At 53.5% G+C, this 44,376-nt stretch carries 49 protein-coding genes; 20 read left to right on the top strand and 29 right to left on the bottom strand.

What is annotated here, in order from left to right:
- Positions 1-239 precede the first annotated feature (239 nt).
- On the bottom strand, positions 240-707 hold the full coding sequence (locus IFU31_RS21310) for a hypothetical protein (protein WP_192104614.1): 468 nt from the start codon (positions 705-707) through the stop codon (positions 240-242).
- 647 nt (positions 708-1,354) lie between these two features.
- Positions 1,355-2,509: a plasmid replication initiator TrfA gene (gene trfA / locus IFU31_RS21305; protein ID WP_244657726.1), complete on the bottom strand. Its 1,155-nt coding sequence runs from the start codon at positions 2,507-2,509 to the stop codon at positions 1,355-1,357.
- Between the two features lie 254 nt (positions 2,510-2,763).
- On the opposite strand from trfA, the gene IFU31_RS21300 reads away from it, so the two are divergent.
- The 15 genes from IFU31_RS21300 (at position 2,764) to IFU31_RS21230 (ending at position 16,103) form a co-directional block, all read left to right on the top strand.
- A complete protein-coding gene (locus IFU31_RS21300; protein WP_192104613.1) occupies positions 2,764-3,129 on the top strand; it encodes a helix-turn-helix domain-containing protein in 366 nt (121 codons plus the stop codon).
- A gap of 211 nt (positions 3,130-3,340) precedes the next feature.
- A complete protein-coding gene (trbB, locus tag IFU31_RS21295; protein WP_192104611.1) occupies positions 3,341-4,303 on the top strand; it encodes a P-type conjugative transfer ATPase TrbB in 963 nt (320 codons plus the stop codon).
- Positions 4,304-4,313: 10 nt separating this feature from the next.
- Positions 4,314-4,748, top strand: a complete 435-nt coding sequence (locus IFU31_RS21290; protein WP_192104609.1) for a TrbC/VirB2 family protein — start codon at positions 4,314-4,316, stop codon at positions 4,746-4,748.
- 5 nt (positions 4,749-4,753) lie between these two features.
- Complete coding sequence (locus IFU31_RS21285; protein ID WP_192104607.1) at positions 4,754-5,065, top strand: conjugal transfer protein TrbD; 312 nt, start codon at positions 4,754-4,756, stop codon at positions 5,063-5,065.
- Positions 5,062-7,614 carry a VirB4 family type IV secretion/conjugal transfer ATPase gene (locus tag IFU31_RS21280; RefSeq protein WP_192104605.1) on the top strand — a complete coding sequence of 851 codons (2,553 nt, stop codon included), beginning with the start codon at positions 5,062-5,064 and terminating at the stop codon, positions 7,612-7,614. The genes IFU31_RS21285 and IFU31_RS21280 overlap by 4 nt, the downstream gene beginning before the upstream one ends.
- Complete coding sequence (locus IFU31_RS21275) at positions 7,611-8,342, top strand: VirB8/TrbF family protein (RefSeq protein ID WP_192104603.1); 732 nt, start codon at positions 7,611-7,613, stop codon at positions 8,340-8,342. Before IFU31_RS21280 ends, IFU31_RS21275 begins: the two co-directional genes overlap by 4 nt.
- A gap of 18 nt (positions 8,343-8,360) precedes the next feature.
- Positions 8,361-9,257 carry a P-type conjugative transfer protein TrbG gene (gene trbG, locus IFU31_RS21270; protein ID WP_192104601.1) on the top strand — a complete coding sequence of 299 codons (897 nt, stop codon included), beginning with the start codon at positions 8,361-8,363 and terminating at the stop codon, positions 9,255-9,257.
- Positions 9,257-9,718 carry a conjugal transfer protein TrbH gene (locus IFU31_RS21265; protein ID WP_192104599.1) on the top strand — a complete coding sequence of 154 codons (462 nt, stop codon included), beginning with the start codon at positions 9,257-9,259 and terminating at the stop codon, positions 9,716-9,718. The genes trbG and IFU31_RS21265 overlap by 1 nt, the downstream gene beginning before the upstream one ends.
- 5 nt (positions 9,719-9,723) lie before the next feature.
- Positions 9,724-11,151 (top strand): TrbI/VirB10 family protein, encoded by a 1,428-nt coding sequence (locus tag IFU31_RS21260; RefSeq protein ID WP_192104597.1) that lies wholly within the window; start codon positions 9,724-9,726, stop codon positions 11,149-11,151.
- A gap of 16 nt (positions 11,152-11,167) precedes the next feature.
- Positions 11,168-11,962 (top strand): P-type conjugative transfer protein TrbJ, encoded by a 795-nt coding sequence (gene trbJ, locus IFU31_RS21255; RefSeq protein ID WP_192104595.1) that lies wholly within the window; start codon positions 11,168-11,170, stop codon positions 11,960-11,962.
- Positions 11,963-12,176: 214 nt separating this feature from the next.
- Complete coding sequence (gene trbL / locus IFU31_RS21250) at positions 12,177-13,736, top strand: P-type conjugative transfer protein TrbL (protein WP_192104593.1); 1,560 nt, start codon at positions 12,177-12,179, stop codon at positions 13,734-13,736.
- A 10-nt stretch (positions 13,737-13,746) separates the two neighbouring features.
- Positions 13,747-14,046, top strand: coding sequence for a TrbM/KikA/MpfK family conjugal transfer protein (locus IFU31_RS21245; protein ID WP_192104591.1), 300 nt, complete (start codon positions 13,747-13,749; stop codon positions 14,044-14,046).
- A gap of 10 nt (positions 14,047-14,056) precedes the next feature.
- Entirely contained in the window at positions 14,057-14,713 is a 657-nt protein-coding gene (locus IFU31_RS21240; RefSeq protein WP_192104589.1) for a transglycosylase SLT domain-containing protein, read from the top strand.
- 9 nt (positions 14,714-14,722) lie between these two features.
- Positions 14,723-15,454, top strand: a complete 732-nt coding sequence (locus IFU31_RS21235) for a TraX family protein (RefSeq protein WP_244657724.1) — start codon at positions 14,723-14,725, stop codon at positions 15,452-15,454.
- 28 nt (positions 15,455-15,482) lie between these two features.
- The gene (locus tag IFU31_RS21230; RefSeq protein ID WP_192104588.1) at positions 15,483-16,103 is read left to right on the top strand and encodes a hypothetical protein; all 621 of its coding nucleotides are present in this window, start codon (positions 15,483-15,485) and stop codon (positions 16,101-16,103) included.
- On the opposite strand, the gene IFU31_RS21225 is transcribed toward IFU31_RS21230, so the two are convergent.
- From IFU31_RS21225 to IFU31_RS21205, 5 genes are all read right to left on the bottom strand, one after another.
- The gene (locus IFU31_RS21225) at positions 16,060-16,683 is read right to left on the bottom strand and encodes a recombinase family protein (protein ID WP_192104586.1); all 624 of its coding nucleotides are present in this window, start codon (positions 16,681-16,683) and stop codon (positions 16,060-16,062) included. The two genes, IFU31_RS21230 and IFU31_RS21225, sit on opposite strands and share 44 nt — an antisense overlap.
- Positions 16,680-16,991, bottom strand: coding sequence for a hypothetical protein (locus IFU31_RS21220; protein WP_192104584.1), 312 nt, complete (start codon positions 16,989-16,991; stop codon positions 16,680-16,682). Before IFU31_RS21220 ends, IFU31_RS21225 begins: the two co-directional genes overlap by 4 nt.
- Positions 16,988-17,203, bottom strand: coding sequence for a hypothetical protein (locus tag IFU31_RS21215; protein WP_192104582.1), 216 nt, complete (start codon positions 17,201-17,203; stop codon positions 16,988-16,990). Before IFU31_RS21215 ends, IFU31_RS21220 begins: the two co-directional genes overlap by 4 nt.
- A 10-nt stretch (positions 17,204-17,213) precedes the next feature.
- Positions 17,214-17,432 carry a hypothetical protein gene (locus tag IFU31_RS21210; RefSeq protein ID WP_192104580.1) on the bottom strand — a complete coding sequence of 73 codons (219 nt, stop codon included), beginning with the start codon at positions 17,430-17,432 and terminating at the stop codon, positions 17,214-17,216.
- Between the two features lie 66 nt (positions 17,433-17,498).
- On the bottom strand, positions 17,499-17,843 hold the full coding sequence (locus tag IFU31_RS21205; RefSeq protein WP_192104578.1) for a hypothetical protein: 345 nt from the start codon (positions 17,841-17,843) through the stop codon (positions 17,499-17,501).
- A gap of 109 nt (positions 17,844-17,952) precedes the next feature.
- Between IFU31_RS21205 and IFU31_RS21200 the strand changes: the two genes are divergently transcribed.
- Positions 17,953-18,378, top strand: coding sequence for a hypothetical protein (locus IFU31_RS21200; protein ID WP_192104576.1), 426 nt, complete (start codon positions 17,953-17,955; stop codon positions 18,376-18,378).
- Positions 18,379-18,484: 106 nt separating this feature from the next.
- Here IFU31_RS21200 and IFU31_RS21195 read toward each other — a convergent pair whose 3' ends face one another.
- The 8 genes from IFU31_RS21195 to traJ form a co-directional block, all read right to left on the bottom strand.
- Positions 18,485-18,982, bottom strand: coding sequence for a KfrB domain-containing protein (locus tag IFU31_RS21195; RefSeq protein WP_192104574.1), 498 nt, complete (start codon positions 18,980-18,982; stop codon positions 18,485-18,487).
- Between the two features lie 71 nt (positions 18,983-19,053).
- Positions 19,054-23,478 carry a zincin-like metallopeptidase domain-containing protein gene (locus IFU31_RS21720; protein ID WP_244657723.1) on the bottom strand — a complete coding sequence of 1,475 codons (4,425 nt, stop codon included), beginning with the start codon at positions 23,476-23,478 and terminating at the stop codon, positions 19,054-19,056.
- A gap of 15 nt (positions 23,479-23,493) precedes the next feature.
- Positions 23,494-23,655 carry a hypothetical protein gene (locus IFU31_RS21185; RefSeq protein ID WP_192104572.1) on the bottom strand — a complete coding sequence of 54 codons (162 nt, stop codon included), beginning with the start codon at positions 23,653-23,655 and terminating at the stop codon, positions 23,494-23,496.
- Positions 23,656-23,657: 2 nt separating this feature from the next.
- On the bottom strand, positions 23,658-25,745 hold the full coding sequence (locus IFU31_RS21180) for a DNA topoisomerase 3 (protein WP_192104570.1): 2,088 nt from the start codon (positions 25,743-25,745) through the stop codon (positions 23,658-23,660).
- Positions 25,746-25,749: 4 nt separating this feature from the next.
- A complete protein-coding gene (gene traF, locus IFU31_RS21175) occupies positions 25,750-26,301 on the bottom strand; it encodes a conjugative transfer signal peptidase TraF (protein WP_192104568.1) in 552 nt (183 codons plus the stop codon).
- A complete protein-coding gene (locus IFU31_RS21170; RefSeq protein ID WP_192104566.1) occupies positions 26,298-28,241 on the bottom strand; it encodes a type IV secretory system conjugative DNA transfer family protein in 1,944 nt (647 codons plus the stop codon). Before IFU31_RS21170 ends, traF begins: the two co-directional genes overlap by 4 nt.
- Positions 28,238-30,784 (bottom strand): TraI/MobA(P) family conjugative relaxase, encoded by a 2,547-nt coding sequence (gene traI, locus IFU31_RS21165; RefSeq protein ID WP_192104564.1) that lies wholly within the window; start codon positions 30,782-30,784, stop codon positions 28,238-28,240. Before traI ends, IFU31_RS21170 begins: the two co-directional genes overlap by 4 nt.
- A gap of 34 nt (positions 30,785-30,818) precedes the next feature.
- Positions 30,819-31,196 (bottom strand): conjugal transfer transcriptional regulator TraJ, encoded by a 378-nt coding sequence (traJ, locus tag IFU31_RS21160; protein ID WP_192104561.1) that lies wholly within the window; start codon positions 31,194-31,196, stop codon positions 30,819-30,821.
- 323 nt (positions 31,197-31,519) lie between these two features.
- Here traJ and IFU31_RS21155 point away from each other — a divergent pair, with 323 nt between their 5' ends.
- From IFU31_RS21155 to IFU31_RS21140, 4 genes are all read left to right on the top strand, one after another.
- A complete protein-coding gene (locus IFU31_RS21155; protein WP_192104559.1) occupies positions 31,520-31,933 on the top strand; it encodes a TraK family protein in 414 nt (137 codons plus the stop codon).
- The gene (locus IFU31_RS21150) at positions 31,933-32,661 is read left to right on the top strand and encodes a nucleotide-binding protein (protein WP_192104557.1); all 729 of its coding nucleotides are present in this window, start codon (positions 31,933-31,935) and stop codon (positions 32,659-32,661) included. Before IFU31_RS21155 ends, IFU31_RS21150 begins: the two co-directional genes overlap by 1 nt.
- Entirely contained in the window at positions 32,661-33,098 is a 438-nt protein-coding gene (locus IFU31_RS21145; protein WP_192104555.1) for a conjugal transfer protein TraM, read from the top strand. The genes IFU31_RS21150 and IFU31_RS21145 overlap by 1 nt, the downstream gene beginning before the upstream one ends.
- 113 nt (positions 33,099-33,211) lie before the next feature.
- Positions 33,212-33,697 carry a hypothetical protein gene (locus tag IFU31_RS21140; protein ID WP_192104554.1) on the top strand — a complete coding sequence of 162 codons (486 nt, stop codon included), beginning with the start codon at positions 33,212-33,214 and terminating at the stop codon, positions 33,695-33,697.
- 83 nt (positions 33,698-33,780) lie between these two features.
- On the opposite strand, the gene IFU31_RS21135 is transcribed toward IFU31_RS21140, so the two are convergent.
- From IFU31_RS21135 to IFU31_RS21065, 14 genes are all read right to left on the bottom strand, one after another.
- The gene (locus IFU31_RS21135) at positions 33,781-34,416 is read right to left on the bottom strand and encodes an IncP plasmid survival protein KfrC family protein (protein ID WP_192104552.1); all 636 of its coding nucleotides are present in this window, start codon (positions 34,414-34,416) and stop codon (positions 33,781-33,783) included.
- Positions 34,417-34,443: 27 nt separating this feature from the next.
- Entirely contained in the window at positions 34,444-34,797 is a 354-nt protein-coding gene (locus IFU31_RS21130) for a KfrB domain-containing protein (protein ID WP_192104550.1), read from the bottom strand.
- A 165-nt stretch (positions 34,798-34,962) separates the two neighbouring features.
- On the bottom strand, positions 34,963-35,958 hold the full coding sequence (locus IFU31_RS21125; protein WP_192104548.1) for a DNA-binding protein: 996 nt from the start codon (positions 35,956-35,958) through the stop codon (positions 34,963-34,965).
- 238 nt (positions 35,959-36,196) lie between these two features.
- Positions 36,197-37,231, bottom strand: coding sequence for a ParB/RepB/Spo0J family partition protein (locus tag IFU31_RS21120; protein ID WP_192104546.1), 1,035 nt, complete (start codon positions 37,229-37,231; stop codon positions 36,197-36,199).
- Positions 37,228-37,998, bottom strand: coding sequence for a ParA family protein (locus IFU31_RS21115; RefSeq protein WP_244657722.1), 771 nt, complete (start codon positions 37,996-37,998; stop codon positions 37,228-37,230). Before IFU31_RS21115 ends, IFU31_RS21120 begins: the two co-directional genes overlap by 4 nt.
- A gap of 2 nt (positions 37,999-38,000) precedes the next feature.
- Entirely contained in the window at positions 38,001-38,303 is a 303-nt protein-coding gene (locus IFU31_RS21110; protein ID WP_192104544.1) for a TrfB-related DNA-binding protein, read from the bottom strand.
- Between the two features lie 160 nt (positions 38,304-38,463).
- Positions 38,464-39,456, bottom strand: coding sequence for a TrbC/VirB2 family protein (locus IFU31_RS21105; protein ID WP_192104542.1), 993 nt, complete (start codon positions 39,454-39,456; stop codon positions 38,464-38,466).
- Entirely contained in the window at positions 39,453-40,568 is a 1,116-nt protein-coding gene (locus IFU31_RS21100) for a toxic anion resistance protein (protein WP_192104540.1), read from the bottom strand. Before IFU31_RS21100 ends, IFU31_RS21105 begins: the two co-directional genes overlap by 4 nt.
- A 17-nt stretch (positions 40,569-40,585) precedes the next feature.
- Positions 40,586-41,350 carry a toxic anion resistance protein gene (locus tag IFU31_RS21095; RefSeq protein WP_192104538.1) on the bottom strand — a complete coding sequence of 255 codons (765 nt, stop codon included), beginning with the start codon at positions 41,348-41,350 and terminating at the stop codon, positions 40,586-40,588.
- Between the two features lie 102 nt (positions 41,351-41,452).
- Positions 41,453-41,791 carry a KleE stable inheritance protein gene (gene kleE / locus IFU31_RS21090; RefSeq protein ID WP_192104536.1) on the bottom strand — a complete coding sequence of 113 codons (339 nt, stop codon included), beginning with the start codon at positions 41,789-41,791 and terminating at the stop codon, positions 41,453-41,455.
- A gap of 110 nt (positions 41,792-41,901) precedes the next feature.
- Positions 41,902-42,165, bottom strand: a complete 264-nt coding sequence (gene kleA / locus IFU31_RS21085) for a stable inheritance protein KleA (RefSeq protein WP_192104533.1) — start codon at positions 42,163-42,165, stop codon at positions 41,902-41,904.
- Between the two features lie 395 nt (positions 42,166-42,560).
- On the bottom strand, positions 42,561-43,127 hold the full coding sequence (locus IFU31_RS21075) for a hypothetical protein (RefSeq protein WP_192104529.1): 567 nt from the start codon (positions 43,125-43,127) through the stop codon (positions 42,561-42,563).
- A 48-nt stretch (positions 43,128-43,175) separates the two neighbouring features.
- Entirely contained in the window at positions 43,176-43,610 is a 435-nt protein-coding gene (locus IFU31_RS21070; RefSeq protein ID WP_192104527.1) for an antirestriction protein, read from the bottom strand.
- 87 nt (positions 43,611-43,697) lie between these two features.
- The gene (locus IFU31_RS21065; protein WP_192104525.1) at positions 43,698-44,030 is read right to left on the bottom strand and encodes a hypothetical protein; all 333 of its coding nucleotides are present in this window, start codon (positions 44,028-44,030) and stop codon (positions 43,698-43,700) included.
- Between the last annotated feature and the right edge of the window lie 346 nt (positions 44,031-44,376).

Below are 44,376 nucleotides of genomic sequence, written 5' to 3'. Positions count from 1 at the left end.
AGCGCCGGTAGACAGGATCTGCACACAATAGCCATGACACTTGGGGGGCTGACTGCCTCGATGCGCTCCAGACCAGCACCTGGTCAGCGCTGGTAGACAGGATCTGCACGAAATAGCCATGACACTTGGGGGGCTGAATACCTCGACGCTCCAGGTCAGCACCTGGTCAACTCACATCGAAACTGCCATGACACTTGGGGGGCAGAATCAGCACCTGAGACGGTGTGACGCCCTGGGTTTTAACGGCCGGGAGGTTTATGTGAAGGCTCATAACCCATTCGATGCAGTCGTTTCACCAAATCCTGAACCTGTATTTTCAGATAGCCCATGTTTGTGTTGGCCGTGTGCAATTCGTTCTGTAGCTGAACGACACGCCAGGTCAACTGCTGATTGATTGCCACAACGCGCCGTAGGCTTGACCGGTTACGCTCAATATCGCACGCATCTGCCACGTCGCCGGGGTCGTAGCGAGCATCCAGCCGAGCAAGAATATCCGAAGGAATCTCGGGCACATCGTCAGAAAGGAACCAGGACACGGGAAAGCCCCAAAAACTGTATGGATCACCAGTATGCAAGAAACGGAAATCCCCAGCTACTGGATCAAAAGCGCTGACGAATCCACACAAATCCCGGATCAGGGCAGCGGACGAAAGCACAACTCCCTTATGGTGTACCAAACTATCGGTTTTAGACGCACTGGAGTTCATCTAGTCAGCTGATAGGCATTGCAGCGACACTGCAAAGGAGGCTTCTTTCCTTTGCGTAGCGAAGCGGTTAGGGCGTCGCGCAGCGGCGTTGACTGCCTTCGGGGTGAAGTGAGCTTGCGAGCGAGGGGCGCAGCCCCTGGGGGGATGGGAGAGACGCGCAGCGGCTCGGGAGGGATCGAGAAGGGGGGTTTCCCCCCTTCGGCGCGGTTGGTTAAAAACAGGTTTAAATATATGGGTTTAAAAAAAGGGTTCAAAAGAAGGGGTTAGCGTGCCCGCGAAACGGCCTTTAAAGCTATGATTTTAAAGGATTTACGCCAAAGGGATGGCCCCTCATGTGTCAACATTGCTGCCCCTCATGTGTCGGTACTTTGGCCCCCGAAGTGTCGGCATAGCAGCCCCTCAAGTGTCTGTAGTTGGCCCCTCAAGTGTCTGTAGCAAAAGGCAGTTATCCCTTTGGTTATCCACTGATTTCATGGATCTGCGCGCTCCTGGGTTGCCCTGCAGGGGTGATAACACGCGATTTGGGGTGGATTAGCGGATTTACGGGCATAAAAAAGGGGGGCTAGCCCCCCAAGTGTCAACTGCCAGGGCAGTCAGGCCCCCCAAGTGTCAATAGACCGGGCAGTTATCCCGGAATTGTCCACACGCTACCTCACGCAGTGAACGGCTTCCTTTTCAACATAGGCTTTCTGCACCAGATTGGCGGCTTCCAGCTCCTTACAAGCTTCCCGGGTTTGCTCTGCCCACTTCTTGGCGCGGGTGGACTCGGAACCACATATGAGTCGGAACGTCTCTAGCTTGAGCGGGTACGGTGCCTTGTGCGTGACAATCCAATCAAACAACCGCCTCGCTGTGGGAGACAATGCCCGGTATCTATCCCAAATCACTTTGGAGTAGTGGTCGTTAGCGAACAGCACGACCAGGTGCGTCGAAAGCTCAATTTGGCAGATAGACCGCTTATTTGCGTCAGGGACTATCTCAAATTCTTTGACGAGGGAAAGCCCTTTGATCCGACTGTGCCGAGGGGAGCTTATCTGAAAAGAGGTAGCTTTAAGTCGGTTGATACAGGCTAGTGCTCGCTTGTAATAGAAGCCATTGATCGGCCAGCCTACATCGGTGAGTAACTGGTACAGCGTGAAATAGACATGCACTCCGATGACGGAATGCTTTGCGTATTCAAGGATCTGTTGCCATACCAACTCATCATCATCTGCGCGTAATTCGATTCCGGTGTAATGAATCTCAACCTCTTTGTTGTAGTGATACACCAGCTCGTTGTCGTAGGCTCGCCGCTTCACGCCTTTGTTTCTGACTGTGAAAACTGCCGACCTTGCCCAGTCATTGGGGATGACTCGCAAATCATCGTCCCAAGGCGCGACGTCAGACAGTGACAGCTTCATTTGCACCATTTCACCAATGATGCGATCCATCTTCTCGATTTCTTTCCGTTCTGCGACTTTGGCAGCGATGGTGTCTATGGACGTGAGCGCGCCTTTTTCTGCGCCTTTGGGGAAAAGCTCCGGCTGCTTGCGTGCTGCAACTGCTTCATCTAACCGATCCGCGACTGTCCGCTTCTTCTTTGGGGGAGCCGTAGGTGCTGGCTGCGGAGTAGGGGCCTCGAAATCTATCTTGGATGACTCGGCCAGCGCAGCGGCAATAAAATCCTCAGACTGAACGCCAGGGTAAGCGGTAGTCGAAGCCAGCACTGTTTTGGCGGCTTGCATCGCTGCATCCTCGCGAGACATACCGTTTTTCATCAGCTCATCTATGTGCTTCTGAGCGGCGGTCTTGAGACTTGCCATTGTCACTCCTTTAGCTGTGTTGGGCCGACGTTTTCCGGCCTGTCTGCCCGAATCCTGGGAAATCTTACGCGCCATTTATAAGCGGATCACGCACGATCAAAAAATAGCGTTTACCGAAACTGCGCACAAAATGTAAGATGACCGATATAACGGGGGACGATTTACTAACCAAACTGCACTTTAGCTAAAGAAATCCCAACGGTCAAGAATTTTAGCGGCTAAAATTTAGCCCTGCATCGAGGCGCCGACCGACTGTGCATAACGCAATTTTTTTTACTAACGTCCTGCGATTGCTGGGCGAGAGAGGCATGACAAAGCATGAGCTAGCCAAGCTCACTGGTGTCTCCATTTCTGTTCTGTCTGAAATTACAAACGGGAAGGGCAATCCCACCTTAAAGACTCTTACGGCTATCTCTGAGGCGCTGCAAACTCCGCTGGCAATGCTTCTGGAATCAACGGATCTGGATAGCAAGATGCTTGATGACGCAGCGGGGGTTCACATCCCGTCAAGTCTGCCCTCTGGCTACTGTCGTATTTGTGCAACGCTGACCAATCACCAGGCGTTCCAGGTGCGAAAATGGCACGAATACAATCTCGCTAAGATCCGCGAAAGGTCGTAGCGCGTCACAAACTCGAAAATTTTAGCGGCTAAAAAAACATAAGCCCCTTGCATGGGGCTTTTTTTGTCGGTGCGCCCTGCACTGGCAAGTCACGGAAGGCAAACGGTGCGCCACAAAATCACTGTTAAAAGCGATGCTGAGTTATTGCGGTTAACTCAGTTTCGGTATATCGTTTGCCCAGTTCGTGAATTTATCGGGTCTGGAGCAAAAGATGAGTGAGCAAGATGGTGATTCGGAGACAGTCAAAAAGCGCGTAACCGAGCGGTTGCGGCGCGACCTGGGGCCTTTGGTTGAAGGTGCTTTGAATGATCCGAAAACCACCGATATTCTGCTAAATGCTGACGGAAAGCTCTGGCTGAAACGCTTAGGCGAGCCAAGTCGGGTAATTGGTGAGATTCAGCCGTGGCGCGCAACATCCGCCATGAAAACTCTTGCCGGGTTGCTCGGTAAGACTATTGGTGCCAAAGAGCCGATCCTCGACGGCGAGTTGCCATTCGGCAATGAGCGCTTCGCTGGTCAGCTTCCACCTGTCGTATCGTCGCCTTGCTTTGCGATCCGTAAACCTGCGATCAACGTCTTCCCGCTGTCTCTGTACGTTGAGCAGGGAATCATGACGCAGGCGCAATGCGACGCCATTAAGAAAGCTGTGCGCGAGCATAGGAACATTCTTGTGGTCGGCGGCACCGGCTCCGGTAAGACAACCCTTATTAACGCAATCATCCAGGATATGGTCGATAACGACCCTAATGAGCGTGTCTTCATCATTGAGGACACCGGCGAAATTCAATGCCGCGCCATTAACTGCGTCCAGTACCACACCACTCTAGAAGTCAGCATGACTGACTTGCTCAAAACCTCGCTTCGTATGCTTCCTGACCGAATCATTGTCGGCGAAGTTCGCGGCGCTGAGGCACTAGACCTTCTCGATTCATGGAACACCGGCCATGACGGCGGTGCTGGCACCTTGCACGCGAATAGCCATGAATCGGCACTGACACGCCTCAAGTCCCTTATCACCCGCAACAAGCAAGCCCCCTCGGACATTGAACCGCTGATTGCTGAGGCTGTTCACGTAATCGTCCACATCGCGCGTACCCCCGAAGGCCGCAGAGTAGAAGGGATTCTAGAAATCCTCGGCTATGAAAACGGCAACTACATCACCCGTAACCTCTAGGAGTAACACCATGCAAAACCAAGCCTCCCGCGTTAACACCAAAGCTCTGCTGACTGTTGGTGCTGCGCTAATGATCTTGCTGAGCGCTCACCCGGCCTTAGCCTCCAGCACAGCCGGTGGTGGTCTGCCTTTCGATGACTGGTTCACCAAAATCCGTTCTTCGATCACTGGCCCGTTTGCTTTTACGGCGTCGATCGTCGGCCTGGTAAGTGCCGGTGCAACGCTGATTTTTGGCGGCGATATGAACGGCTTCATGCGGACACTGATCTTCATCGTCCTGGTGCTGTGCTTCATCGTAGCAGCACAAAACACCTTGTCGGCCATCACCGGCCAAGGCGCAGAAATCACTGCTGCACACGATATGGCCGCTAAGTCGGCTGACTGGATCACCGGCAAGGTTGAAGCTTTCAAATCCGCTGCTGCTCGCATGGTTCAGGGGGCCTAAATCCCATGGCACTACGCAAGATCCCTATTCGTCGAGCCGGCAACCGCCACAATCTTTTCATGGGTGGGGATCGTGAAATGGTGATGTTCAGCGGCTTGCTGGCAGCCATCCTGATCTTTGCTGCTCAAGACTGGCTGGCCTTCTTTATTGGCATGGGCATGTGGTTCGCATCGCTTTGGATGCTTCGCAGAATGGCTAAGTCCGATCCGATGATGCGTTTTGTCTATCTGCGCAGCCGCAAATACAAGCCTTTTTACCCGCCGCGTGCCACTCCCTTCCGCGAAAACGGCACCACTCAAGGGAAGCAATACAAATGATTGAATCTATGCTCATCGCAATTGCGGTCGTGGGCACCCTACTGGTGCTGTTTCTGCTGATGCGTGTCCGTCAGGTCAATGACGACCTGCGCCTTAAAAAACACCAGTCCAAAGACGCGGGCCTTGCCGATCTGCTCAATTACGCCGCTGTTGTAGACGACGGCGTGATTGTGGGCAAAAACGGCTCGTTCATGGCCGCGTGGCTGTACAAAGGTTCCGATAACGCTAGTGCAACTGATGTAGAGCGAGAAATGAACTCGTTCCGCATCAACCAGGCGCTGTCCAATATGGGCAGCGGCTGGATGGTTCACGTTGATGCTGTGCGTCGGCCTGCGCCGAAGTACAGCCATCCCGACCAATCGGCTTTTCCTGACCCTGTATCGGCTGCGATAGATGAGGAACGACGCCGGACATTTGAAGGGTTGGGAAACCTATACGAAGGCTTCTTTATCCTGACGGTGACTTGGTATCCGCCAATGCTTGCTGAGCGAAAATTTGTGGAACTGATGTTCCACGACGACGCAGATAAGCCGAACAATAAGGCGCGGACTTATCACCTGATTGAATTCTTCAAAAGAGAGGTTGCCAGCATTGAATCACGTATGTCCGCGGCTGTTGGCCTTGAGCGGCTTCGTGGGCAGGTAATCATGAATGAGGACGGATCAACCGTTACACATGATGAATTTCTGCAGTGGCTTCAATTCTGCATTACTGGCCTGAATCACCCTGTAATGCTGCCTACCAATCCAATCTACATAGACAATCTAATTGGTGGCAAAGAGTTGTACACGGGTGTTACGCCAAAGCTGGGTAACAAATTTATCCAAATCGTTGCCATTGACGGTTTCCCGCTGGAGTCGTCGCCGGGGATCTTGTCGCGCCTGGCTGAGCTGCCAGTTGAATATCGCTGGTCCAACCGATTCATCTTCATGGATAACCATGAGGCTGTATCGCACCTTGAGAAATTCCGTAAGAAGTGGAAGCAGAAAATTCGCGGCTTCTTTGACCAGGTGTTCAACACCAATGGTGGAGTCGTAGATGACGACGCCGTAAACATGGTAGCGGATGCCGCGCAAGCGATTGCAGAGACTAACAGCGGCATGGTTGCACAAGGTTTCTATACCAGCGTGGTCGTCCTAATGGATGAGGATCGTTCGGTTGTGGAGACTGCCGCGCTCCAGCTTGAAAAAGCCATCAACGCAATGGCGTTCACTGCCCGTATTGAATCCATCAATACAATGGATGCCTTCATGGGATCACTGCCCGGCCACGGCGTAGAGAACGTGCGTCGGCCTCTCATCAATACACTGAACCTGGCCGATCTGATCCCCACCAGTACGATTTGGACGGGTGAAAACTTCGCGCCTAACCCAATGATGCCGCCAAACTCGCCGCCTTTGATGCACGGCCTTACCAGCGGTAATTCGCCATTCCGCATCAACCTGGACGTGCGCGACCTCGGCCACGCCATCATGTTCGGCCCTACGCGAGCTGGTAAATCGACACACTTGGCAATCCTCGCCATGCAATGGCGTCGGTACTCCAATGCAAGGCTGTTCACATTCGACAAAGGTATGTCGATGTATCCGAGCTGCAAAGCCACGGGTGGTTCGCACTACGTGGTGGCAGGGGCCGGTGAGAAGCTTGCATTTGCGCCTCTGACGGGCCTGGTAACTCGTTCCCGCCGCGCCTGGGCAATGGGCTGGATTAACGATTTGCTCGCGCTGAACGGCGTTGAAACGACGCCTGAACAACGCAACAAGATCGCTGAAACCATCCTCGAAATGGGCAAGGTCGAAGAAGACGAAAAGCGTCCAGGTACGTTGTCTGAATTCACTGCAATGGTTCAAGACACTGACATCCGCGCTGCGCTAAAGGACTACACCGTTGACGGCTTAATGGGGCATCTGCTGGACGCGGAAGTAGATCAACTGTCGATTTCTGATTTCATCACATTTGAAATTGAACACCTGATGGACCTAGGGGATCGCTACGCGCTTCCTGTTCTGCTCTATCTGTTCATGCGTATTCAGGAAGCGCTCGATGGTCGCCCAACGCTGATTATTCTCGATGAAGCATGGCTGATGCTGGGTCATCCCGTTTTTCGTGAAAAAATCCGTGAATGGCTCAAAACCCTGGCAAAGAAAAACTGCCGCGTACTGATGGCTACACAGAACCTTTCCGACGCGTCCAACTCCGGGATTCTGGACGTTATCGTTGAATCGACTGCTACCAAAATCTACCTACCAAATATTTATGCGCGTGATGAAGCTGCAACCGAGCTTTACATGCGTATGGGGCTGAATAAACGCCAGATAGAAATCCTCGCAACAGCGCGGCAAAAGCGCGACTACTACCTGGTATCGGAAAAAGGTCGTCGCCTTTACAGCCTAGCGCTCGGCCCCTTGGCGCTCTCGTTCGTCGGTGCTACCGGCGCTGATGACATAGCAACCATTAAGAAACTGGAACAACAACACGGTGAAGGCTGGGTGGATATATGGCTTCGCGACCGTGGCTTGAGCCTGGACAACTACAGAGGTGCAGTATGAGTATTTTCAGCCGCCGTAATGAAGCGACAGAAGAAGATTCGGGCGATATTTTAGCCGCTAAAAAGAAAGTCAATAACCCGTACTTAAATGCTCGTCGTTCGTGGAACGGGCATGTGATGGGGGTTATGTCCTCGATCCAGATTTGGCAGACAGTAGGCATTGTCTCACTGCTTATCGTGGTCGGTGCAGTCGGTGGCTTGATCCACATTGGCGCGCAGTCAAAGATCATCCCTATGGTGTTCCAACAAGATGCATCTGCCAATACCGTATCGGTCACGCTGCTGGATCGAGTGCCTGACGCGGTAGTGACCGACTACCAGCAAGCGGTTACAAACTTTATTACCAACACCCGCATGGTCACTCCAGACATCGCCCTACAGCGCAAAGCAGTGCTGGCCGCTTATTCCTACTTGGCTCCGCAAGATCCAGCGACGATGAAGGTAAATGAATACCTAAACGGCTCACCAGAGCGTCACCCGTTCAAGCGCGCTGAAAATGAAACCGTGTCGGTGGAAATTCGTTCCGCATTGCCGCAGACAAAGGAAAGCTGGCAGGTGGATTGGATTGAAACGGTTCGCAGCCGTGACGGCCAGCTAAAGGGGCCACCTATCAAAATGCGCGCCCTGGTTACGGTTTACCAGAACAAAGACACTCCCGTAGATCAGAACACTTTTGTAAATGGCCACTTTATCTTCGTTCGCGACTTTAACTGGTCGAAACAACTTTAATCCGGGGCGGACACTCCTATGAAAAAGACACTAATTTCCTCAGTTATCGCCGGTATTCTTCTTCCAGGTCTTGTGCAAGCGGCAGATACTCAGGCTGATATGGCAGACAAATATTTTGCCCCTCAAACCATAAAGCTGACCTCTCAAGAGCAAAAAGCTATTGAGATCGGCAAGAAGTGGCAAACAGGGCAGGCCACAAGCAAACCCACTCCGGGTGGTGACGGCGCAATTACCTTTTTGTACGGCAGCGGGCAAACTCAAGTGGTCTGCGCAGTCCTCCAGGTCTGTGATATTGCGTTGCAGCCTGGCGAACAGTTCAACACGCTGAACGGTGGCGATCCTCGCTACACCGTCGAGCCAGGCATCAGCGGCTCCGGTGCCGACCAAACTGTTCATTTGATCTTGAAGCCTCTTGACGTGGATCTGGATACGGCTCTGGTTGTGATGACGGATCGTCGCGTTTACCACTTCCGCTTGCGTTCAACCCGCAACGAAAGCATGCCTTACGCGCGGTTTATCTACCCCGAGGATGCAGCGGCTAAATGGGCCGCTATTCGGAGTGCAGAAGTCAAAGATCGCCACGACAACACCCTTCCGCAAACGCGCGAATACTTGGGCAACCTGGACTTCAATTACTCAGTTGACGGCAAAGCACGCTGGAAGCCAGTACGCGTATACAACGACGGCACCAAAACCATCATCGAAATGCCCGATAGCATGGGTCAAAGCGAAGCACCTACCTTGCTCGTTGTTCGTCGTGACGGTGGGTTATTCCGTGATGCTGAAACGCAAATGGTCAACTATCGCGTCCAAGGCAACCGCTATGTAGTGGACACCATTTTTGACAAAGCGATTCTGGTTGCCGGTGTTGGATCGAGCCAGGACAAAATCACCATCGAACGGGAGGCTAAGTGATGCGTAAATTGTTCCTTATCTCCGCAGCAATCATGGCGCTTAGCGGTTGCGCGAGTAACTCGCCTTACGGCAATTACTCCACAGCTCCGGCCGCATCCGATAAGGCGATGGCCACCGACACAGTAACGCACCTGGTCAAGCTGTACCCACCTGCGCTGACGCGCTGGAACATAATGCAACCGACCACGGATGCTTACGGAACGGCCCTAGTAGAGCTGCTGCGCAGCCGTGGCTACTCGGTTAAAGAGTACGCACCCGTAACTGACCAAAAAACGCAACCGGCCACACAGGCTGCATCTGTTCCAGGTGTAGACCTTCGATATGTTGTTGACTCTCTTGCTCCAGCCGTTGACCTGTATCGGGTGACGATTGTTGTAGGAGGCCAGCCGATCAGCCGGGCCTACATTCCGCAAAAAAATGGGGCTGTCGTAGCGGCGGGTTCCTGGGCGCGTAAGGAGTAATTGATATGGCCGACACTGACCAAATGTCGCCGGACTCGTCACCAGGCGCGTCTAGCAAAAAAACCGGTGTGCGCCGGGTCAACAACGTTCCAGTTATGATCGGCATTGGCGTACTCGCGCTGTTCTTGTGCCTTATCGCAATGGTTGCCGTTAAGCGCAGCAACGAAGCAAATGTTGAGCATGAAACGCTCGCGACAGGGAAGGGCGGTGATAGCTCGCTCATGGCTAATGACATCATTGGTGGCCGAACTGATGGCATGATCGAGCAAGCGAAAGCTGCGCCTCCTTTGATGCCCCCAGCGGATGGCACCATAACGCCTGCTGCGCAGGCTGGCGTGCCAGTGGCGCCCGTGGAAAATCCGAATGCACCGCCTGTACCTCCACGAAACAGCGGCGAGCAAGGCGCACCAGCAGATCCAGAAGATGTGCAGCTGCGTCAAATGAAAATGCAGGCGTTCCAAACTGCTGTAGGTGCTAAGACTGCAATCACCTTGCCGGATATGAGTCATGTAGGTGCCAGCACCGCAGCCACTACAGATGCTCCGCGAACTCGCGATGAAATGATAGATAGAATCGCACAGGTGCGCCGTCAGATAGACCAGCAACGGGCGACCGATCCGAATGCCGCGTATCAAGCCGCGCTGCGTCAAGCTCAAGGCAATATGGGCAATGGCGGCGGCAGCGGCGGTGGCATGGGTAGCAGCCGCTCTGGCAGCTCAGCTGGAATGATGCTAGCTGCCTCATCTGGCAGCTCTGGAAAGGACTACAGCGCATTTGACAGCAACGGCAATAAAGACCGTTGGGCATTGAACTCCGAAATGGAAGCCCCCTCCAGCCCGTTCCAGATTCGCGCCGGTGCGGTTATTCCAGGGATCATGCTGAGCGGCATTAACTCCGATCTACCAGGCCAAATCATGGCGCAGGTTTCACAGGATGTTTACGACACCGCGACTGGTAAATATGTACTTATCCCGCAAGGCACTCGCATGGTTGGCTCATACTCCAGCGACGTAGCCTTTGGGCAGGAAGGCGTCCTAATTGCTTGGCAGCGACTGGTATTTCCTGATGGCAAAGCTCTGGACATTGGCTCGATGCCTGGAGCCGATATGGCGGGCTACTCCGGCTTCCGTGACCAGGTTGATAACCACCTTTGGCGGATCTACGGTTCAGCTTTGTTCATGGCGGGGATTACTGCAGGAGCCTCGATGGCTACTGACCAGGGTCAAAACAGCGGAACCGGCTTCCAGCAACCATCGGTTAGCAGCGAGTTGAGTTCAGCACTGGGCCAGCAACTGGGGCAAGTGTCCGCACAAATCGTGTCAAAAAACCTAAACATAGCCCCGACGCTTAAAATACGTCCAGGTTATCGGTTCAACATTGTCACGGTTAAAGACGTAACTTTCACCAAAGCTTACCAATCGTTTGACTACTAAGGAAAAGGAGCAAGCCATGAAGTCAATTTTAGCAGCTAAAAATATCGCACTGGCAGCGGCGATAACCTTGGCTACTTGTCAGCCAGTTTTGGCGGGCATTCCCGTAGCAGACGGTTTGAACCTGAGTCAGACTACTGTGACCGCGATGCAACAGGTGGCTCAAGTAACCAAGCAGATTGAGCAATACCGGACGCAGTTGCAGCAATACCAAACTCAGTTGCAGCAGTACCAAAACATGGTGCAAAACACCGCTGCTCCGGCCGCTTACGTTTGGAGTGAAGTAAACGGCATCATCAACAAGGTTGTCGATGCCCAGCGGACACTTGAGTATTACAAAAATCAATCTGGATCTATTGACACGTACCTCTCAAAATATCAAGACGTGAACTACTACACTAGTTCGCCATGCTTTAAAGCTACTGGCTGCACCCAAGCAGAAGCCCAAGTATTGGAAACTCGTAAGGCTGAAAGTGCAGAAGCTGTAAGACGCTCGAATGCTGATGTAATAAAAAGCGTCAACCAGCAACAGCAAACTCTTACGACCGATGCGCAAAAGCTGCAACAGCTCCAGTCGCAAGCGACAACTGCAACAGGTCAAATGCAAGCCCTGCAAGCGGCTAACCAGTTAGCGGCTGCGCAGGGCAATCAACTCATTCAAATCCGTGGCATGTTGCTCGCACAGAACCAAGCAGCAACTACCATTGCCCAGCAACAGGCAGACCAAAAGGCGCAAGAAACCGCGTCGGCCAAAGCTTTGCGTGATGAGTCCAATATAAACCGTAGCACACCGTCTACCTGGTCAATTAAGTAAGGAGTTTTAAAATGGGAACCAGACATTTGATTCTTGCTGCACTGATGGCTTTAACTGTCACAGTGAGCGGTTGCAAAGAAGACAAAGATGAAGTGGCTAGTCCTGACTGTGCGAACCATGCAACAAAATACGATCCTTCTGTCTGCCCACGCGCAGACACAGGGATCAAGCGCAGCGAGCCGAAAACCTGGTCTATGGACGGTGGGAGTAAGTAATGAAAATAACCAAGCCAAGAAAAGCCACCTGTGCGGCGGCGCTCGCCGTACTTGGCTTGTTGTTGATTCCTGAAATAGCTATGGCGGCGATGGATACCGGCGTCATGGATACAGTGATGGAAAAGTACGAAGCAGCCGCTAAAGGCTGGGGAACCAAAATGGTTTCCTTTGGTAGCTGGCTGTTTTGGGGTCTTGCTATAATTAGTATGGTATGGACCTACGGCATGATGGCCCTGCGAAAAGCAGACATCGGTGAATTCTTCGCAGAAACAATTCGTTTTTTTGGCACGTTGGGTTTTTTTTGGTGGATACTTATTAATGGCCCTGCCATATCGAAGGCGGTCATTAACTCGATGTGGAGTATCGGCGCAGACGTTGCGGGAGGTGCTGACAAATACAGCCCCTCGGGAATAACTGACATTGGTTTTAACCTGCTATTTAGAGCATTTGACAGCTCATCAAGATTCAGTCCGATAGACAGCGCCGTCGCAATTGTTTTGGCTGCCGGGGTGTTAGTCGTACTAACGTTAATCGCTGTGAATATGTTGCTGCTATTCGTATCATCCTGGCTTCTGATGTACGGCGGCGCGTTTCTCTTGGGCTTTGGTGGTGCTCGATGGACTTCTGACATAGCCATTACGTTTTATAAAACTGTACTGGGTGTGGGGGTGCAGCTTATGACAATGATATTGCTCATTGGTGTAGGCAAAACATTCATTGACCAGACAGTAGCGGCCATGGACAAAGGCATAAACCTAAAAGAAATGGCTGTACTTGCTATTGCAGTAATCATTCTTCTTTACCTGACAAACAAACTACCTCCAATGCTCGCTGCCGTAGTCGGTGGAGCTGGAACTGGAGGCATTGGCGGATTTGGAGCAGGTACAGCGGTAGCTGTTGCCGCAGCTGCTGCCGGTGTTGCCGCTGGCATGGCAAGCGCAGGTGCATCCCTGGCTGCTGGTGGTGCGGCCAATATGGCAGGTGCAGGATCTGCGCTCAAAGCCGCCTTCCAATCCGCTCAAGAGAACATGGCCAGCGATGGCGGTGGTGGTGGTGGTGGTGGTGGTGGCGATACTGGCAGCATTGACGGCGGTGGCTCAGAAAACGGCGGTGGTGGTGGTAGCGGCGGTTCCAGCGGTGGTGGTGGTTCAAGCTTTGGGCAGGCTATGGGCACCGCAGGGCGATTTGCCGCCGACATGGCGGGTAGCCTGGCTGGGGGTGCCAAATCTAGCCTAGCGGCTAAAGGAGCCTCTATGGCTGCCGCAGCGAACGAGCGCATTAGCAACACAGTCGGGGGCAAGCTGGCTGCTGAAATCAATGGCTCAGCGGGCCAGGCGCGTGACAAAGCGCAGGTTACGGCACAAGCAGCTGAAATCCGTGCTGAGCAGGCATTTCAGGAGGACAGCGCCTTGGTCGCCAATCACACAAGTCCATCCTCAGAAGAACAGCCCGCCGAGGAACCTAAATTTGAAGGCAATAGCGTTTCTGGTCGCGACCAAGTCGCAAGTAACGATAGCGCTAATGATGAAATCAACGACTTTGTAAATGGCAAAGCATAAGGATAAGACCATGACGAAATTATTCAGCGGGTGTGTATTTGCATTTCTTCTGACAGCGCATGCTTCATCGGCATTTGCGAAAGATCCATGCGAAACAGTTCTTTGCATGGCAGGAATGCTGCAAGGGAAGGGCGTCGTTACTGGTTGCGACGGCCCCGTCGCGGACTTCTTTGATATTGTTAAAAAGAAACACGGCAGTTTTCGACCTGACGCAACTCAGAACGCACGCCGTCAATTTGTAAACCAATGCCCAACACCTGGCGGTTGGGGTGACAAGATCGCTGATAAATACGGTCGAATCCGGGGTTGAGGTAATACGTATGCCGTTTTTTGATCTGCCACCACAAATGCAAGAGCGAGTTGTTTGCTCTGTTACAGCCGCGATCAAATACGAAGTGCCTGCAAACCTGGTGCTTGCGGTGGCAGAGAAGGAAGGCGGAAAGCCAGGCCAGCGGGTACGGAACTCGAACGGCACTGATGACGTAGGGGCCATGCAGTTCAACACTGCCTATCTTCGCGAACTCGACCGCCAGTATGGCATCACTGCCGATGACGTTGCCCAAGCTGGTTGCTACTCCTACGACCTGGCTGCGTGGCGTTTACGCGGCCACATACGCAATGATTCCGGCGATCTGTGGACACGCGCAGCTAACTACCATTCACGTACACCAAAATACAATGCACCTTACCGTGCCGACTTGATGAAAAAAGCCGCGAAATGGGGTTCATGGTTGGCTGAACGTTTTGTTACCTATGATCCGAACTCAGCAGGTGCCCCGACCGCAGTTGCCGCCGTTTCGTCGGCTGATGGGACTCCAAACGAAATGGTCGTTGCAATACCGCAGGCCGCGCTTACGGCGTCGGCTAAGCCTGTCCAGGTCGAAACGAAACAAGTCACCGTTAAGCATCAACGGTCGCATAACTATGCGGCAGAGCGCGCGCTGGCAGAAATGTATGCTCCTGGGCTGACTAAATAGGTAGGTAGGATGATTCAGGTTTCAGCTCGACCCATGCCGTTGCCACGACTGGCTATCACCAGCGGCACCATTGAGGCGCTGAAATGGCTCGCCCTGGTACTGATGATGGGCGACCACATCAATAAGTATCTGCTAAATGACACTGAGGCTTGGCTGTACTGCGCTGGTCGCTTGGCTATGCCGTTGTTCATGTTTGTTCTGGCGTACAACCTAGCGCGGCCTGGAGCGCTGGAACGTGGCGTCTACCGGCGCACCATGATTCGCCTCGCGATCTTCGGTGCGCTTGCATCCCCCGCCTTCCTAGCGCTCGGTGGCCTCGTCAACGGGTGGTGGCCGCTAAACATCTTGTTCACCCTTTTTGTGTTGACAGCAACTCTCCGGTTTCTTGAAATCCGCAGCCTGCCAGGCTATTTGGCCGCAGCAGCTGCATTTGGCTTGGGCGGAAGTCTCGTTGAGTTCTGGTGGCCTGCAATTGCATTCGGCATTGCGATCTGGAGCTATACCAAGTTTCCATCAATCGCTGCGATGGTTCTTGCCGCTGGATCATGCGCCGCGCTGGGCTATATCAACGGCAATCAATGGGCGCTTCCCTCGATCTTCATCATCCTGACTGCTTCGGTAGTGGATCTGCCTTGTCCGCGTGTCCGCTGGTTTTTTTATGGGTTTTATCCCGCTCATCTTTCCTTGATCTGCCTCGCCAGGATTCCGCTACGCCAGGCTGGATATTTATTCTTCACATGATTTTAAACCGCAAAAGGAAGTTATGGAAATGTCATTAACAGACGCGCAAATTGGTGTTTTCGCCATTGAAATGAAAAACACCATTCGGGCATATTTCGCTAAACAACATGAAAACCGAAAGGAAGAAAACCGTGCAAATATTTCTGAGCGCATTACTGGAAATCTAAGCGATGAGACGTTATGCGATCTGCTGCTAACAATTGACCCTGACTCTTTAGATGACAAAAGCCCCGATGGGTATGCAGAACTACCCCGAGAGGATAAGCATAGAATCATTGAACGCACGCTAAGTGCGCTGGTTGAACACGGGTTTGGATTGGAATTCGACCAAGTGGATAATCCGCAGTGGATTCGTGTAAGCGTGGCACACGAAGGGCGGACTCCCTTGCGCCAAGCCGGTGATTACCGCTGGATTCGCCTGGCGTCTATTGACCAGATAATTCCAAAGGTGGCTTTGGGTGCAAGTCGCGATGTACGCGGGTGGGGATGGAACTTACAAGTACAAACGAACGGTGGGGATGTTTACTATGCTTCCGATCTGACTATCAGGGGGAATTTGATTCTTATCCCCCAACGGGATCTTATGTACGCTATTGACGCCGCTATCAAGGCTTCGATCCAGCCTGGTGCGCTGCCCACACTCGCTTAACCTGAGACGCGCTACAGTCGGCCAATCTCGCAGTTTCCGCGATAGTTTGGCCGGCACTTCTCAAGGCCACAATACGATTGTGCAACATCTTGTCGGCCTGTCGCCCTTTGTACTTCCCCTCTGATTTTGCGCGGCGAATGCCCTGCCTTTGGCGCTCCCTACGGTTTTCCCAATCTTCATGGGCAAGTTGTAAGGTGATCTTCAATAGAAGCTCCTGCATGCCCTGTAGGAGAAGCTTTGTGATCCCGTCCGTACTGTCGCTCAACTCGCTAAGATCAACGACGCCAGGCACCGCCAGGCGCGCTCCTTTAGCGCGCAGCGTTTGCACCAGTTTTTCAGCCTCGGCCAGTGGGCCACGGCTAAGCCTGTCCATCTGCTCCGCGATCACTACGTCACCAGGCTGTAGATCCTCTATCATGCGCAGCAGCTCGGGCCTGTCGTATCTGACGCCTGATTCAGTATCGCGGTATATTCCCGCTATGTAGTAGCCCGCTTGCCGCGCTGAATCTGTTATCGCATCTTGCCGACGAATGTCCTGCTGTTTTGTACTTACTCGCATGTAGATCCGCGCAACTTTCATAATTCGCCTTCTGCTTTGACGTCACTGGCGATTTCTTTATTAGTGCTTGGCTTGCTTATAACTGTGCCAGCGTATTGAGTTACCGCACCTGTAAGACCTAGTGCAAGAATTTGATAAGCGGCTGCACTTGGAGTTTGCCCACCCCAGCCTAATATCAAAACATCAAAGATGTTTACTGCAAAGAAATTGACAACCACACCAAACATCATAAGGGAGCAACCCAAACCAGTAACAACTAACGCTATTGCACATAGGGAATTAGCCATATCCAGCAATATGGACAATGGCTTTATATTGGATAGTTTCATTTGTTCGATCCATTGGCGACTTGAACACGCAAGTTGTCTAACGACACGTCGATTTTCTCGACTGCTGCAACCAAAGCACGATCCCAATTTGAACCGGGTGCAAAGGTGTCGCCGCCTAAAGCAAGCTGCAAGACGCGAAGGTCTTGAAGCGTAAATTCGACCGGACAAACTGTTGCCAGCTCCTGGGCGGTGTAATCGCTGAATAAACTCATATGTGCCTCTTTAGCCTTGCGGCGGTAGTGGTATATCTGGCCTAGTAGGTGTACTGCAATGGATAGCCATCGGATTCTTGGCAATCTCCCTGCATTCAGCTTCATAAGCTTCCTGATCGGCAGCTTTTTCATACTTCTGCTGCAACCAGCCGACCAACACAAAAAGAACAAGTGCTACGTACTTGAGTTTGTACTTTCTTACTGCTTTCGACATACGCATATTAGACATTACCCTTCCCAATATCTTCCAGCAAAGCACAGGCAAACAGAAACATATCCTCTCTGCTGGTTGCCATTAGGAACCCCCGTTAATTTTATAGGGTTTATCATCCTTCTTATGCAGGAAACAGTCGCCTTCGATTCTGGTCCCTTCTGGAATAATTACTGTCTCCCCTTGCTCACTGCTCATAAGCTTTTCTTTGACAGACTCCCCGTTAGGGCCTCTAAGCACGCAACCGCTGGATGCTAGATTGATAAACCCGAAATCCATTACACCTTGCTCTGCGATTGGCTCCACCGGATCAGGTGCAACCCCGCGATGGATCGCAATAGCAACAACACATACAGCGACAACCGCCACGGCAAGCATCATTACCTTAAGCGGCGTACCCATTTGATGCGGTTTCATCTGGTCCTTCATTGCTTATCTCCTAGCTACTTAGGGTATACTCATATGATCTACAGCTTATCATGCTGGCTCATTGAGTCAACCCGGATCTAAATGAGCCAGCCAAAATAGACGAACCCAAATGAGCCAGGACACCGACCAGGTTATGACCGAATCACCAAAAAAAAACGGCCCTTCCTGGGCGCTCATCATGATCGGCATCCCGATCCTGACCTACTGGATAGCCAGCCCCTATATCTCGGCCTGGGTCAAAACTTGGGAGGCATCACCCTCGGGCTATGCGGTTATAGCCCAAGAGTACCCGACCCTCTCTGCGAGACTACGCGCTGATGTATCAAAGACTCTCGAAAAAGGGTATCTGACCAATGACGAAGTAAGCAGATTTGTTCAAGGCATTGTCACCGAAAAAGGATCGGTTCAAACCTACCCTGCTCCAGACTTTGGCGATGGTGACAAGTCCGGCGGTGGCATGCTGGATCAATTCTTGGATAAGCGGCAAGACTCAAACGCTAAGCGGAAATTGATCGGCATTTCAGAAAGCAAATAAGCACGTGCCATTGCTGTATGAGCACAAAAGCGCTTTTTAGCGGCTAAAAAAAAGCCGGGATAACCCGGCTTCCACTGCATGCCAACGATATTAAATCCCTTGCCGCCTATATCTTGTTTACCTTTCTGTTCTGAAGCTTGGCTCCTTCTTCTTGGGTCAATTCACCCTTAACTTTCCCAACGCCGCGCGCATAGGACACCTCGTAGCATTTGCCCACTACTGGCTCTTTCCCGTCTAGCGCCTGGTCGAAAATCTTGCGGTCATGCTTTACTACTGTGGATTTGCCTTTTCCATCGTCCGGGCCGAACTGGTAAACGTTCTTGTTATCAACGTGCAGAACCTGCCCGCCGAATTGCTGCGGATGAACTTTTTTGCTCGCGTCGTTTGCGCCGCTGAGCTGATAGATGCCCTTGGGCAAGCCGTTCTCACCTAGTACCTTTTGAGTCTGCCAGCCAGCACCGCCGTTATCTCCTACACCTGGAACAACCTGGTCAATCTGGCGACTGCCGTTAAGGATCACCACCTTAACCGATCCCACTTCGGGTATTGGGCTGACGCCTGGGTCGCCTGCATTCCGTGGGGCACCAATTTCACCGTGTTTCATTTTGCTTCTCCTTTTGGGTTGTGGCTCTTTCGCATTAGAACTTGCCAGCGTTGCTGGCAAGGGGGCTACTGTTATCGCGAAACTACGCGGCGAGCTTGCTGCTTATCGTCTAAGCCCTGCTCGATGCCTTGTGTGCGCTCTTGCTTCGGTTGCTGGATCTGCGCCTGGCGCTGCTCAATGACCTTTTGCACGGCATTGTTCACTTGGCGTTCCAACCCTTCGCGACCGAGCGAGCTTTTCGTTGCCAAGTCGTTGAAGTCTGTTAGGCGCTTCATCTTCTCCAGTGCGTCTACCTGAGCATCAGAGAGCATTTCGGATTTCAGTTCAGCGGCGCGCGGAGACAACGCAGGATCACCAGCTGCTGCCCCGCTTTCGTTAACCAAATCCTTCATTTCGGCTTTGGCTTTAACGTGTTTGCGGAACGCTTGGGGAGTGATGGGAGGTAGCGACTCGGGATATAGAACTTCACCAGGAGCGAAGGTCGGGAAAATCGCTTTGCCACCAACTGCCTTTGCGGCCTCGGTCGCTTTAGTCTTGCCAGCATTGGTGCCGTGGCTCATGACCTGGTGCCGATCGTCGTCACCGGCAATCACTATTGGCTTATCGGGAAACTTTTCGTGCAGCGCCTTCGCGACTGCGGGCAAGTTGCCGGAATCAAACGCCGCGACAGTCGCATGCCCCAAGGTAGATGCAAGCGTGCTGGCCGTTGCATACCCTTCGGCTATGACGATCACCGGCGCCGCTGCAACCGCCTCCAGGCCGCCGAGCGGATGAAAGCAACCTTCCTTCCGGCCGTCTTTGGCAAAACGCTTGGTGCCGTCTTTCTGGATGTATTGGGCTGTCCACTGCTTACCGTTTTCGTCTATGGCAGGAATGATCGTTTCCTTGCCAGCCTTGTCGGTTAGGACGCCAGGTAAAGGCTGTATCCCCTTCGCGCTCATGTATGGCGTCAGCTCGACCACTGGCACCAGACTTTCCATGCTGCGCGTTATCTTCTCCGATATGGCTTCATGCGTTTTTAGCAGTGCGGCTTCCCGGGCTTGAAGCTTCGTTGCGGCCTCGGCCTGCAACGCTGCCTTTTGTTCATCGGTAAGTGAATAGCCTTTGCTTTTCCACTTCATTTCGACGCCGGTTTTGTTGTTTATGAGCACTCCGGCAGGATGGCCGTCCAGGTGGGCAACATAGAACCCATCCGTTGCGCCCTTGCGGCCACCAACGACAGGAACGCGGTGTTTGAGTCCATCCATGATCGGATGGTCAAGCTTGCCACCAGGCACCAGGCCCACCGCTTCCATAGCGGCTTTAAATTCCTCACGAACGTCCAGTGCCGGCGTCTGCTCATTGGTGACGTTTTCGGGTTTCCACCGAGCTAACGCAGCTGCATCGCCGTCCTTGCCGATATACCAAGATTTGGCAACTTTGTCCCAAGCCGCTCCAGCGGCTTTGGCAGCCGCTCGCTCGCCGTAGGGAACCGCAAGGTACTCGCGGGAGGACTTTGGTATTGCCGGTGTCTGTGAAGCCTCTGTGCGCTCTTGCGTGGGTTCCGCGGCCTCGACCTTCGGAGCCGGGTTTAACCAGTGAGCGAATGCTTCTTTGTCTACGCCGTCCGGGATGTACCAGGATTTTTCCTGCCGATCCCATTTAGCGCCCAGCTCGCGTGCCTGCTCCTTCTCCTTGAAGGGCACCTGCACATAGGTACGATCTGCGGCCTGGGATGGCTCTGCCTGAACGGCCTGGTTTTGCTCTTGGGTAACAGGAGACACAAATATGACGTGCTGGCCTTCGCTGTTAAATGTCCACGACTCGCCATACTGAGGCCGACGGCTCCATGCGTTCGGTGCTGGATCTTCGGGAAAACCTTCCTGCCGCATTTCCTCCGCATCGTCGTACCACTCCCCGGCGTCCGGCTCCACTGCGTCGCCTTCGCGCATATCCCCGTCAAATCTAAGCGTTTCGCGATCCGTAAGGCCCGCTTTTCTTTGGCACTCACTCAGTAAAAAACGGTTGTCATTCAAGCTGCCTTCAATGGGATTTCCACTTGTTAGAAACCGAGCTTCGTCCATGTCGCCTGCATCAATAGCTTTTTGAATACCAGATTTCAGCTTTACAATCTCGGCTTCATACATCGCCATTTCAGCAACGAGTTCAGGAGCAAACTCAGACTCAACGACTGTTTCTTTAGCAGCTAAAACGGGCTGGTCATTCGTAATTGCTTCAACCAGCGCGTGCTGATTGATAGCAGCCAGCCTATCTGCCTGTGCCTGCGCTTCTGCTTCGGTGGCATAGTCTGCTAACCAGACTGCCATGCCCTCTTGATCGCGGGCATAGAGGCCATAGAACTCTGGAACCTGATCGCCTTGAACCATGGAAACGCTCTGGCCATCAGGATCTGTAGCGATACCTGTAACCTGAGTTTCACCAGACCAATTACCGGGTAACTCGTAGCCTAATGCCTGACCACTGGTGACTCCCAGTAGACGGCCAAAGCTTTCTTTCAGTGCAGGTTCTGGCTCGCTGCGCACGTTACGCAAAGCAGTAGCCACCATTTGCTCATCTGGAGAAAGCTCGGGCATTGGCGCTGGTTCTGAATCTGCTGAAAAGCTTTCCTGCACCTGGTCGCGTTTAGCCACGTCGATTCTGCGGTGTTGCTCATCACCAACGATTTCCCCCGCTCGCTGGATCTGATCCGCAACGGTGTCCACGTCATTGAACATGGCCTCCATTGCTTCCTCGCGCCGGGTCCAAAATTCGTTGTCATTGCCCAACGGGTACATTGAATTCAGTACCTGGTTAAACACGCTCAACTGATCGTCAGTCATACGGCGTGCCACTTGGTCGAGGTCAGTGCGAGCTATGGCCCGTAAGGCCCAGTCCTCGGCCTGGACACTTGGCCGCTCGGGCTGTGGCGGGATCTGCATATTTGCCCCCTGCACGATCTGTTCAGCTTCCGGGGTTTGTTGCCGTTGCGACTGACCTTGCGTCTGGATCTGCTGTTGCTCCAGACCTAGCACGAAGGTCTGAATTTTCTCTGCATCTGAGGCCGCACGGAAAACCTCCATTGGGTCGTTCTGCAGAACCTTGATCCAGGACTGCACATAGGAGGCGTGCTGCCCTGGGTCATGACCAATGCCAAGCTCATCACCGAGGATCATGCTCGCGATTTCCGCGCGCAATTCCTCTTTGGCGTACCCTTCTGACCCGAAGGGGTGTGACAGGTCGCGATCAAGACGTGAGCCGTGGCCTGTCCAGTGACCCAGCTCGTGCAAGGCGGTCGCGTAGTAGTTATCTGCGCTTGGAAATTGCGCCCGGTCGGGCATTTGAATGTTGTCAGTAGACGGCCTGTAATACGCCTTGTCGCCACCGTGACGAATATCCGCACCCGACGCTTGCAGGATTGTTTCTGCACGCTCCAGCGCGTTCCAGGTTTGGACTGGCTTCTGATACGCAGGCAGGCCGTCGATCTGCTCCGCATTGAAGACGTTCGCCATGAACATCTTGGGCCGCTCAAGGCGCACGCGAACTTTTACAGGGTTCCCGTTACCGTCGAGGACGGGCTTATTGTTCTCATCTCGTTTGGCCTGTTCTTCCTCAAATTTCCAATACTGGATCGAGGTACTTTTCTCGCCTTTGCGCACCTGGGCACCGGCAGCTTTGGCTTGGTTGAAGGTCAACCAGCGTTGATCCCCGCGACCCTGTGAGAGCAAGTGAATAGCGTTGATACCCTTGTACCGTTTCCCGGTCGTGGGGTTGAAAGGCATCATGCCGCCGCCGTCACCGGCTTTCCAAGGCATCTGCCAAGGGGCTGTACCCTGCTTTAGCTGCTCGATCAGTCGCTCGGCCACAACTTCGTGAAATGGCTTTTTAGGTTCCATGGTCTGTTCCCGCTTGAACTGCGCGCTGTCTGATTCGGGGAAATTCTGCTGCGACCGGCTGCGATCACGCATTCCCTCGGCAACCATCGTAGTGACGTTGATAAGGTCGCGGATCTGCATCGGGCGCGAGCGCTCGATGCAGGTTTCGCGAAAAGATCGGGTGCCCTCGATGACGTTGCCGCGCGTCTGCGGCTCGATGGCTTCACTTGCAAAGGCATACACTTCCTCGGCTTTTCGGGAGTCGTCCGCTTCCGGGTAGTGCTGGTCAACAAGAGCCCAAATTTCAGATAGGCCAGGCTCGTTGCTGGCCTCAATGATCCCGTCTAGGACTGCTCGTTTTTCGGCGGGGTTGAAGGTGTTGATCCCAAAGTGTCCAAGGATTTCGTGCCTAAGAGTTCCTTTAAAGTGGTCTTCGTCACGAAAGTTGGAAGTGGCAAAGGCGGCGATCCCACTGGCAGGAAAGTAGGCTCCAAGGATTCGTCCGGCTCTTTCGATGGTGGCTTTTGGTTCATCTAATGCTTCCTCTTGGGTTTCTCTGAGTTTGTATTTGACTCGGCAGGCAACCGGATAGGTTGCGCAGAACTCGGTAACTAACGCCGTGGCTTCATCAACGGATAACGTCATTGACTGGCACCTCCGCTACTGGTCGCCGCTGCTGTCGGTTGCGTCCTGGACGCTTAGGGCGTCCTCCTGGAAGCTACCGGCTTGCTCGGCCTCGTCGGGATCAAACTCGACCTCAAAGCCTGGCACCATTGCATCGGCAAGCTTCTCATTGAGCGCTTCAAGCTGATCGTCATTCATGGTCATGCTCCTTTCGCTACGGCAGGTTTGCCGATGTTGGGTTTAGCCAGGTTGGGTTTGCCTTTGAAATCAGGAAAGCTTGCTGTGCAATCGGGGTAGCCGCTGCACGCCCAAAAGTGCGTATTGGGCTTTTTACCATCGCGACGGATAAGACCCTTTTTGCATTGAGTGCAGAAATGGACTGTGGAGACTTTCGGGGCCTGTTTGGCACCGGCAATTTTCACAGAGCCTTGATTAGCCTTCGCTACTTGCTCACGAATAAGTGCTTCCTGCTTATCCATGAACGCTTGAATATCACCGCCGCCCTGCTCGATGGCGAGCAACATACGTTCATAGATAGCAGTGAGAACCGGGCTTTTAACGACCTCGGGCAAAGCATCAATCATGCTGCGGCCTAGCTCAGTGCTAACCAGCGCTTTGCCTTTGTCAGCCAGGAAGTTACGGCGCTTCAATTCTTCAATGATTGAAGAACGGGTAGCGGATGTGCCAATGCCGTCACCATCGCGAAGCATTTTTTTATGCTCTTTGTCGTCCACGTACTTGTGGATGTTTTCCATGGCCTGGGTCAAAGAACCTTCGGTGAATCTGGCCGGAGGTTTGGTTTTCGAGTCCCGGCGCACTGCTTTGAGACAGGCAGCTTGATCGCCAGTCTTCATGCTTGGCAGGCTCTGTGAGCCTGCATCTTCACCGTCGCCCTCTCCTTCCTCAGAGTCGTTTGAAGCATCAACGCCAAACGCATCTTTCCAGCCGTTTTTCGTCACCACGTTGCCGTGAGCAAAGAACTGTTCGCCCGAAACATCCAGCTCGACAGCGGTATTCAAATACTCATGAACGGGATAAAACTGAGCCAGGTAGTAACGGACGATGATGTTGTGAATCGCGCGTTCTTCACTGCTGAGTTTCGACGCATCCCCGGCTTGAACCGTTGGAATGATGCCGTGGTGAGCTGTGACCTTTGCATCGTTCCAGGTCTTCGATTTGATCTTGGGATTGGCTCCGTCGATCAAGCTGGCCAGCTCTGGCACTACGCCTTTTAAGGCTTCCAAAATGGCGGGTGCATCCGCGAACTGCGATTCGGGTAAATAAGCGCAATCGGTACGCGGGTAAGAAGTGAGTTTGTGCGTCTCGTACAGTGATTGACAGGTAGCCAGAACAGTTGCAGCGCTGTAGCCAAACTGTTTGGACGCCAGAACGGTAATGTCAGTGAGCGATAACGATTTGGGCTGTGCCTTCGTCTTTGGCTCTTGTTTGTAGCTTGTCACGTTGCCCGTCTGGTTGGTCAGCGATTTGACCAGGGCGTCGGCAACGGCGGTATTCGTCAAGCGGCCTTCTTCATCCAAGCCTGCTTGATCCTCGCGCGGTTTCCAATCGGCCAGGAACTGCCCGCCGTCATGTTTGAAAACCCCACGGATACCGTGGAACGGAATGGCCTTGAAGCCTTCAATCGCTCGATCACGCATGACAACCAGGTTCAAGGTCGGTGTCTGCACGCGACCTACGGTCAGCAATGCCCGTGAACCGCCTCGGATAGCGCGCAGGGTGAATGCGCGACTAAGGTTCATACCCATGAGCCAGTCAGCCTGACCGCGCGCTTTGGCGGCATTTGCAAAGCCCGCAAAGGTGCCGTTGTCCTTGAGTGAGTCAAGACCACGGCGCACAGATACCGAATCTAACGCACTGCACCAGTAGCGCAGCACTGGCTTGTTGTTACCGAACAGCTCCTCCACCGGCTGATCGACAAGCAATTGACCTTCTCTGTCCGGGTCGCCTGCGTGAACAATCTGATCGGCTTTCGCATAGAGCTTGGCAACAATGTCCAGTTGCTCTTGGGCGTCTTCGCGGGGGTTGTATTTCCACTCGGTAGGAATAATCGGCAGGTCTTCTGTACGCCAGATTTTTTTGCCGTTCTCCGCGCGGGGGGCATCTGCTGCGGTATAGGTGTCCGGGTCGGCCTGCTCCAGCATGTGACCAAAAAACCAAGTCACAATATCCGAACCGCACTCGATGTAGCCTTTGCCTTTGCCGGTCTGTCCCAGCTCTGCGGCGATGGCTTTTGCTACCGATGGTTTCTCTGCGATGAATAGACGCATAGGGTTACTCTCCTTTCCAAGTCAGTACAGGCCGAATCACCGATGTGACCTGGCCGCGAGTAATCGGGCCGAAGTAACGGCCATCAAATGAGGTGGGGCTTGAGTCGGACATAAGCAGAAGCTCCGACTCGCCCAATGTGTAACGCTCTGATGAAAGCTGCGGCAGTGGTCGGCCTACGCCGTCTGCTGCAATTGGCTTGCTGTACGGCAAGACTTCACCGTTCACAGTCACGCCTTGCGAAGTCACAGAAATGGTGTCGCCTTTAGCGGCTAAAATTTTCTTCATGAGGTGGCCGAAGTTTCCAGGGCAAAAACCGGCGTCGATGTAGCCCCTTTCTCTGGCGTCCAAAAACACTTGCCGTTCTGGCGGGCAAACCATCACGTATGCACCCTTGTTTACCGGCGCGTCTGTAATCCAGTACAGGCCGAGGGCCAGGCTCTTGCTGGTATTGAAGCGACCACCTGCGGCATAGATCCCACCCGCGACAATGGCAGTGCCGATGCTCACGGCAAGTGTCACACCTGCAACAACCTGAAAGCCCTTGCGCGCATTCATATGGCAATGGCCTCCTGCGCTGAGGGTTCGTTTTGCAGGCGCAGCCGGTCGGTGTCCTTGGGTTCTTCAACAGCAGCGCGCGCTGTGAACGTCGGATCTTGGAAGTACAAAGGCTGCTCGCCGTATATAGCTGGGAAACCAGCGACGTAGACGACCATATCCCCGGCCTGTGTAATCTGGCCTTCCGAGTCTTTCTTAGGGCCAGGCATCCGCAAGCATTCATCATCGGTCAGCAATGGCCGCTGGACTTCTTGCATCGTCCTGGACACTTGCCCCATGAACACCCCTGCTCGCTTACCGCTGGTAGTGATCTGCTCCTTCACGACCGTAGTAACGCCCGTCAGCTTGGAAAGATGCTGGGCGGTTTCAATACGGTTAGGCGGATAAGCGTTTTGAACATGGCAGTTCGACGTAATGGTTTCGTCAGGGCCGTAGCCAGTTTCACGACTCTTGAGCTGGTTAATATCCTGACAAATCAGATAGAACTTGATGCCGTAGCCTGCAACGAACGCTAGGGACTCTTGCAGAATCTCCAGCTTCCCGAGGCTTGGGAATTCGTCAATCATGCCGAGCAAGCGATGCTTGTAGTTCTTCTTGGATCGGACATAGGAAAGCGCTTGCTGCTTGAATCCGAGCCGATCCAAAAAGCGATTCCACGCAGGCATTTCAGCCTTGGCACGCTCAAATTCCATTTTGTCTGCAAGCAGCCTGACGATCATGTTGACCAATACACGCACCAGGGGCCGCAACCGTGCCTTGTCGTTAGGCTGAGTTACGATGTAAAGGCTTACCGGCGAGTCATGATTCATCAAGTCCTTGATGCGCCATTGAGACTTGCTGACGTTGCGCGCAACGACTGGATCACGATAAAGAGACAGGTACGATTTCGCAGTGGACAGAACAGATCCGGCTTCTTCCTCGGGCCTGTCCATCATGTCGCGTCCGGCTGATCCGATGACAGGATGGTTCTCGCCGTTGACGTGACTGTATTGCGTCATTTCCATCCACAGCTCGCCTACGTCCCGGTTAGGGTCAGCCAGCATGCTATCGACGTAAGGAAGGGTAGCCGGTGTGCCTTCGTGTTTTGCCTTGTACAAGACGTGCAAGATCATGCCGACCAGAAGGGCTTGCGAAGTTTTTTGCCAATGCGACTCAAGCCCCTTGCCGTCTGGATCGACAATCAAGGTCGCCAGATTCTGAACGTCACCAACTTCGTATTCAGTTTCAAGGCGGATTTCATCAAGCGGATTCCAGAACGCACAGCCAGTCAGGCTGGCCGGTTCAAAGCGAATCACTTTGTTACCCGCGTGTTCCTTCCGCCATCCGGCAGTCATAGCCCAAAGTTCGCCCTTGAGGTCGGTCACAACAGTGCTGTGAGGCCAGGACAACAACGTAGGCACAACCAGACCTACACCTTTGCCCGAACGAGTCGGCGCGTAGCACAGGACGTGCTCAGGGCCGTTATGGCGTAGGTATTGGAGCTTGCCGGACTTATCCCGCCAGGCTCCAACATAAACCCCTCCGTCGCGCCCTTCATTGCCTAGCAAACTTGCGTCTTCAATGTCCTTTTTGTCAGCCCAGCGGGCCGAACCATGCAAATGCTCATTGGCCTTTGATGAGTTAGTCGCAATGACCTTGGCGGCTGCTGTGGCTATCAAGCCACCGGCAGCTACAAGAGTCCCAACGCTACCGGCTGCGGTAAGTGCGTCGGGATATATGCCATACCACTTGTACCACCAGTCGTAGATAGCCCAAGGTGCATACATATGGTTGATATGCGTGCCTAGAACTGCTTGGTAATCGAACTTCCAGGCAAAGAACTGGGTGGCTGCTTGGGATGCACCAATAAGACTGGCAATGCCAAGGGCGGGTACAATCTTGCTTTTACCTGGCTTCTTGCCTCTGGTTTGCGGCCCTACCGCGTTGTTAGCTTTACTCATCTACTCCTTCCTTTCTTGGTGAGTGCGCCCTTGGCATTCAGATTTACTGCATCGCCCAGCGAGTAGCGTTTGATACGGCGGGCGGTGGCCGCATCGACCGGCAAGACAATAATTTCTTCATCACGCTTCAAAAGGGCCAGGGTTTCCCCTTCAACCTGGCGCGTTCCTGCGAACAAAGCAGGCCCTTTATCCGTCTCAGTATACCCCCTGTGATTCGGTATATCGAATATTTTAGCCCGCAATGAATTGCGTTCGGCTATGTACTTGTCTACCGGGGACAGGGTTTTCTCGGGCTTGGCAGGTGCAGGTGCAGCAGGTGCAGATACAGGTTCAGGCTTGGTCACCCGAGGTTGCGGCATACCAGGGACGGTTATCGGACCTTCGGCTGGTAGCTCCCGAAGTCTGGACATTGGCTGCAACCTTCCGCGAAGTATTGCCGGAGGCTTGCCCCCGACAGGAATAACGCCAGGCTTATTGCTTGATCCCGGCCCTCGTCGCTGTTTTTCTAGTCTTCCTCCTGCCCCAGAAAGATCCCGTCGCACGCCTCCAGCATGTTCGGCTCCTTCGTGCTGCACGTTATGAGGAACATCACGCGGCAGTAGCACTTCACTTCTTTCGGGGATGCGAACCACACCGAGTTCGGGCAGCTCTCGCAAACTGTTCCCGGACACGGACGGCGGCCTGGGTCCAAAGCCTCCAATACCGGACTTATTGGTTTGTCCTGGTCCTCGTTGAATTCGGGTTCTGGCGGTTCTTCTTCCACGCTCTGCTCTAGCATTGCCATCGCTGCTGCTAGTTGGTCGTCCTCGCTCATCGGTACTTGTGTTTCGTCGGTTTGGTTGTCTTGATCGGTCATTGCCGTTCTCCTTATTACGTGAACGCACCAGCTCTTGACGCCGCGCTTCTAATGCCGCGTCGTTGAAGGTGATGTTTAGGTTTGAAACCGCCGCTACCTGGGCAATCTCTTCTTTGAATTGGTCACTGCCGCTTACTGAAATGCTATGGCCGTACCGGTGGACGGCCATACGCAAAACTGCCTCTAGCCCTTGTCGGCTAGATCCACGCGCCACCTGGAGTGCTTCGCCATCGTCCCGGATCGCAGATTTGCCGAAGCGATGAATAACCGTGCCGTCTTTGGTCACGCTATCCACCTTTAGAGGCATGGGGCCAGAGCGCTTCACAGGGCCGTTACCAGCAACGGTATTACCTGCCCTGCCTTTGCCTCCTTTACGGCCACGCAGCGCTTGCAGCGCCTGCTGATCGCCTGCCGAAGCCTTGGCCTGGAGCCAATCAGCCCAAACCTTTTTGGAATACTTACCGTGAATGGTTTGCCGCTCGGCCAGATAGTGCGTATTGGCTTTCTGAATCTCTGCGTGTAGAGACTTGCTGACCTGGGCATACAAAATTTTCTTTGTGATACCTGGTGCATTGAGCAACTTGATAGCAGCACGCTTGGCCCTGCTAACACCCTTGGCTCCCTCAATGGCCGCGTCCTTGCGCGCCTTTGCGGCCCCCCACTCCTTGGCTCGCGCATGAATCTGAGCGCCCTGCTCGGCCTTGTAGCGCGCATACAACTCGGTTGTATCCGAAGTATTTCCGCTGTGGATAGGTCGCCCCTGGTAACGCTTCCCTGGCTCGCCTTCAAGAGACTCCAGTTGCGACAACGAACCGAGACGACTACGGCGCATTGCAGGGGGCTTACCTCCTACGGCCAACACCGGGGGTGCCTTGCGACCTTTTACGGCCGGCCCGCGCGTTGGTGACACTTTACGTTTGGCGTCCACCTCAAAGGCCCCTAGACGCTTTTCCAAGCTGGGCTTGGACAGATTGCGCGATACGGAGCTGGCCTTAACTCCGATACCACGACCATCGGTGATGACTAGGCCGTTGCCACGCTCTTGCAACTCCAGGCCATTGCTACGCATGACGGCATGCAACTCTGTCCAGGTTTGGGCTTGGGCCAACTCGGTTGCGCACTCCTTTTTGATCCACCCAAGTAAGCTTTCAATACCTGCATGCTGCTCCATATCGTCAGCGCGATTTTCACCGCCGCGCTTCTTGCCAGTGTGATTAGTGACCTGCAGGCCGTGTTCCCGCTCAAGAACCGCGGCCATATCCCCCATTGTTTGGTAGGCCCGATACGGCTCATGAATGGTGTGTTTTTCGGGGTGGATCTTGTTGATAGCAATGTGGATATGAAGATTGTCCGTATCGTGATGCACAGCGCTGATTCGCTGATGCTCCCCAAAACCAACTGCCGCGCACATGCGGTCTTCAATGTCGCGCATAACATCTGCCGATGGCTGTTCACCCGGCGCAAAAGAAATGAGCAAGTGATAGGTCTTGTCATTTTCTGACCTGGTGTTCTGCTGCTGAACATGAAGCGCCTCAGTTACAGCCCAATCCAAAGTCTCGCTCTGAAAATTGGTCAAGCGGACTTCCCCGACTCGCTCCTGCTTTTCTTGGGAGTTGGTGATGTATTTAGCCAGGCCAGCAAAGCTACTTAGCTTTGCCTCCTTCATCGGCACATGGCGTGCGATCACGAAATGACCTGCCCAATTTTAGCGGCTAAAAAATTCATAGCTTTTTGACCGACTCAAACATGACGGCTTGGGTTTCCTCAATCCGCTTTAGCAACGCGCGCACGGTGGCCTCTGTCAGCGTGTGCCCTGCCGCTGCCAACTTCTTATCATCCGTAAGCCATAGCTTGAGCAAACCACCAAGACGCCCGAGGTCGGCGTTTACTTTCACAAGGTCGCCTACAAGCTGGCTGTCTAGGGTGCTTTTAATCTCGTACCCAATGCCGACATTCAGCAAATAGCTGGATACCGGCAGGCCAACTGCATTGGCGTTGGCTGTGATTTTTGCCCGCTCCGAAGGCAAGCAATACACCTTCAAAGGAGGGCTGCTTTTGCGCGTAACTGGCTTTTGATTTTCAGGCTGTTGATCTGGCATTTGCTTCTCGCTTCTGTCGGCGGTAGCCGACGCCTCGCAGAGCAAGATCCCCGTTGAGCACGAAGTGCGAATAAGGGAAGTGGAGAAGGAACACCCGTTTACGGGTGGGCCTACTTCACCTATCTTGCCCGGCTAATCGCCGTTGATACTCCAAAACAATACCATGCACAGGGCCGAACACGAACCGTTGTTTTCGGTATAAGCGGTGTTTTTTGCTCGCAATCCAAGCAAAAGCACGGTAAAACAACGGTGTGTTCGGCAAAACAACGGTAGAATGACGGCAGAACAACGGCAGTAGATCGCTATAGGAACGCATGAAGATCATGGCTAAGAATCTGTCAGAGCGGATCGCTGAGCGGATGAAGAACAAGAAAACCAATGTCGGCGCGCAGAACCGGGGCACCTTTCTGGCATTGAAAGGCGAGATAACCGACGCGCTAGACAACCGCTGGCCGGTCAGAACGATTTGGGAAACGCTGCATGAAGAAGGGAAAGTTAGCTTCGGCTACCAGGCTTTTCGCAACTATGTGAACAGCCTGATTCTGGCTCCGAAACGCAGTCAGAAATCGTCTACCGCTGAGGGCCAGGTACAACAAAGCGCCGACAGCAGTAGCAAGAAAAAGAGCGCGGTTGCCCCTGCCCCGCGCGCGAAGGAACCGAGGCAGTCCAGCCCCCAGCCACCGGCTTCAACTGGATTTGCTTTCGACCCAAAACCGAATAAAGAGGACTATTTGTAATGGCAACTATCCATGTGATGCTCCAGGGCAAGGGCGGTGTAGGCAAGTCTTTCGGCTGCTCGGCCCTTGCGCAGTTCTATGAGTTCAAAGAACGCAAGGTGACGTGCATTGATACCGATCCGGTCAACGCTACGTTCGCGGGTTATTCAGCTCTAAATGTGCAGCGGCTGGAAATCATGAATGACCAGAAGCAAATCAACCCCCGAAACTTCGATAACCTCATTGAGCTTATCGCCACAACGGACTGCGACATCATCATTGATAACGGCTCGTCGTCGTTTGTCCCGCTGACCCATTACCTCATCAGTAACCAGGTGCCAGCTCTGATTAAGGAAATGGGCCACGATCTTGTGATTCACACGGTAGTAACTGGCGGCCAAGCTCTGGTAGACACCGTGTCGGGCCTGGGTCAGCTTGCCAGCCAGTTCCCGCAGGAAGCGTCTTTTGTTGTATGGCTCAACCCGTTTTGGGGAGCCATTGAGCATGAAGGAAAGCCCTTTGAGCAGATGAAGGCTTACAAGGACAACAAAGCGCGCATCAGCTCAATTGTCCACGTTCCAAACCTTGACCCTGATACGTTCGGGAAGGACTTGAGCCAGACGCTCCAGGATCGAATCACGTTCGATCAGGCACTGGCAAACCCTGACCTCACTGTCATGAACCGTCAACGACTCAAGCTGATCCGTACTCGGTTGTTCGACCAGCTGGAGACAGCAGGGGTAATCTGATGGCCGATGATCTGGAAAGCCTCCGGCAAGAAATCTTTCGCGTCCACGGCATTTCTGTTGGCAAAGATGACCCGATCATGATCCTTTACACCCTCAACAACCGGCTACTGGCTGAGGGTGCCAAGGCTCAAGAAGCGCAGTTGGAACAATTTAAAACTGAGCTTGAAGGCATCGCGTATCAGTGGGGGAATGACGCGAAAGACAAGGCAGAACGCATTTTGAATGCGTCACTGTCGGCTAGCAAAGAAGCAATGGCGGGGCTTATGAGGGCGAGCGCAAGCGAAGCGGCCAAAGCCATGCAGGCCGAGTTTGACAAGGCAATCAAGCGCACAGAAGCACCCGCCCAATCGGCGCGAAATCTTGCCGTGCTGAGTGTTTCAGCCTCGGTCTTGACGCTGATCGCGGCACTGCTTGTCGCTTGGTCGTCCCTGCATTAAAGCCCTTCCCGTCCAGGACAAAACCGGCAATTTGCCGGTTTTTTTTGACGCCCGAGCGCTGCCTAACGCATATATGTGTTAGGTTATTAAACAAATCATCTGGAGCCTCCACAATGCAGATTTCTGACCGGGCCAGCCTCATCAGCGCCTATGAAACCGAAATCGAAACTGCCTATGCAGAACTGCTGGAATCCTTTCTGGCATACCTGGAGCGCGGCCTGGGCGATCCGAAAGCTATGGCCGGGCGATGCGGCGCGCAGGTCGCTGCTGCCCACAAGCGCTGTAAGCGCGGGCTGTTGTTTTCAGCTCTGATGGCTGCGCAGGGCATTGGCATGGATATAACCCCAACGGTGGCTGAGCATCTGTGCTCAAGGCTGATCGGTCGCGGGGTTGATGTGAGGGCAGCATTAAAAGCGTTTGGTACGCCAGGACGAACCGCTGCTGACAAATCAACAGTCAGCCCTTCTGACCTGGGCGACCTTGAAAAACAGCTCGGCCCGCAGATACAAGCTTTGATCTCAGACATGACAGCAATCCGCGAGCGCTACCGCGAGGCTTATGCCGAAAAGGCGAAAGAAGCTGCACGCGGATATGCCTAGTGCTAGCTAACGCATATATGCGTTAGGCAACCAAAGGCAGCGGGCCGCAGCCGGGTTAGCTGTGGCCCTTAGCGTCCTGAATGCTAACCGTGCGAACGATTCAAACTGAGCGATTGAGTTTGTCCGCGCCCTACGGTAGCGGCCTGCTCTCGCTCGACCTTGAGCCGCTTCGCCTGATCGTTCTTGCGCATCAGCGCCTCATGCGCTCGTTGCGCAGCACGCATTTCATCCCACCCTTCGGCTAGCTCTGGCTCGGCCTGCCTTAGCTTCCTGGTCGCCAGTTCTTCGACACGCGGGCCATGTAGCCCCATACCGTCCTTGACTTCTCGCACGCCTTCTAACCGATCATGCAGCTTTTGCAGCAAGGCTTGCTGTTGCTGCACCTGGCTCTGCCAATTGGCCCTGGTACTTGGCATGGACAAAATACCCGGCTGCTTCGCCTCAAGCTGGTGCAGCTTCGCTTCCTGCTGCTCAATCATGCCTTCTAAGCGATCTTCGATACGCTCAACCTGGTCATGCTTGGCTTCAACGTGTGCCGCAAGAGCGGCTGTATATAGGGACTCCACCGGGGAGGTCTCCAATATCGCTTGCTGCTCGCTATGAGCGTCCTCGGCTTGTTGTTGCAGGGCATCAGCCTCGGATGAAACCGTAGCTGTCGATTTGCTTGGCACGTCAGAAGGCTTAACGGGCTTCTGTCTTTTGTCACCGGCAACATTCATAAGGGCACTCCATTTTAGCGGCTAAAATTAGCGCTTCACCCCCCTACTCTGTGTTTGTGCAGGGGTGTCCACCTTTGCGCGGCCCGAATCGCCACTGTAGGTGATGGTCTTTGCGCTACCAATTTCAGGTACTTTATCGAAATCTGAGCGGTTATGCTGCACAAAATCGCGTCCTACTTGCTGGTAAATACTTTCCTTATTTGCGTGAACAATCACGCCGCTGTGCGCAGCCGCTTTGTCGGCCTGTTGGGACTGATGTATGTTGTAAATGGCCGGTTTTAAGGCACCGGCTTTCTCGACATTCACGGTTTCCCACTTCCCAGGCGCTTTCTCATCCTGAACGAGTTTCTGCCCGTTCATCACAAGGAGGCGCTGTTTCATTTATCGCTCCGTAATCGCTGCACCGCGATGACTGTAAAGTGCTTGGCAAAGCAAAAAACGCTCCGCATCGTCCGATTTCTCAATCGTCTCCTTCATTCTAGACAATCTTTGTTCGATAAATAAGGCTTATTTGCACCTGCCCAGTGACGCAAATCCCTATCAGGCTTAGGTTTTTGGTGTTTTCTTACTGGTGGCAATTTGGGTTTTCATCCCTTCCAGCTCCCCAGAAAGCTTGGCTGCATTCTCCCGCGCAGCTCTAGTTTCAGCATTGGCCTCGTTACGCTCTTTCCGCGCCTCGTCGCGATCCTGGGTCAATGTCTCAACCTTCTCCAGCAGCTTCCCAACTTCACTCATGCGAGCTTCGCGCTCGGAATTTGTTTCACGCCGCGCCTCGTCTCGCTCACTGCGGGCTGCGTCCCGATCAGCAGCAAAGCTATCAAGTCGTTCCTGATACTTGCCCAGCTCCGTAGCATGGGCCTGACGGGCCTCATCACGCTCGGTCTTGAGGTCGTCGAACCGCTTCTGATGTTCGGTACGGTCGCGCTCTGCCTGGGCTTGTACCCGCTCTGCAAGAACATGGGCATGATCCAGCTCCTTGCGCAGCTCCACGGCGCGGCTTTCGATTTCTTCGGCTCTGACTTTGGCCTGACTAGCGGCATGATTAGCTTCGCCAAGCCGGTTAGTAAGATCCTGGTTCTGCTCGATCAGAGCCTGGATCTGCTGAGCCTGGCTGCTGCTCAAATCGGTTAGACGCAGATTTTCCCTCTCGACGACTTCCAGGACGGCTGCTTGATCGTCAAATGCCTGGCTGATCTGGCGGGCTAAGGCATCGGCCTCCATACGCTCAATATCCCAGCCCGCCTGGGCGGCGCGCAGCGAGTCATTAGCGTGGTCTTGTGCTGTTTGCCACATAGACCCAAGGGTCTGCGCACTCATGATGGCCAGCGGCTCTGGAACCTCGATGGCTACTGATTTGACAGTGGCCTTCTGAGCTTCGCGCCAATCCTTCATGACCAGGGAGACGTCATTCATGTTTGCCTTAGCGTGACGCCGTACTGCGTCCACCGTGGGCTTAACATCGCCTCGGCCAGCCTGGTCGTAAAGAAAGTCAGCCGCTGACCAGATACGATCCCGAATATCTTTGCTCACGCTGGTATCCATCGGTACATCCTCATAGTAAGAATAATAATAATATTCTTATTATCAAATTATTCCTATTATTTAGGCCAAAAAAAACCGCCAGGTGGCGGACGGGCCTGGCGGTTGTTTGTGCTCGATCAGTGGGGGTTACGCATGACACGGCTTGTACTTCTCACTTACGTTCGGATTATTCATCCCCGACCCCTTCTTACTTGTCCTGATAGGAGCTGCGCCAGGCATCCGGCGCAGCTTCGACAAATCAGCCTTCGACTAAAGCAACCAGCTTCGCAGAGGCAAGACTCGCTTCAAATTCTTCGCCGCTGACTTCGTTTTTGAACCAGGCAACATCACCGTCACTTGGTCGTTTGGTCAAAATCAGGCGGCAAAGGTCGCCATTAATCTCGACCTGGACAATTGCCTTCTTGATCTTGGTAGGGTCTTCTTCCTTCGGCTCCGTCTTCTTCTTGGGCGGTACGTCTCCCTCACCCTCACCCTCGCTATCAAGCTCTGCGTCGGTTTTGTCGTTGAATGCGTCCACGGTGTTCGGATCGCGTTCTTTACCGTCCTGCAGGAATTCGCGCAGCAGCTTCACCGAGCCTCGCGTGATTTCCTGGCTCTCGTCTGCAAGCCAGTCTGCAACCTCTTGAGGGTTGGACTTGTGGGCAGTCACCAGCTCGTTGACCAGTGTTACGTCAGCAATGCGGCCTGAGTCGAATGCCTGTGCAATCGGAGCCGGTAGATCCAGCAGCGCGGCATGCTGGGTGATATACGCATTAGACTTACCCCAGCGCTTAGCAATTTCGCCTTTCTTCATGCCCGAGGCCATACGCTGACCAATGAGCTTGGCAATTTCCCGGGCCGTATGGCCTTCGCGCTGGATGTTGGCAACTACCTGGTCGTCAGGCACAAAATCATTGTCAATGATCGCCCAAATAGTCGTCTTATCAGCCCACTTTGAACCACGAAAACGACGCGCACCATCGTTAATAATATAGCGCCCTGGAGCGTCGGGACTCTCCCGTACAGAGATAGGTTGCTTGACTCCCCGAGCCTTAATGGTGCCGCCAATTTCAGCGATCATTTCCGGGCGAAAACCTGGGTTGTCCTCAAGCCGCGGTTGATCGGCGTCTTCGTCGATCACGTCCAGGGGCAGCTCTTTAAGAGCGCTATCCGCCACGGTGGCCGCTTGAGGCTTTAGGAGGCCCGAAAGCTTCATGCCACCCAATCCCATACCGCCCGGCTTCTTGGGGGCTACAGCGGCTTCCTGGGGCTTCTTATCGGGCTTGGCGCTCATTGGATCACCTCCATTTTTTCAAACACGTACTGAGTCATTACACGAACCTCTTTCGTCGCGTCACGGGCGGCGGTCTTCTTGACCTTCCACACGGGGATCTGATTGCCCAGTGCTTCCGCAATGCTGTCACGTTGGCGAATGTCGAAAGGCATAACCAGGTCTGCGTATTCGGCACGCAGGATCTTCATGTTTTCGACATGACGCGGAATTTTCACGTTGTAACGGTTTGGGAGCATGCCAATAAATTGCAGGGCCGGATTTGCTTCGCGAAGGTTCTGAATGACAGCAACCATTTTCTCCATACCTTGCAAACTGTATGGCTCCATTTCAACCGGCGACATAACAAAGTCTGCGCTCAACAGAGCCGATGCCATGACGTTGCTGAGGAAAGGCGGGGTGTCGATCAGGCACACGTCGAAAAACTCTGACAGAGCGTCTACATGGGTGCGCAGCAAGGTTGCGGCGTCTTCCAGCTCCAGCTTTTCGATGTTAGCCAGGCCATCGTCGTTATGGATCAGCGTAATGCCGGTGTTATCGCGATCAGCGAAAAAGGACGGCACCAGATTTGGCGACTCGTCAAACATCTGGCTAGCGAACAGGCCGCACGAATGGGCTTCCAGGGTATAGCTCGCGTTACCTTGTGGATCGAGGTCGATCACAACCACGCGCAGCCCACGGCGCGCTCCATCGAACGCCAGGTGGCAGGTCGCCATAGTCTTTCCTTGACCGCCCTTCTGAATCGCATTTGCCAGTGTCTTCATTTTCATTTTCAAGATTCCGGTTTTTTGCCCGCTTGGACCCACTTTTTCACTATGAACGCCTGATGCGCTGGCAGGATTGCTGTTACCCGCTCGTACCCGCTCGGGACTGCGCTCTGCTCCTGGAACGCTGACCACACCCGACGCACTGCCTGCGATATTGCCCCCGCTGTTAGCCCCAAATCCTGCGCATACTGCGATTGAGGCTTGCCCAACACTAACACCCCGCGCGCTATCTCCAGCGTCTGAGGCGAGACATTCAGGTCTTTGGTTGTGTCCGCAAACTGAGCCTCGGTCATGGTTTTTTTGCTCATGGATCGTACCCATAATTAGCTCCGCACCTGGCAAATTGAACAAAGCGGTGTCCGCCGCTGCATGCCTAGAAGTTTAGCTAAAGTGATATGTCAGGTCAAGAATTTTAGCCGCTAAAATTCATTTATTTAGCTAAATAAAAAAGGCCCCGAAGGGCCTTTGCTATGTTGCTGCTGGTGTGAGCTTCTTGCGCTTCGCGTCCAGTTCTTTCGCCAGTTCGGCGTCAATCCGATGAACCCGCTTTGCTAATGAGCGAGCAAGCCACCCAATCGCGACTGTCAGAATCAATAAGATTGCAGACAGGTTGAATGCAACCTTTGCCCAAGCAGACCGCGCCGCTGAATGCTGCATACGTTCGTCCAGGTACTTGCGGGCAATATCCGTCTTCGCCTGGTTGAATGCCGCCTCGTCGATCAGGTAAGCGACCTTTTCATCTGGCGTAAAATCCGGCTTGCCGGCGAGTCCGCTTGACACGCGCTTATACAGTTCGACTTGCGAGTCTTTTTGCTTGCTCAACAGTTGAACCTGAGCGCGGACGTAATCAGTGTCGAGAGTCTGACGCGCAGGTAACTCGCGCTCGATGATATTCAATAATTTTTTATCGACGGCTTCCATAAAAGCAATCCGAGGTGACGGCTCCGCAGTACCCTGGCTTGTGTTGTCCGATCCCGTGATGGCCGAAACGGTATTGGATGCGATAATCATAACCCCTGCCGCCGCGCCCATACGCGCAAGACTTGAAAGTGATCCAAGCTCACCGCCAAAAATCATGAGAAAGCCGCAACCAAAAAGCAGAAGCGTGCCAAGCACGAAAGCAACAGGCCCGACCATGAATGACGTCATTCCTGTCAGCTGGTCGGAAACGGCCACAAAGGGAAGATCAGAACTACTTTGCCCGCCTTCACTGCTGCTATGTGGTATCGAGGTGGAAAAGCTGTTCAACACAGACGCAGGAACGTCAATTTCCTTGAGCGTTTCAACCGGCAGTGCGGTATGAGCAAGCCAGGTCATGACTCCACCAATCACCACCGCCGCCAAAGTGGCTAAACCCAGCTTTACAGCCCATCCGGTGAGCCTGTAGCCCCGGCTGTAAAGCTTGACGACCTCATCGCGCAGCTCCTGGTCAGCCTTGTTCTCATTACCTGATGTAGTCATACAGCCTCCCTCACGTCTTTAACGTCCGACTGGCGAGTAAGTTTTTTTCGCAAGTCACCCCGCATTGCCTCAATCTGCTTTTCTGCCGTCTTGCGGTGTTGAGCGCCTTCGGTTTGAATCCGAATTACGTCTTCCACTGTCTTGATAAGGTTGTCTTGCACTTCCTTGAGAGTTGCAACGTCAATCACGAGTCGCTGATTAGCACGGGCCGTCTCTACAGAATTCCGGTGCAGCAGCTCCGAATTGCGGCGCAGCAAGTCATTGGTCGTGTCGTCGATAGTCGTAGCCAGTTGAACGGCATTGCGCTGCTCATTAAGGCTGAGGGCAAGCATGAATTGCCGCTTCCACGCGGGCACAGTGATTTCCCGGATGGTATGAAACTTATCAACCAGCATCTGGTTGTTGGCCTGAATCATGCGAATAGTCGGCAAGCTCTGCATTGCTGAATGCTGCAAGGCCATCAGGTCGCCAATGCGCTTATCCAGGTTAGAAATCATGGCATCGAGGTCGGCCAGCTCCTGGACGCGGCCAGGGTTATTACCGATATTGCCGCGCAACTGGTCAGCATCGGCCTGCAATGCAGCGAGCCGAACCTTACCTGCCGCGATGTGGACGCCAAGCAAACGATGTTCCTCACGGACTGCCTGGAACATCTCGGTCAATGCCACGTTGCGGGTAGCAACGCTGCTTTGGGTCGTTTGAACCTCGGCAATCAGGCTGTCAATCTGTTCACGGGTCGTATCGAACTGCCCCATGACGTTGGATGATTTCAGTCGTACCTTGTCGATCAATCGACCGATGATCGGAAGTCGCGAACGCTTGTCAGACAGCGGGCCTATGTTCAACCCGCGCGCAATGGTTACTACTTCTGTCAGTTTGGCACCGGCTGCGTCCAGATCGGAGTTACGCACTTGATCCAGAAGGCTATCGGCATAGCTTGAAGTATGTTCTGCAACGTCACGGCCAAACTCGGAAACACTGGCAGGATTGTCAGCCTGGATTCGTTGAGCTACTTGCTCGACTTCCACCAGGTCAGCAGATTGAAGACCAAGCCCGTCAAGAACGGCAGGGGTGAGGTCAAATTTTGCGACTTGGGCCAATTCTGTTTTCATGCTGTTCGTCTCCGTGTTCATTTCTCGATTCCTTCCAGGCTTTGAGAAAGGCTACGCATCAAGGCTTGATGGGCCTTGGTAGCCTCCGCGACCATTTTTTGATCCATGTGTTTCGTGGTCAGAAGCGAAAGCGTGTGTTGACGCCAGACGGGAACCAGTACCGATACCGTCTCATTGAATCGGTCAAGCATATCCACCGCACTTGCACGGGTGAGCTTCATCTGCATAACGCTCATTTCGTGTGAAGACAGCAGAGTTGCGAGGTTGGCCAGCTTGCGCGCAAAGCGCTCTCGCGGTCGGTCAAACTCCATATCCCCGTCAAGCACTCGGCCTGCATCCGGGTTCTCGTCAAGAAACTCCCGGCCAGCCTGAATGTAAGCTTTCAGCTTATGAGCCTCATCAGCGTGACCGGCAACCATTTTGGTAAGCGCTGCGACGGTATCGCGAACGCGCTGCGCAACGGCTTCCGTATCAGCAATCTGGCTGTCGAGTGACTTGCGCGCAGCCGTATATTTTGCCTGGCGTTCAATAGCGGAACCTGTGAAGCGCTCCAGCCAATTTGCCGGTTTCGCTATCCGCTGAGGATCGGCCTCGGAAAGCTTTGCAACGATCCCGCTGATCCGGTCAGCCAGAGCCGAAACGGAACCAGCTTCCATGAGATTGGAGAAATCATTGAGAGCAACAGCCGAGGTGCCGCCGCCGTATTCGCCAATAGCTGAGGCATCCCCTTTGAACAGAGCGGGCAAAACATCTGCCTTTAGCTCCGCGATCATATCCGTCATTTCGCAACCCTCGGTGCCGTTGAATGGTTAAAAGTTTAGCTAAACTACCGGCAACCGTCAAAGGATTTTAGCCGCTAAAATGATATTTATTCGGTATATCGTTTATTTCACGTCTTTTGGCTTAAAAACTGAAACAAAGAACGTCAAAGCCACCATGACCGCGAAGTGCAGGGCGAATGTCCAGCCTGCATGGCTCGCCGGGTTGTCCCAGTGCCAGACCATGAGCGCAAATTGAAATGCCACGTCGAGGGCCAGCAACCAGCGCAGAACAGGCCATACCAGAGCAGTAGCAAGCCATAGAACCTTGACGATGCCCGAGGACATTTTTTTAGCAACGCCTGGCGAATCTTGAGGCTTCTTAGGTGCTGCATCAGCAGGCGGCGACTTGAGCGCTTCGCGCGCAACCTGACCACCTGGAAATTTGAATACGTTATTAGCCATTACTTGACCCTCCCATGCGTTTGCATGAACATGCTGTTTGCAAGCACCTGGCTTGGGCTTGATGTGTCCGCATCGGGTCAAGTGCCCCGGAGCGATCCGGGGCGCTTCAATCACCGTGGCGGATTAGCCAGGTTTTTCGCCTTCTCTACAGTGTCTGCCGAAAACTTCCCTTTGGCGTCACCCTCAAGGGTACAAGCTGCAAGGCTTGCCCGCTCTCTGAGTTCTTTCGCCTTGCGTACAAGGATCTGAGCGTTATGCGTTGCTTCGGCAGCCTGTCGGCTCAACTCCTGGATGGTGTCGCGGCGCTGCTGCAAGTCGGTCTTTCCAACCCCTGGCAGAAGATCAATCCACGGCATGATAAGTTGGTGATTCATCGGGTTCCGTCTCCGGTAGTGACCTGGGCTACTGTGCCCGGCCTTCAAGAACATTATAGGTCTTTAAGCCCTACAAAGCAAAGTTTATTTAGCTAAAGTCCATATTTTAGCCGCTAAAATTATTTACTCCTGGCGTTCAACCCAAATGCGCGGCATTCCAGCCATATCAGCCAAAATCGCCCATGCCGCATAGGGAATAGGCGCATCGCCACCGGTCCAGCGCCGGATCTGTCGGCCTGTCTGAATTCCAAGCAGGCGGGCTGCATCGGCTCCTTTAAGCCCTCTCGGTGGATCAATGCGCAAAAGCAATTCCCGAACTTCATCCGGGGTAGGTTGCTGCCAATCGCTAGCTGGCCGGAAACACTCCGGTCTAATGTCAAACCTGACCGTATCAGTCATGCGCTGTCTCTCTGTTTTACTCTGGCGTTCAACCGGGCTTTTGCCCTGGCATGTGCAAGTCGTGGGGCTGCTGCCTCGGCCCATTTTCTAACCTGGTAGGCTTCCAAGGCTGTCAATACAACGTCAATTTCCTTGAAACCATCAGGGATACTGGTGTCAAGTTTCCCAAGCTCCCTGTCTAGTATCTCAAGAACGCTTAGGTCATAGGAAATATGGGCTTCGTGAAGCTCCATAGTGTGCCTGCATGCGTCGATAGGTCTGCCGGAATAGCAGACCATCAAATCGTAGTTGCCTACTTCCTCCAAGCCTTTGCGCTTGAGGTCGTCATGCTTAGCTATCGACCGCGCGAGCATCTTTTCATAGGACGCTATCTGCGCTTTGAGCTTTTTCCTGCGCTTGGCTGGATCACTGCTTAAACGCTCAAGGTCAGCGTTTGAATCGGATACGGAACCAGCAGGACGGGGATCAACATCTTTGCCCCATGGGTACTGGGCCAGTAATTGCGCTATCGCCGCTTTGTCCGCCTGCTCACGCACTAGACAAGCCTGTTCATCGAATGTCATGGATCTACCCATTACGAGAAGGCCCGGTGGTTAACCGGGCCTCATCAATCAGTCAATGGCTGTCAAAATGCTTTGGGCCTCTGGATGCCCTAAAGCGAAATCGCGCAGCTTGTGATAAAGCTCAATGAACTTATCTGATTCGCTTTCAGGGATATTCGCGCCCAGCAGACGGCCAAACACAAACAGGGTGAGGGTGATACCCGCAGCCTCTGCACTCATATGCTCGGAGCAATAGTTGTCGGCAATGACAATATGCTGGGTTTCTTGGGTATCCAGCGCAGCGAAACAACCGCCATTGCTGAGGGTGAAGTAATTCCAGAAACCGCCGTTGTAGCCCTGCACGAACTTCCGAGCATGGGTATACAACAAGCCTTCGGCGGCCATGTAATACTTCCCAAAAAAGGTAGGAAGGAAGTTCAAACGATCACCATCGGCAACGATGGTGCAAGTAACGATCGGAGTGTCCTGAACTGGAGCTGTCATCGGAATTTTTTCCCGGTATTGACCTGGGCAGCATGCCCGGCCTTCAAAAGAATTATAGGTCTTAAAGACCTATAATGTCAACGCATTTCAATGGATCTTGTCGCTGTGCGAATACCGTTCGCACGCGGCCACAAGGCGCAAAACAGGTGGTTTCGGCTTCTCGGTCTGGATCTGCTGAACTCGCTCTGCCGACCTTGCCAAAGTGGCTTTAAGAACGTCTACGGCCTCGGCCCATTGGGCTAGATCGTAGGCAGTTGCACGCTTGCACGTTAGGTGTGCTGTTTCGTCCAGCACCCGAGCAGCCATTGCCTGCCAACGCTGCACTTCAATGACACCCACGCATGCGTGATAGTGACTGTTTGCCAGACGGAAAAGGCGGTCAGTTTCGTTACGAAGTACGGCAACTTTGACTGTTTTCATCGGAAAATCTCCGGTAATTGACCTGGGCAAACTGCCTGGCCTCTGTAAATCATTATAGGTCTTTAAGACCTAATTAACAACAAAAAAAGGACTCCTATTCGAGTATTTGCGGACTTTAAGCCTTTCCATTTGGCGTAAAAACCATGACCCGCGCATTGACACTTGAGGGGCTGACTACCTCGATGCGCGAATGGGCCAGCACCTTGTCAACACTGGTAGACAGGATCTGCACGCAATACCATGACACTTGGGGGGCTGACTGCCTCGATGCACTCTGGACCAGCACTTGGTTAGCGCCGGTAGACAGGATCTGCACACAATAGCCATGACACTTGGGGGGCTGACT

The sequence above is a fragment of the Pseudomonas sp. CFBP 13602 genome, assembly GCF_014842725.1.
GTDB classification, from domain to species: Bacteria; Pseudomonadota; Gammaproteobacteria; order Pseudomonadales; family Pseudomonadaceae; genus Aquipseudomonas; species Aquipseudomonas baltica.
This window is presented reverse-complemented; position numbering and strand designations above follow the sequence as displayed.

Bases quoted from the DNA above. Each gene is read 5' to 3' on its own strand.
- IFU31_RS21170 (WP_192104566.1), bottom strand. From the start codon at position 28,241: ATGAGTAAAGCTAACAACGCGGTAGGGCCGCAAACCAGAGGCAAGAAG.
- IFU31_RS21115 (WP_244657722.1), bottom strand. From the start codon at position 37,998: ATGAAAATGAAGACACTGGCAAATGCGATTCAGAAGGGCGGTCAAGGA.
- trfA (WP_244657726.1), bottom strand. From the start codon at position 2,509: ATGGCAAGTCTCAAGACCGCCGCTCAGAAGCACATAGATGAGCTGATG.
- kleE (WP_192104536.1), bottom strand. From the start codon at position 41,791: ATGGCTAATAACGTATTCAAATTTCCAGGTGGTCAGGTTGCGCGCGAA.
- IFU31_RS21240 (WP_192104589.1), top strand. From the start codon at position 14,057: ATGCCGTTTTTTGATCTGCCACCACAAATGCAAGAGCGAGTTGTTTGC.
- IFU31_RS21135 (WP_192104552.1), bottom strand. From the start codon at position 34,416: ATGAATGTTGCCGGTGACAAAAGACAGAAGCCCGTTAAGCCTTCTGAC.
- IFU31_RS21720 (WP_244657723.1), bottom strand. From the start codon at position 23,478: ATGACGTTATCCGTTGATGAAGCCACGGCGTTAGTTACCGAGTTCTGC.
- IFU31_RS21200 (WP_192104576.1), top strand. From the start codon at position 17,953: ATGAGCCAGGACACCGACCAGGTTATGACCGAATCACCAAAAAAAAAC.
- IFU31_RS21245 (WP_192104591.1), top strand. From the start codon at position 13,747: ATGACGAAATTATTCAGCGGGTGTGTATTTGCATTTCTTCTGACAGCG.
- IFU31_RS21145 (WP_192104555.1), top strand. From the start codon at position 32,661: ATGGCCGATGATCTGGAAAGCCTCCGGCAAGAAATCTTTCGCGTCCAC.
- IFU31_RS21155 (WP_192104559.1), top strand. From the start codon at position 31,520: ATGGCTAAGAATCTGTCAGAGCGGATCGCTGAGCGGATGAAGAACAAG.
- IFU31_RS21075 (WP_192104529.1), bottom strand. From the start codon at position 43,127: ATGACATTCGATGAACAGGCTTGTCTAGTGCGTGAGCAGGCGGACAAA.
- IFU31_RS21290 (WP_192104609.1), top strand. From the start codon at position 4,314: ATGCAAAACCAAGCCTCCCGCGTTAACACCAAAGCTCTGCTGACTGTT.
- IFU31_RS21150 (WP_192104557.1), top strand. From the start codon at position 31,933: ATGGCAACTATCCATGTGATGCTCCAGGGCAAGGGCGGTGTAGGCAAG.
- traJ (WP_192104561.1), bottom strand. From the start codon at position 31,196: ATGCCAGATCAACAGCCTGAAAATCAAAAGCCAGTTACGCGCAAAAGC.
- IFU31_RS21285 (WP_192104607.1), top strand. From the start codon at position 4,754: ATGGCACTACGCAAGATCCCTATTCGTCGAGCCGGCAACCGCCACAAT.
- IFU31_RS21070 (WP_192104527.1), bottom strand. From the start codon at position 43,610: ATGACAGCTCCAGTTCAGGACACTCCGATCGTTACTTGCACCATCGTT.
- trbB (WP_192104611.1), top strand. From the start codon at position 3,341: ATGAGTGAGCAAGATGGTGATTCGGAGACAGTCAAAAAGCGCGTAACC.
- IFU31_RS21140 (WP_192104554.1), top strand. From the start codon at position 33,212: ATGCAGATTTCTGACCGGGCCAGCCTCATCAGCGCCTATGAAACCGAA.
- trbL (WP_192104593.1), top strand. From the start codon at position 12,177: ATGAAAATAACCAAGCCAAGAAAAGCCACCTGTGCGGCGGCGCTCGCC.
- IFU31_RS21280 (WP_192104605.1), top strand. From the start codon at position 5,062: ATGATTGAATCTATGCTCATCGCAATTGCGGTCGTGGGCACCCTACTG.
- IFU31_RS21265 (WP_192104599.1), top strand. From the start codon at position 9,257: ATGCGTAAATTGTTCCTTATCTCCGCAGCAATCATGGCGCTTAGCGGT.
- IFU31_RS21105 (WP_192104542.1), bottom strand. From the start codon at position 39,456: ATGACTACATCAGGTAATGAGAACAAGGCTGACCAGGAGCTGCGCGAT.
- IFU31_RS21125 (WP_192104548.1), bottom strand. From the start codon at position 35,958: ATGGATACCAGCGTGAGCAAAGATATTCGGGATCGTATCTGGTCAGCG.
- IFU31_RS21065 (WP_192104525.1), bottom strand. From the start codon at position 44,030: ATGAAAACAGTCAAAGTTGCCGTACTTCGTAACGAAACTGACCGCCTT.
- IFU31_RS21120 (WP_192104546.1), bottom strand. From the start codon at position 37,231: ATGAGCGCCAAGCCCGATAAGAAGCCCCAGGAAGCCGCTGTAGCCCCC.
- IFU31_RS21260 (WP_192104597.1), top strand. From the start codon at position 9,724: ATGGCCGACACTGACCAAATGTCGCCGGACTCGTCACCAGGCGCGTCT.
- trbG (WP_192104601.1), top strand. From the start codon at position 8,361: ATGAAAAAGACACTAATTTCCTCAGTTATCGCCGGTATTCTTCTTCCA.
- IFU31_RS21235 (WP_244657724.1), top strand. From the start codon at position 14,723: ATGATTCAGGTTTCAGCTCGACCCATGCCGTTGCCACGACTGGCTATC.
- IFU31_RS21310 (WP_192104614.1), bottom strand. From the start codon at position 707: ATGAACTCCAGTGCGTCTAAAACCGATAGTTTGGTACACCATAAGGGA.
- IFU31_RS21225 (WP_192104586.1), bottom strand. From the start codon at position 16,683: ATGAAAGTTGCGCGGATCTACATGCGAGTAAGTACAAAACAGCAGGAC.
- IFU31_RS21220 (WP_192104584.1), bottom strand. From the start codon at position 16,991: ATGAAACTATCCAATATAAAGCCATTGTCCATATTGCTGGATATGGCT.
- IFU31_RS21205 (WP_192104578.1), bottom strand. From the start codon at position 17,843: ATGAAGGACCAGATGAAACCGCATCAAATGGGTACGCCGCTTAAGGTA.
- IFU31_RS21100 (WP_192104540.1), bottom strand. From the start codon at position 40,568: ATGAAAACAGAATTGGCCCAAGTCGCAAAATTTGACCTCACCCCTGCC.
- IFU31_RS21110 (WP_192104544.1), bottom strand. From the start codon at position 38,303: ATGAGCAAAAAAACCATGACCGAGGCTCAGTTTGCGGACACAACCAAA.
- IFU31_RS21130 (WP_192104550.1), bottom strand. From the start codon at position 34,797: ATGAAACAGCGCCTCCTTGTGATGAACGGGCAGAAACTCGTTCAGGAT.
- IFU31_RS21215 (WP_192104582.1), bottom strand. From the start codon at position 17,203: ATGAGTTTATTCAGCGATTACACCGCCCAGGAGCTGGCAACAGTTTGT.
- IFU31_RS21180 (WP_192104570.1), bottom strand. From the start codon at position 25,745: ATGCGTCTATTCATCGCAGAGAAACCATCGGTAGCAAAAGCCATCGCC.
- IFU31_RS21095 (WP_192104538.1), bottom strand. From the start codon at position 41,350: ATGACGGATATGATCGCGGAGCTAAAGGCAGATGTTTTGCCCGCTCTG.
- IFU31_RS21210 (WP_192104580.1), bottom strand. From the start codon at position 17,432: ATGTCTAATATGCGTATGTCGAAAGCAGTAAGAAAGTACAAACTCAAG.
- IFU31_RS21275 (WP_192104603.1), top strand. From the start codon at position 7,611: ATGAGTATTTTCAGCCGCCGTAATGAAGCGACAGAAGAAGATTCGGGC.
- IFU31_RS21185 (WP_192104572.1), bottom strand. From the start codon at position 23,655: ATGAATGACGATCAGCTTGAAGCGCTCAATGAGAAGCTTGCCGATGCA.
- traF (WP_192104568.1), bottom strand. From the start codon at position 26,301: ATGAATGCGCGCAAGGGCTTTCAGGTTGTTGCAGGTGTGACACTTGCC.
- kleA (WP_192104533.1), bottom strand. From the start codon at position 42,165: ATGAATCACCAACTTATCATGCCGTGGATTGATCTTCTGCCAGGGGTT.
- IFU31_RS21195 (WP_192104574.1), bottom strand. From the start codon at position 18,982: ATGAAACACGGTGAAATTGGTGCCCCACGGAATGCAGGCGACCCAGGC.
- trbJ (WP_192104595.1), top strand. From the start codon at position 11,168: ATGAAGTCAATTTTAGCAGCTAAAAATATCGCACTGGCAGCGGCGATA.
- IFU31_RS21230 (WP_192104588.1), top strand. From the start codon at position 15,483: ATGTCATTAACAGACGCGCAAATTGGTGTTTTCGCCATTGAAATGAAA.